Consider the following 55397-nt stretch of genomic DNA (forward strand, 5'->3'; position numbering starts at 1 on the left):
CTGGCCGCCCGGCTGGCCGCCCGGCTCGGCGAGGCCCCGCTCACCCTGGTGCTGCTGGTCGGCCTGTGGGCCGTCGGCGCCGCCACCGGCAGCCTCACCCGCGGGCCGTCCGACGCCCTGCTGGACCAGATAGGCATCGGTCGGCCGACCCTGCACGCCGGTCGCTGGTGGACGCCGTTCACCTCGCTGTTCTGGTGCTCCGGCATCGGCGCCTACGTCTTCACCAGCCTGCTGCTGCTCCTGGTCGGCCCGGCCGCCGAGCGCCGGCTCGGCCCGCTGCGCACCTTCGGGGTGCTGGTCGCCGGACAGCTGGCCGGCACCCTGGCCGGGACCGCCCTGGTCGCGGTCGGCGCGAAGCTCGGCGAGCAGTGGACCCTCTCCGTCGTCGACCAGACCGCCGTCGGCCCCGGCGTCGGCCTGTTCGCCCTGGCCGGCGTGCTCGGCTACCGGCTCACCGTGCTCTGGCGCCGCCGGCTGCACCTGCTCGTGGTGCTGGTGCCGCTGGTGATGGCGCTGTACGTGGGCCATCTGCAGAGCGTCCAGCGGTGCGCCGGAGCCCTGATCGGCCTGGCCGCCGGCTCGCTGCTCTCCCGCCGCCTCCTGCACCTGCGCTCGCACCGCTCCTCGCACACCGAGACCCGGGTGCTGGTCGCGCTCTGCCTGGTCGCCGCCGCGCTCGGTCCGATGATCGCCTCGCTGTACGACAACGCGGCCGGCCCGTTCAACACCTTCTCGGAGATCTACCTCTCGCACCGGCTCAGCCCGGACGAGGTCGCCGACTTCTGCGCGGTCTCGGCCCACGACTGCGCCCGCGCGCACGCCGTCCAGCGGATCTTCGACACCCCGGCCCGGCTGATGGCCACGCTCTTCCCGGCGCTGCTGCTGGTGCTGGCCGAGGGCCTGCGCCGCGGTCTGCGGTTCGCCTGGCGGATCACCATCGCCACCGAGCTGCTCTGGACCGCGATGCTGATCGTGCTGTTCGTGGAGACCAGTGCCGGTTCGAGCGACGTCGTCCAGTACTTCGTCGAGGCGCTGCTGCTGCCGATGGTCACCGTCGGCCTGCTGCTGGCCACCCGCAAGCGCTTCTCGCTGCGGCTGCCGCGCGCGGTGCTCGTCCGGCTGTTCGCGGTGGTCGGCGGGGCGCTGGCCGCCGCCTCCGTCGCCTACACCGGGCTGGGCGTCCTGGCCGCCCGGCAGTTCGAGCCGGGCGCGACCTTCCGCGGGATGGTCGCCGGCCTGCCGGCGCAGTTCCTGCCGCCCGCCTACAACGACCTGCTGCCCGACTACCCGATCGCGGTCGGGCCGTTCGCCCGCGCGCTGGAGACGTACTGCGGGCTCGCCTTCTGGGCGGTCGCGCTGGTCGCGCTGCTGCTGACCTTCCGCAGGCCGGTGGTGCACGTCGACGCCGAGGACGCCGCGCGGGCCAGGACGCTGCTGATGGAGCACGGCGGCGGCACGCTGTCCTTCCTCACCACCTGGGACGGCAACCACTACTGGTTCGACGAGGACGGCCGGGCCGCCGTCGCCTACCGGGTGCTGAACACCGTGGCGCTGACCACCGGCGACCCGTTCGGCGATCCGCAGGCGCGGGACCGCGCGGTGGCCGGCTTCGCCCGGTTCTGCGACGCCCGGGGCTGGACGCCGTGCTTCTACAGCGTCACCCCGCAGACCCGGGCCGCCGCCGGACAGCTCGGCTGGCGCTCGCTCCAGGTCGCCGAGGACACCGTGGTCGCGCTGCCCGACCTCGCCTTCACCGGCCGCAAGTGGCAGGACATCAGGACCGCGCTCAACAAGGCCGGCAAGCAGGGCATCACCGCCGAGTGGTGGTCCTACCACGAGGCGCCGCTCGCGCTGAAGGAGCAGATCCGCGCCATCTCCGAGGAGTGGGTCTCCGAGAAGGGGCTGCCCGAGATGGGCTTCACCCTCGGCGGCCTGGAGGAGCTGGACGACCCGGCGGTGCGGCTGCTGATCGCCGTCGACGAGGACCGCAGCGTGCACGGGCTGACCAGTTGGATGCCGGTCTACGAGAACGGCGAGACGGTCGGCTGGACGCTGGACTTCATGCGGCGGCGCTCGGACGGCTTCCGCGGCGTCACCGAGTTCCTGATCGCCTCCGCCGCGCTCGGCTTCAAGCAGGAGGGGGCGCGCTTCCTCTCGCTCTCCGGCGCGCCGCTGGCCCGCTCGGAGAAGGAGCCGCCCACCGGGCTGCAGAAGACCCTGGACTGGCTGGGCCGGGTGCTGGAGCCGGTGTACGGCTTCCGCTCCCTGCTCGCCTTCAAGGCGAAGTTCCAGCCGGAGTACCGGCCGATGTACATGGCGTACCCGGACCCGGCGGCGCTGCCCAGCATCACCCGGGCGATCGGCAAGGCGTACCTGCCGCACCTCACGCCGGCGCAGGGCGTGCGGCTGATGCGCAAGCTGTCGTCCTAGGTCCTGTCCGGGGCCGGCCGTCTGGGCCCAGGTCCCGGACGGCCCCCGGCGTGCGCCCCGCCCGGCCGCTCAGCCGAGCAGCTCGGCGAGGGCGCGGTCGGCGTCCAGGTACAGGTGCTCCTCGCCCTCGGGCACGAGCAGGTGGCTGCGCCACAGGAAGCGCCGCAGGTCGGCGGTGTCGAACTGGACGAGCGCGGTGCCCTCGGGCGCGCGGAGCTCGACCGTGGTGCGCCGGCCCGGCGCGGGCCGGACGTGCACGTCGCCGACGCCGGCGGGCAGCTCCAGGCCGGCCGCGAGCAGTCGGCGGGCGAAGACCCAGACGATGTCGCCGGCCTCCGCCTCCGCCTCGGCTCCGTCCTCGGCCCCGTGCTCGGCCTCGTCCAGCGAGAACTCGGCGGGGAAGGCCATCCGGACCGCGAGCGGGTCGTCCGTCAGGTAGGTCAGGGTGACCCGCAGCCGGGCGGAGCGGTGCGCGGACAGGAGCAGGCGGGCCTGGACGGTCTCTTCGGCGGTGGCGTGCACGGCGCTTTCCCTTCTCTGGTGAGGCCGGGGACGGCGGTGGGGGATGGGGCGGCCTCACCTCGAAGAGAGGCGGTAGAGGGGGTTCCGGTTACTCGGGTTCGATGAGATTTGCCTGTGATCCGCCTCACATCGATTTCCGGCCGCACCCGCCGCGGACAGGGCGGACACCGGCTCCGCCCGGCCTCGCCGTGGCCGCCCGTACGGCGCCGGGCCCGGTACGCTGGGCGGGTTGCCCGAACACCGTCCGACCGTGTGGCGAGGCCGCAAAACCGCCTCTGACCTGCGATGATCCCCCTCGGAGACCGTGAGTACCGCCGCCGCCTCGATGCCGCTCTTCTCCGACGCGGACCAGCCGCACGCGCCCGTCCGGGCCGGCGGCCATCCCGCGTCGACCCCCTCGCACCACCTGTCCCCGGCCTTCCCCGGCCGTGCCCCCTGGGGCACCGCGGGCAAGCTCCGTGCCTGGCAGCAGGGGGCGCTGGACAAGTACATCGAGAACCAGCCGCGCGACTTCCTCGCCGTCGCGACCCCGGGCGCCGGTAAGACCACCTTCGCGCTGACCCTGGCCTCGTACCTGCTCCACAACCACCTGGTGCAGCAGGTCACGGTGGTCGCGCCGACCGAGCACCTGAAGAAGCAGTGGGCCGAGGCCGCCGCCCGGATAGGCATCAAGCTGGACCCGGCGTACTCCTCCGGGCCGCTCTCCCGGGAGTACCACGGCATCGTGGTCACCTACGCGGGCGTCGGCGTGAACCCGATGCTGCACCGCAACCGCACCGAGGCCCGCAAGACGCTGGTCATCATGGACGAGATCCACCACGCCGGTGACTCGAAGTCCTGGGGCGAGGCCTGCTTCGAGGCCTTCGAGCCGGCCGCCCGGCGGCTGGCGCTGACCGGTACGCCGTTCCGCTCGGACACCAACCCGATCCCGTTCGTCCAGTACGAGGCGGGCGGCGACGGCATCCGCAAGTCGGTCGCCGACTACACCTACGGCTACGGGCACGCGCTCGCCGACCACGTCGTCCGTCCGGTGATCTTTCTGTCGTACAGCGGCAACATGCGCTGGCGCACCAAGTCCGGCGACGAGCTGGAGGCCCGGCTCGGCGAGCCGATGACCAAGGACCTCATCGCCCAGGCCTGGCGGACGGCGCTCTCCCCGCAGGGCGAGTGGATCCCCTCCGTGCTGCAGGCCGCCGACCGCCGGCTCACCGAGGTCCGCAAGGCGATCCCGGACGCCGGCGGCCTGGTGATCGCCACCGACCAGAACGTGGCCCGCGCCTACGCCAAGATGCTGCGCGAGATCAGCGGCGAGAAGGTCACCCTGGTGCTCTCCGACGAGTCGGAGGCCTCCCAGCGGATCTCCGACTACGCGGCCGGCACCTCGCGCTGGATGGTCGCGGTCCGCATGGTGTCCGAGGGTGTCGACGTGCCCCGGCTGTGCGTCGGCGTGTACGCCACCTCGATCTCCACCCCGCTGTTCTTCGCCCAGGCGGTCGGGCGCTTCGTGCGGGCCCGCAAGCGCGGCGAGACCGCCTCCGTCTTCCTGCCGACCATCCCGATGCTGCTGGGCTTCGCCAACGAGATGGAGCTCCAGCGCGACCACGTGCTGGACCGGCCCAAGAAGGAGGGCGAGGGCCTCTTCGACGAGGAGGACCGGCTGCTCGCCGAGGCCGAGCGGGCCAACGACGGCCCGGACGGCGCGGGCGGCGAGGAGTTCTCCTACGAGGCGCTGGGCTCCGAGGCGGTCTTCGACCGGGTGCTGTACAACGCCATGGAGTTCGGCATGCAGGCGCACCCGGGCAGCGAGGAGGAGGAGGAGTACCTCGGCATCCCGGGCCTGCTGGAGCCGGACCAGGTGCAGATGCTGCTGCAGAAGCGTCAGCACCGGCAGATCCAGCGGAGCAAGGGCAAGCCGGCCGAGGAGGCCGACCTGCTGGAGCTGCCGGCCGAGCAGCGGCCGGTCGTGACGCACCAGGAGTTGCGTGAGCTGCGCAAGGAGTTGAACGCGCTGGTGGCCGCCTGGCACCACCGCACCAGCCAGCCGCACGGGACGATCCACAACGAGCTGCGCCGGCAGTGCGGCGGTCCGCTGACCGCGCAGGCGACGGCCAATCAGCTGAAGGCGCGCATCGTCCGGATCCGGGAGTGGGCGAAGTAACGATCCGGCGCAGCCGTGCGAACGGCGGCCCAGGAGCATCGCCGCCCTTTTTTGGCCCCTCGCCGTCCCCGCCGCCCCCGCCGCCACGGTGGGGGCGGCGTCGTTCCTGGGTGGTCCGCCGGCCTCCGGGTGTCCGAACTTCGGACTGTGCTCGAACCTACGCCCGGTCCGGGCGGGGGGAATCGCCCTGTTTGCCCGATTCTGTCCGGCCCGGCGAAATTGATCTTGACCGAATTTTGGACAAACACTTCCGCCGCCGCATTTCCTTCACTACCTTTCCCACACGCTCTCCCACCGGGCAACCCCCGCAGGACGAGCGCCGCAGGGCCCCAGGACGTCAAGGACGACACTCCGCGGCCCGAGCGCGGCCACCCCCCTGCGCGCGACAACCGAGTCCCGGACCGGCCTGCCGATCCGCGACTGCCGCGGAAAGGAATTGCGCGTCGTGACTGCAGAGACCTCCCAGACCCTGGACCGCGGTGTCCGGGTCCTCAAACTGCTCGCCGACTCCGAGCGCGGGCTCACCGTGACCGAGCTGGCGGCCCGCCTCGCCGTCAACCGGACGGTCGTCTACCGGCTGCTGGCCACCCTGGAACAGCACGGGCTGGTCCGCCGGGACATCGGCGGCCGGGCCCGGGTCGGCCTGGGCGTGCTCCGGCTCGCCCACCGGGTCCACCCGCTGCTGCGCGAGGCGGCGCTGCCCGCGCTGCGCAGCCTGGCCGAGGACCTCGGGGCCACCGCCCACCTCACCCTGGTGGACGGCAGCGAGGCGCTCGCGGTGGCCGTCGTCGAACCCAGCTGGACCGACTTCCACGTCGCCTACCGGACCGGGCTGCGCCACCCGCTCGCGGAGAGCGCGGCCGGCCGGGCGATCCTGGAGGCCAGGGCCTTCCCCAGCCAGCGCCGGCCGGAGCAGGGCTTCGTGATCACCCGGGCGGAGGAGCAGTCCGGGGCGTCCGGCGCGGCCGCGGCGCTGCTCGGGCTCAGCGGCATCGAGGGCAGCGTCGGCGTGGTGATGCTGAACGGCCTCGTCCCGGAGCGGGTCGGGCCGCGGGTGGTGGAGGCGGCCACCGAGGTCGCCGACGCGTTGCGCTGACCGCCCCGGGCCGGCGGTTGGGCCGGCGGGCGGGCCGTTCGGGTGCTCGTGTGCGTACCCGCCGGACGGTCCCGGTGTGTTTGGATGCCTCTGTGTCCGACACCAAGCTGCCCAAGGCCCTGACCTCCCCCCGGACCCGCGCCCTCGCGCTCTGCGGCACGGTGGTCGCCGCGCTGTTCGGGGTGGCCGCCTTCGTCCCGCTGCCCTACACGCTGACCTTCCCCGGCGTGACCGCGGACACCCTCGGCAGCTACGAGGGCCGCCCGGTGCTCACCGTCACCGGCGCACCGGTCCGCGGCACCCAGGGGCAGCTGCGGATGGTGACCATCTCGGCGACCAACCCGGGGGAGCGGACCACCCTGTGGCGCTCGCTCCAGGCCTGGTTCGACGAGGACGAGGCGGTCCGGCCCAGCGAGACCGTCTACTCGCAGGAGGACCCGGCCAAGGCCAACGAGGTCACCGCCCAGCAGATGGCGGAGTCCCAGGACGCCGCCACCACGGCCGCGCTCAACTACCTCCAGCTGTCGCCCGCCCAGGTGAAGGTCAAGGTCGACCTCGGCGACATCGGCGGCCCGAGCGCCGGCCAGATGCTCGCGCTCGGCATCGTCGACAAGCTCCGCGGGGACGGCAAGGGCGGCGACCTCACCGGAGGGCTGACCGTGGCCGGCACCGGGACCATCGACGACCAGGGCGTGATCGGCCCGGTCGGCGGCGTGCCGCTCAAGACGCAGGCGGCGGCCCGGGACGGCGCGACCGTCTTCCTGCTGCCCAAGGACGAGTGCGCGGACGCCAAGGTCAACACCCCGGCCGGGCTGCGGCTGGTGCCGGTCGGCACGCTCGCGGAGTCGGTCTCCGCGCTGGAGACACTGCACGCCGGCGGGGTCGTCCCCGGCTGCTGAGCCGGGGCGCGGTAGCGCTCGCTACTCGGCGGCGGCCTGGTCGACCAGTGGCAGGATCCGGTACGGCACCGGGTTCTCCAGGGCGATCGCCGTCGAGGACCGGACGATCCCGTCGAAGCCCACCACCCGGTCGATCACCCGCTGCAGATCGGCGTTGGAGCGGGCCACGATCCGCACCATCATGTCGCCGTGCCCGGTGATGGTGTGCAGTTCCAGCACCTCAGGCACCGCCGCCAGGTGCGCGCGGACGTCCGTGCCCTGGCCCTGGGAGATCTCCAGCGTCGCGAAGGCCGTCACCGGGTAGCCGAGCGCCGCCGGGTCCACCTCCGGCCCGAAGCCGCCGATCACGCCCCGCGCCTGGAGCCGGTCCAGCCGGGCCTGGACCGTGCCGCGGGCCACCTGGAGGCGGCGCGAGCACTCCAGGACGCCGATCCGCGGCTCCTCGGCGAGCAGCCGGATCAGCCGGCCGTCCAGGGCGTCGATCGCGTCGTTGGCGCTCCCCGCGGCGACCCCGGACGCCGCCCCGGGCGTCGTGTCGGGTACGCCGGAATGGCCTTGTCCGGTGGGCGAGTTGGACGATCCGGGGGCGCCCGGGGAGCTGGCGGCGTGGGCGGGGGGCATCACGGGGCTCCGTCCTCCGATGGGCATTGTGTACAGCGGTGCGGCCGATTCTCCCGCCCCGGAGCACAGCTTGACCAGGAGGAAACGGAACAGTTGCGCGGAGGTCGGCTCGGCGCCACCCTCCAGCCACAACCCCGTGCACCGTCCCCACGCCGGCGCGCGAGCACCACCGTGGTCCCGTACCCCCACCGGGAGGGCTGACATGACCGACACCGCCGCCGAACCCGCACTGCTCACCGCTACCCTCGCCACCGCCGCCCCGGGCGCCGCCGGGCCGGAGGAGCCGGGGCTCCTGCCGATGGGCCGCGCCGACGCCGTGGTCTTCGCGGTCGGTGACGCCGAGCGGGCGGCCCACCGGTACGCGGTCGCGCTCGGCCTGCGCTGCACCGCGTACGCCGGGCCCGAGACCGGCGAGCCGGAGATCGTCTCCTATGTCCTCCAGGGACCAGGCACCCGGTTCGTGCTGACCTCGCTCGTCCAGGTGATCGGCCCGCGCGGCCGGGAGCTGGCGGGCCACCTGGCCCGGCACGGCGACGGCGTGATCGACCTCGCGGTCGCGGTGCCGGACGTCTGTTACGCGTACGACTACGCCGTCGACCGGGGCGCGGCCTCGCTCGCCGAGCCCTACGAGGTGCGGGACGCGTACGGCACGGTGGTGCTCGCCGCGATCGGGGTGCCCGGCGGGACCAGGCACACCCTGGTCGACCGCTCCCGGTACCGGGGGCCCTACCTGCCGGGGTACGTGCCCTTCGAACGGTGGTGACGCCGGTCAGCGGGTGACGGTGTCGACCACCGGCGGGTGCCCGTTCCAGTAGACGAACACCGAGTTGGCCTGGTTGTCCCTGGTGAAGTCCACCCGGATCCACTGCGGGCCGTCCCAGACCTGCATCTGCCAGCCCGAATCGGGGGCGGCCGTGACCAGCGAGGCACGGTCGGGCCCGAGGTCCAGGGCGACCTTGCCGCCCGGGACGAGGTAGCTGCGCACCGAGGAGGTCGTGCTCGCGGCCGGCGCCGGGCGGTGCGGGGCGGGGCCGGCGGCCGTCGGTGCCGCGGGTGCCGCGCTGGCGGGGGAGGGGGAGGTGGAGCGGGGCGGAGTCGCCGACGGCGGGGCGGTGGACGGCGGCGCGGTCGGCTCCGGCGGGCCGGCCGACCGCGGCGGTGCCGCCGAGGGCGTCGGCGCGGGTCTCGCGCCGTCGGCCGACGCCGGCGAGGGCAGCGGCAGCGCGGTGGGCCGTTCGAACGCGGCGCCGGTCAGCGCCGTGTGCACGCCGAACCAGGACAGCGCCACCGCCGCCCCGGTGGCCGCCGCCCAGGCGCCGAGCTGTACCAGTCCGTTCCGCATCGTGCGGACATCCTGCCGCATCACCGGCCCCGGCGGGATCCACCCGGTGGTACAGACCATTCGAGGCCCGATGGCGTACCGTGCAGCCCCATGGCAACAGTGCTCGTGGTCGAGGACGACCCCTTCGTGCGATCCGCCCTCATCCGCCACCTGTCCGACACCGGCCACGCCGTCCGCAGCGTGGGCACGGCACTCGAGGCGCTGCGCGAGGTCGCCCAGGTCGGCTGCGACCTGGTGATCCTCGACCTCGGCCTGCCGGATCTGGACGGCAGCGAGGCGCTCAAGATGATCCGCGGCCTGACCGACGTCCCGGTCATCATCTCCACCGCCCGGGACGACGAGGCCGAGATCGTCCGGCTGCTCAACGACGGCGCCGACGACTACCTGGTGAAACCTTTCTCCGGGGAGCATCTCAGCGCCCGGATGGCCGCCGTGCTGCGCCGCCTCGGCGGCGGGTCGGCCCCGGTCAGCCAGGTGCTCCGGGTCGGCGGGCTGGCGATCGACCTCCAGCGCCGGGAGGCCTCGCTGGACGGCAGGGCGCTGGACCTGACCCGCCGTGAGTTCGACCTGCTGGCCTTCCTCGCCGCCCGGCCGGGCGTGGTGGTGCCGCGCAAGGAGATCCTGGCCGAGGTGTGGCGGCAGACCTACGGCGGCGACCAGACCATCGACGTGCACCTGTCCTGGCTGCGCCGCAAGCTCGGCGAGACCGCGTCCAGCCCGCGCTACCTGCACACCGTGCGCGGGGTCGGGGTCCGGCTGGAGGCGCCCGGGCACCCCGCCGGGCCCGGGCCCGCCCCCGTGGAACGCCGGACATGAGGCGGTTGCGGCACTCGCTGCGCTGGGCCCTGATCAAGGCCGCCGTGGCCGGTACCACGATGGTCGCGCTGGCCTTCCTCATCCCGCTCGGCCTGATGGTCCAGCAGACCGCCCGGGACCGGGCCTTCACGGCCGCCGAACGGCAGGCCGCGGCGCTCGGCCCGGCGCTGGCGATCACCACCGACCAGGACGCCATCGCCCGGGCGGTGGCCTCGACGGACGCGGGTGCGCAGGGGCGGATGGCGGTGCACCTGCCGCCGGCCGAGGCCGCCGGCGCCGCGGGCGGGATGGCCGCAGCGACGGCGGCGACGGCGGCGACGGTGGGCGCGCCCGGTCCGGCCGCCGGGGCGACCATCGGCGAAGTCCGGGCGCTGGACGCCGACGTGGCCAGCGCCGGCGGACAGGGGCGCTCGTTCACCGTCCAGGTCCCGGGCGGCTACGCGCTGCTCCAGCCGGTCGCGGTGGACACCGTCCGGACCGCCGTGGTCGAGGTGTTCGTGGCCGACGGCGACCTCACCCGGGGCGTCGCCACCGCCTGGCAGGTGCTCTCCGGGGTCGCGCTCGGCCTGGTCGCCGTCTCGGTGCTGGTCGCGGACCGGATGGGCGCCCGGATCGTCGGCTCGGCCCGCCGGCTCGCCGCCGCCGCCCGCGCGCTCGGCGCCGGCGACCTCGCCGTCCGGGTGCCGGTGGACGGCAGGCGGGCCGCCGACAGCCCCGAGGAGCTGCGCGAGGCCGCCCACGCCTTCAACGCCATGGCCGACCGGGTCGTCCACCTGCTCGCCGCCGAGCGCGAGCTGGCCGCCGACCTGTCGCACCGGCTGCGCACCCCGCTGACCGTGCTGCGGCTCAACGCCGCCTCGCTGGGCGAGGGCGACGCGGCCGACGCCACCCGGCACGCGGTCGCGCAACTGGAGCGCGAGGTCGACCAGATCATCCGCTCGGCCCGCCGGGCACCGGAGGACGCACCCGCCGTCACGGTCGGCTGCGACGCGGCCGAGGTGATCCGGGAGCGGGTCGGCTTCTGGTCGGCGCTCGCCGAGGACGAGGGCCGCCGCTGGCAATTGGCCGGCGCCGACCGCGAGACGCCCGTCCCGGTCCAGCGCGGGGACCTGGCCGCCGCCGTGGACGCGCTGCTCGGCAACGTCTTCCGGCACACGGTGGTCGGCACCGCCTTCTCGGTGGACGTCCTGGCCACCGGGAGTTCGGTGATCGTGCTGGTCGGCGACGCCGGTCCGGGCTTCACCGACCCGGAGGCCGCCCTGAAGCGGGGCGAGGGCCACGGCGGTGAGGGCTCCACCGGCCTCGGGCTGGACATCGTCCGCAAGCTCGCCGAGGCCACCGGCGGCGATCTCGCGCTCGGCCGGTCGGCGGTGCTGGGCGGCGCGGAGACCCGGCTGCGGCTGCGGGCCCGGCCGGACGGCACCACCCCGACCCGGGTCGGCCGACGCCGCGGCCGGGGTTCGCTGTTCGCGCGCTGAACGGGCTTCCTTCGGCACTCTCGTCACTATCCGTGACGACCGGATTCCGGCCCGGCCGGCCGCCATCGGGTATCGTCGCTGGTTGGCCGAACGGCGGACGGAGCGAAGAGTGACAGCGGTGCAAGACGAGCGCGGCACGGTGGAGACGCCACCGGACGAAGCGCCCGCCCCCCTGTCGGACCGACTGCGCACCGCCCTCGGCGCGCCCGTCCGCGCCCTGCGCGAGGCCCCGCGCCGCCCGCTGCTGGCCGTCTCCGCGCTAGCGGTGTTCTCCCTGCTCGCGTACGCGGTCGTCCGCCACTTCGCGCACACCTCGATGGTGGACATGGTCGTCTACCGGGCCGAGGGCGCCGCCGTCGCCAAGGGCGAGGACCTCTACGCGCTGCGCGTCACCCAGTGGAACCTGCCCGCCACCTACCCGCCGTTCGCCGCGATGCTGTTCGTGCCGACGACCTGGTTCCCGGTGCCCTTCCTGCGGGTCGCGGTCACGCTCTGCAACCTCGGGCTGCTCGCGCTCTTCACCCATCTGTCGTTCAAGCTGGTCGGCTGGCCGCGCCGCGATCTGCGCGCGATCGGCGTGATCCTGGTCACCGGCACCGGCGTCTGGCTGGAACCCGTCTACACCACGCTCCGCTACGGCCAGATCAACCTGGCCCTGGCCTGCCTCATCCTCTGGGACCTCACCCGGCCCGACGGGCGGCGCGGCAAGGGCATCGCGATCGGCATCGCCGCCGGCATCAAGCTCACCCCCGGCCTGTTCGCGGTCTACCTGCTGATCACCGGCCGGGTCCGGGCCGCGTTCGTGGCTGGCGCGACCTTCCTCGGCACCTTCCTGCTCGGCGCGCTCGTCCTGCCCGACGCCACCTGGGGCTTCTGGACCAAGTACCTCTACGACTCCTCGCGGGTCGGCAAGACCGAGATCGTCGACAACCAGGCGCTCAGCGGCGCCGTCGCCCGGCTGCTGCACACCTCCGAACCGGGCGCCGTCGGCACCCTGGCCGCCGCCGTCGTCGCGGTGGCCGGCCTCGGCGTCGCGGCCTGGGCCGCCCGCAGCTCGCGCTGGCTGGCGCGGTCCGAGGCGTGGGGCGTCTGCTGCGCCGCCGTCACCGCCGTCCTGATCTCGCCGATCAGCTGGACCCACCACTGGGTCTGGTGCGTGCCCGTGCTCGTGCTGCTCGCCTGTGAGGCGGCGATCGAACGGGCCCGCCCGGCCGGCGTCCGGAAGGTCCGCTGGCGGGCCGCCTTCGGGGCCACGCTGGTCGCCTTCGTGTCCTTCGCGATGTGGCTCGCCAAGCCGCAGGGCGCGCTGGTGCTGGAGCTGTCGCCGCTCCGCCAGATCCCGACCTCGGTCTATCCGCTCGTCGGGATCTGCTTCCTGCTCGCCGTCGCGCTACGCGTACGGGCCCGGCGCCTGTCCGCCGGTGCGCCGCCGGCCGCGCTGCCCGGCCAGCGCGAGGGCGGCTCGCCGGAGTCCGCGCGCGAGCGTCAGCAGGCCCCCGCGGCCCGCTGACTCGGCCCGGTCACCGGGAGCGGGCGGCCTGCCGGGGCGCGTCGACCGGCGCTGCCCCGGGTCGGGGACGCGCCGCCTCACGCGAGCAGCTCGGCCAGCGAACCGTCCATGTCCAGTGCGGCCATCTCGCTGCCCGGCGGCACCAGCCGGTGCGCCCGCTCCAGCCAGGCGGCCACCGCCGGCAGCGGCGCCTCCAGCAGCGCGTCCCCGGCCGGCGAGCTCAGCGCCAGGCAGAGCACGCTGCGCCGCCCCGAGCGGGTCGGCCAGATCCGCACATCGCCCTGGCCGCAGGGCCGGAAGGTGCCCTCCACCAGGAGCTCGCGGGCGAACACCCAGGTGACCGGCGAGCCGGTGTCCAGGTGGAAGGTCATGTGTACGGCGTACGGGTCGTGGCTGCCGTAGGACAGCCGGGCCGGGACGGGGACGCTGTGCTCGGGGGAGAGCACCAGGTTGAGCTCCAGCTCGTGCTCGACCACGCTCGTCGGGCGCTCCATGATCGGGTTCCTCTCTGCCTGCGGTTCGTGCCCGGTGTCGGGCCCTGTCACCTGGGAGAGCGCGGCCCGGGAGCGCTCTTACACGGGTTTCCGGGATTTCTTGGGTCCGGGATTCCCCGGCGCGGATCCGTCGACGGGGGTACACGGAGTGGTGAATGTGGAACACGGGCGCGTGGTCGGGCATGTGCGCCGTCTTCCTTACCGTGGGCGGCCCGGGGCTGTCCGGTGAATGCTCAACTTCGCCCGCCGCCCCCCGCCGAGGTACTACCCTTTGTGACTGCCCGGCGACTGTCCGCCTCCTCGGCGGCAGACCCTCGCGCGCGCCGACGGCGGAGCCACCCGGGTCGCCCGTGCCACCGTCGCGCACACCCCCTCGCCGGGCGAGCCGCATCGGCCCTGCCAGGAAAGAGACCCCCATGACGGACCGGCCCCACGCCGGCGGCAGCACGGAGACGGCCGCCGGCCCCGCGCCGGGCTACTACCCCGACCCGTCCATCCCCGGTTTCGTGCGCTACTGGGGCGGCTCGGCCTGGGTGCCCGGCACCAGCCGGCCCGCCCCGGCCGAGGGCGAGGTGCTGGAGCCGCCCCGGTACGCGACCCGCCGGCCCGGGGTGGCGGGCGGCGGGGTGGGGGCGCGGTACGTGCCGCCGCCGGTGGTCGCCGAACCGGCGGTCGTCGAGCCGGTGGTGGAACCGGTGGCGCGGTCGGCGGTGCACTCGGCGTCCGGCGGGGACACCGGGCCGGTGTACCTGGACCAGACGGCCGGCGGGGCGTCGTTCACCTTCGCGGTGCCGGAGAACGGGCCGGTGTTCCACCGGGCCGGGGGGCCGTCGGGGGACGGGTCCGGTGCTGCTCCTGGTCCTGGTCCTGGTCCTGGCCCTGGTCCGGAGTTGGACCCCGGTGTCGAGTCGGATCCCGGTCCGGAGGCGTTGGCCGGCTGGCAGGTGGACCCCCGGGCGCAGCGGGGTCTGATGGAGACCGGGAGCGCGCCGCGGTGGGTGTCCTGGGGCGTGCTGCCCGGGGCGGAGGAGCCGGCCGCTGAGCCGGTTGCTGAGCCGGTTGCCGAAGCGCCCGCCGAAGCGCCCGCCCCGGAGGAGGCGCCCGAGCCCGCGCCCGCACCCGTACCGCCGTCGCCGAGCACCCCCGAGGCGGCCGAGCCGCGTTCCGTCCCGGCGCCGAGGACCCCGGCCCGGGTGGCGTCCGTCGAGGCAGAGGCCCCGGCCCCCACGCTGACGTCCGTACCGGTTGCCGAACCCGCCTCGGCTTCGGAGGTGGAGTTGGAGCCGACGGAGGGCGACGAACCGTCCCCGGCCGCGCCCGCCGCCGCCCGCCCTTCCACCGCCGGCCGCCCGTCCACCACCCCGCGCCGCCGCACCGGCGCGAGGCCGGTGGTGCGGCCCGCCGGGCTCGGCCGACGGTTCGCCGCCCGGCTGGTGGACACCGCCGTCCTGGCCGTCGTCGCCGTCGCCGCCGGGCTCCCGCTCGGCCGCTCGGTCGAGGCCCACCTCCAGGACAAGCTCGACCAGGCCCGGATGGCCAGCCGGCTCACCCGCCGTCAGGTGGACGTCTGGCTGGTGGACGGCACGGTGGTCGGCAAGGTCGCCGTTCTGCTCGGCATCCTGCTCTTCGTCGGCCTGCTCTACGAGGTCCTGCCGACCGCCCGCACCGGCCAGACCTTCGGCAAGCGGCTCGCCCGGATCCGGGTGGTCGCCACGGCGCGGGCAGGCTCGGCGGGCGCCCCGGACCGCCCCGGGCTCGGCCGTTCGCTGGTCCGATGGCTGGTCAGGCAGGTCTCGACGCTGCTGGTGGTCGGCCTGCTCTGGCCGCTGTTCGACCGCCCGGCCCGGCGCGGCTGGCACGACCGGGCGGCCCGCACCAAGGTCGTCCGGCTCTGAGTCCCCGCTGCTCCTGGGCGGCCCGCCGTCGTTCCGGACGCTCCGATGGCCTCGGCGGACAAAACGGACGGAATATCCCAAGTTCGTAGAATGTGCGATGTTCTACTCGGGGCATGAGTACCCACGACCCCTCAGGCCCCGAGTCGGAGGGGGGCGACAAGCCCTCCTTCGACAAGCAGCAGCCCCCGCAGCAGGGCGGCGGCACGCCGGAAGGTACGCCGTCGGACCCGTACGGCACCCCGCCGCCGACCGGTGGCCCCGGAGTCGACGGCCCCGGCGCGTACGGCGGCACCTACGGCGGAGCCCCCGGCGGCTCGCCCTTCGGCCAGGGCCCCCAGGGCCGGTCGCCCTACGACCAGCCCCCGCCCGGCTACGGCCCCACCGGCTACGGCGCGCCCGGCGGCGGCCCCGTCCCCGGGATGCCCCCGCTCGGCAGCTGGCCCAACCGGATCCTCGCCCGGCTGATCGACTACCTGCTGGTCCAGGTCGTCGCCGTCCTCCTGGTGCTGCCCTTCGCCAGCCTCGCCGACCGCTCCGGTTCGGCCAGCGCGTTCTGGCTCGCCTGCGCGCTCTACCTCGTCTACGAGGGGGTGATGCTCGGCCGGGACGGACAGACCCTCGGCAAGAAGGCCATGAAGGTCCGGGTCGCCATGCTGATCGACGGCAGCATCCCGACCCAGTCGGCCGCGTGGACCAGGGCGGCGGTCTTCATCCTGCCCGCCGTGCTCTGCTGCGCCGCGCTCTGGTGGCTGATCGACGGCCTGTTCGGCGTGTTCGACAAGCCGTACCGGCAGTGCATCCACGACAAGTCGGCCCGGACCGTGGTGGTCTCCACCGTCTGAACCGGAGCCGGCCTCCGGGGCCTCCCGGCCGGCGTCCTGCTCGTGCCCCGCTCGTGCCCCGCTCGTGCCCTACTCGTGCCCTACTCGTGCCCTACTCGTGCCCGCCGACCGGCGCGCGGTGCTCCGCGCCCCGGTCGGCCGCGTGCGGGGCGAGTACCGAGAGCACGGTCACCAGGGTGCCCAGGGCGAGCGCGAACAGCACCACCACGGCGACCTCCAGGACGCCCGAGGCACCGGTGGCGGCCAGCAGGGCGACCGTGGCGGCGACCACGGTGAAGACACCGAGCGCGAACTGCGCGGCGGTCGGGCGGTGCGGCATGGCGGAGTCCTTCGCACGTCGGGGGAAACGGGCGGGCCGCTGCCGGAGGCGGCGCCGGCCCGGCGACGCCCGGGAACCGTGCGGGGAACGGGCGTTGGGCGCGATCCGGCGGTCGTCCGCGGCATCCCGTCCAGGCTAACCCGGCGCGCCCGGGGCATGGGGGGCGCACGGGCTCACGGAGCCGCCCCCGGCCTCGTCCGCCCCGCTCGGTACGGTGGGCCCGACCGCAGCACCGCTCCGCGCACCCAGGGGGAACCGCCGTGCCCATCCCCGCCGACTGGCCCACCACCGAGGCCGAGGCGCTCGCCGAACAGGAACGCCTGCGCCCGCTCGTCCGACCGACCAGCGCTCCTGACGACGGACCTGGCGGTGCCCCCGACGACCGGCTGATCGCCGGCGTCGACGTCGCCTACGACGACGAACGGGACCTCGTCGTCGCGGCCGCCGTGGTGCTCGACCGCGTCACCCTCGCCGTCGTCGAGGAGGCCACCGCCACCGGCCGCATCGCCTTCCCCTACATCCCCGGCCTGCTCGCCTTCCGCGAACTCCCCGCCGTCCTCGACGCCCTCGCCGCCCTCACCCACCGCCCCGGCACCGTCGTCTGCGACGGCTACGGCCTCGCCCACCCCCGCCGCCTCGGCCTCGCCAGCCACCTCGGCGTGCTCACCGGCCTGCGCACCCTCGGCGTCGCCAAGACCCCGTTCACCTTCGACCACCGGGAACCCGGCCCCGAGCGCGGCGACTGGACCCCGCTCACCGACCCGGCCACCGGCGAGGAGGTCGGCCGCGCCGTCCGCACCCGGCAGGGCGTCAAACCCGTCTTCGTCTCCGTCGGCCACCGCATCGGCCTCACCGAAGCCGTCGAAGCCACCCTCGCCCTCACCCCCCGCTACCGGCTCCCCGAAACCACCCGCCACGCCGACTCGCTCTGCCGCCGCGCCCTCACCGCCCTCGCCGCGACTGGCGCTCCAACGGACGTGAACTGACGGCACGCCACGGGCACGGGTCGTGTGTTAGACATGACTCGCTCAACCAGAACGGCTCAACCAGAACCGCTCAACCAGACCGTGAACGACATACCGGCCGGACGCACGGGGGAGGCGCCGCACGTGGCAACGGGGAACGGAACGGGATCGACCGGCGGGTCCGGTCGCGGCTACCGCGTCGAAGTCGAGCAACTGCGCGCGTTCGCCGCCCAGGTGCGGCTGCTCCTCGCCGAGTTCCAGCACCACGCGGACGGCACCGCGACCCACGGCCGCAGCGGCATCGGCACCAACGCCCTCGGCACCTTCGCCGAGGCCACCGACCTGCACGGCCGCTACCAGACCATGCGCGACGGCCTGCGCGACGTCCTCAACCAGCTCCAGGAAGCGGTCGACGAGGCCCAGAAGAAGGCCGAACTCACCGCCACCAACTACGAGGAGCAGGAGCAGCGCACCAAGACCAAGCTGAAGCTCGGCGACGACGGCTGGTCCGTCGCCAACCCCTCCGCCGCCAGTGCCGCCGCCTACGCCCGGACCACCGCCCCGGCCCGGCACGACGACGGAAAGGGCGTCCGATGAAGTACACCGACTTCCGGCAGTACAGCCACGCCGAGCTCCGCACCATGGTCCAGGCCCTCAACCCCGGCGAGGTGATGGCCGCCGCCGACCCCTGGCGCCGCGCCGCCGACACCCTCAAGGCCATCCGCACGACCCTCACCCGCGCCAGCACCGAGGCCGCCACCAGCTGGGAAGGCAGCACCAGCGACGCCTTCCACACCCGCATGCTCCACCTCGCCACCACCATCAACACCGCCGCCTCCTACGCCAACGACGCGGCCATCACCCTCAAGGCGGTCTCCGAGGCCATCGCCAAGGCCAAACGCGACATGCCCGAGGAACCCAGCGGCTGGGCCCAGTTCAAGGACGGCGTCGGCGACACCTTCTCCTCCCTCTTCGGCGCCGACGACGAGGACGCCCGCACCGACCTCGCCAACCAGAAGAAGGCCGAAGCCGCCACCGTCCTCCAAACCCTCGCCATGCACTACCGCACCGCCGCCCCCATGCTGAAACCCCCACCACCCCCGGGCCAGCCCCCGAAGCCGGGGTCCGGGAAGACGATCGACGACTTCACGGAGACCTCGCCGGGTGACTCGGGCGCGAGCGGCTATGCAGCCGTGGGGGGCCTGCTCGGAGGTGTCGGCGTCGGCAACACCGGTACGGGGACCGGTTCGGTGGCCCGTACGCGAGGTGCGACGCCCTCGGACCCGCGATCGATCGGCACGACCCGCTCGACCCCGGGCGAGAGCAGCCCCTCGCTCTCGAAGTCGCCGTCCGCCCCTACGGACCCCGGTGTCAAGGGCGGGGTCGCGACGCCCCCGGCCAAGGCCGCACCGGCGCGGTTCGGCGCCGGTACCGTCGTGGACGGTACGGCGCCCGTTCCCGCACCCGCACCCGCACCCGCACCCGCTCCGGCGCCCGGTGGGCAGCCGTCGCCGGGATCGGGCGGTACGTCGATCCTCGGCACTCCGGGGAGCGGGGGCAGCCAACCGCTGCCCAACAGCCCTGCCACGCAGTCCATCCCGGTGTCTCAGGGAGGTGGCGGCGGTACTTCCCATCCCGTCGGCATGCCGCAGCCTTTCACCCCGACCGGCAAACAGGGACCTGGAGGCGGTACCGGGTCGGAGAAGCAGGGCGGACCCGAGGCGTCACGCCCGAGTCGGGAGGCTGCGCAGGGGCGGACCGCGTTCGGCCGCAGCGGTGCCCTCTTCGGCGCCGAGGGCATGCCGGCGGTGAGCGGCGGCGGGCCCGGCGGCGTCGGTGGCTCCACCAGAGGGCGGGGCGCCGCCGAAGGCGGTGCCGGTCGTGGGGGAGGCACGGTGGTCGGCGTCGGTGACCGGTCGGGTCGGAGCGTCGGCGGCAAGCAGGCTTTCACCGAGGGCGGCTCGGGGGTGGGTGCGCGCGGGCGGATCCGGCCCGAGACCGGAGTGGGCGGCCCGATGGCGCAGTCACCCCTGGTCCCGCTGGGCGCCTCCGGGCGGCGGAAGCAGGACGACGAGGAAGGGCGGAAGCGTCCCGAGTACCTGGTCGAGGACGAGGAGACCTGGGTGTCGGACGAACCCGTCAATCCGAACGTGGTGGAATGACGGCCGACTTTCGGGTTCGGGTGAATCGATCGGTTGCCCCGCGGCTGCTCGGGCCGCGGGGCAACCTCTGCGCTGAGTGGGGTGGCAGGGCTTGAGGGGCTGGCGTCTGAGTCGCGGGGCGGCCGTGTTGCTGGCGGGTGGCGTGCTGGCGGCCACCGGTGCGCCGGTGGCCAGTGCAGACGGCGTGCGCGACGCACAGTGGCCGTTGGCCACCTACCGGGCCGAGTCCGCGATCTGGCCCGCCTCCCAGGGGGACGGTGTCACGGTGGCCGTCATCGACACCGGCGTATTGAAGGATCATCAGGATCTGACCGGGCAGGTGCTGGCCGGGACGGACTTCACCGGGCAGAACACCGACGGTTCGGTGGACGCCGACGGCCACGGCACCGGCATGGCGAGCCTCATCGCCGGCCACGGTCACGGTGCAGGGGCGGGCATCATGGGCCTGGCGCCGAAGGCCAAGATCCTTCCTGTCCGGATCTCCCTGGGTGACGATCCGCCATCGTCGCGTTCGGAGATCGCCAGGGCCATCCGCTATGCCGTCGATCACGGCGCGAAGGTCGTCAACATGTCCATCGGCGGACTCTCCGGGTCCGATCCCGAGGAACGCGCAGCGGTCAAGTACGCGGTGGACAAGGACGTCGTCCTGGTCGCGGGCACGGGCAACGAGACGACCTCCGTGGAGTACCCGGCCGCCTTCCCCGGAGTGGTGGCGGTCGGGGCGGTGGACCGGAACGGGGTGCTCTGGAGCAAGTCGAACGTCGGACCCGAGACCACCTTGGTGGCGCCCGGAGCGGACATCCCCAGGGCGAGTGCCAAGTCGACGAGTGGGCAGGGCATCGCCAACGGGACTTCCGACGCCACCGCCTACGTCTCCGCCGCCGCGGCGTTGATCCGGGCGAAGTATCCGGATCTCTCCGCCGGGCAGGTGATCAACCGGATGATCAAGAGTGCCGCCGCGCCCGGGGACGGGTCGGCGGTGCCGAGTAATCGGTACGGGTACGGGGTGTTGGCGCCGGGGAAGGCGTTGGAGGTGAATCCGGCGGTGGACGGGGGGCCGCGGGAGAATCCGTTGGTGGGGCGGGTGGAGTCGCAGGGCGGGGTGTCGACGGGGGCGGGGAGTGTGCCGCCGTCGGAGGAGGTGTGGGAGTCGCCGCCGGCGGCGCCGCCGGTGGCGGCTGCGGGGAACCGCGGGGTGCGGTGGGTGTTGGTGGCGGCGGTGGGGGTCGCGGGTGTGATGCTGGTGGGGGGTGTGGCGGTGGCGCTGGTGGTACGGGGGAGGCGTCGCCGCGAGCGGGCCGCGGCGGCTGCCGCGGCGACGTACCAGGGGTATCCGCCGCAGCAGCAGTGGCCGCCGTACCAGCGGTGAAGGACTGACGGCCTACGCCGTGACCGCGATCTGCTCGCGGTGGCGGGCGGCCGGACCGGCGAGCTGGCCGCCGGCGCCGAAGACGATGACGTCGGTCGTGGAGGGGGTGCCGCTGGTGGGGATCACGGCGAAGGTGTTGACGGAGTCGCTGCGGTCGATGGAGCAGGACGGCGTGGTGGAGCGGACGGAGTTCGCGGAGAACCCGCCGCGGGTCGAGTACGCGTTGACGCCGCTGGGCCGGACGCTGCTGGGGCCGATGGACGCGCTGTGCGACTGGAGCCGGGCCAACCTGGCGGAACTGCTCGCCGCGCGCGAGGCCTTCGGGCAGGTGGAGCGGTAGACCGCCGTGCCGGCGGTCGGGCGGCGGGCTGGCAGGATTTCGGCGACCGCTGGCGCTGACGCCGCTGGTGGGAGCGGTCCGGCGGCGGCCATCCTGGGCGCATGACCACTACCGAGTACACCTCCCCCGAGTCCGGAGCCACCGCCACCGGCGACGCGATCGTCCCCGACACCAAGGACTGGACCTGGGTGCTGGAGCGCCCCTGCGCCGACTGCGGGCTGGACGCCGGCGTGGTGGCCCGGGAGGACGTGGCCGGGATGATCCGGGCCAACGCGCAGGGCTGGGCGGGGGTGCTGGCCGGTGACCCGGAGGCGCTGCGCCGCCGACCGCGTCCGGAGATCTGGTCGGACCTCGAGTACGCGTGCCATGTCCGGGACGTCTTCCGGCTGTTCGGCGTCCGGCTGAACCTGATGCTGGCCCAGGAGGACCCGCTGTTCCCGAACTGGGACCAGGACGAGACCGCGGTCGCCGAGCGCTACGGCGAGCAGCTGCCGTCCGTGGTGGCGGTGGAACTGGCGGAGGCCGCGGAGGTCCTGGCGGCGTCGTTCGAGGGGGTGGCGGGCGAGCGGTGGGCGCGGACCGGCAACCGCACCGACGGGGCGCGTTTCACGGTGGAGTCGTTCGCCCGCTACCTGATCCACGATACGGTCCACCACCTGTACGACGTGACGGGCGAGCGGGTCTGAACGAGCCGCCGCGAGCCGCCTGCGAGGCGCCGTAAGCCGCTGTGAGCCGCCACGCGGCGGCGCGGGCCCGGGCGGCGGCGGCCCGGGCTCACCAGCCGGAGGCCTCGTGCAGCATCGTGCGGCGCAGCCGGCCGGCCACGCTGGCGGTGTCGGTGCCGATGACGTCGGCGATCTCGGGCGCGGCGAGACCGACGACGTAGTGCAGGATGGCGAGGTCGTCGTCGGCGGCGTGGCCGGGGCGGTCCTGGGCGCCGGAGCGGCCGGTGGGCAGGCCGGTCTGCCGGGTGTGTTCGCCGACGGTGCCGCGCAGGATCTGCCAGGCGTGTGCGGTGGGGTTGGAGCTCCCCAGCAACGCGCGCCAGTGGACGGCGATTTCGGCGAAGGCCTGCTGGACGACGAGGGCCGCCCGGTCCGGGTCGGGCAGCCAGACCCGGGCATAGCTGAGGTACCGGGGCCGGTGCAGCTCGCAGAACGCCGCGAACTCCAGCGGTACGGCGGGTGGGTCGTCGGGCCCCGGGGGTGGCTCGGCGGTGCTGTCGTGGCGTTGGGTCATCTCGGCTTCTCGGCAAGTGAGATGGGCATCTGACGGTCGATCATCTGTGCTCACTCTACGGTAGGCGCTCGGTGCGCTGGGTTACCAATCGGATGGAATGCCCGGAAGGCGTCGCCGCGCGGCCGGTTCCGGCGGTGGCCGGTCGGGGGGCCGGTCGGAGGGCCGGCGTGCGGTGCGGCGGTGGCGGAGGGGCGAGGAGTGCTGCGCAGTGGTGTCAGAGGCGGGGTGCGGGGCTTCGTGGCCGGTCAGCGGGGTGGTGCGGGCCGGGTGGCGGACCGGTCGGCGCGCCACCGCGGGGGGTGTGATGTGCCACCGTAAGCGGTTCGGCGGTTCCCGTCCACGCCTCCGGCGTGAAGCCGCGTCCGCACCACCGGGCGCACCACCGCTCGCGCGCTGGGCGGGCCGGGCCGGGCTGCGGCGATGTCGCGGGCCGGGGCCTGGCGGTGGTGTTCGGAGTGGGGTGGGGCGGTGGGCCGGCCCCGTCGCACGCGTCCCGCGTGCCCGGCCCTTCGTCGGCGTGGCGCCGTGTACGAGCAGAGAGTTGACGAACTGTCAGGTTGTGTTGCGGGTCTTCGCCGGGACGGCCCGGCCGTCCGGCGCGGTGCTCCGGGCGAGCTGGGCGGGGAAGGCCTCGGCGGCTCGGCGGCGGGCCGTGCGGGCGACCGTCGCGGTCGGGGCCCCCGCGGTGTCGGCCACCTCGGCCGCCTCGACGACCGCGGCCGGCCGCTCCCGTTCGTGCTCGTGCTCCCGGTGCCGAGTGTCCCCGGCGCCGGTGTCGGCGTCGGCCGTCCCGTGGTCCACGGTCTCCGCCGCCCCCCGTCCAGGGTCCTCCCGCGCCTCGCGCGCCGCCTCCCGGGCGGCCTCGTGCGCGGCGTCGTGGGCGGCCTTGGCGGCCGCTCGCAGGCGGGCCGCCCCGGTGCCCCGTCGGGCCCGCTCGTGGGCGGTGCGCGCCGCTTGTTCCTCGGCCACCTGTCTAGCCGCCAGATAGGCCTGGACGGCCGCCATCCCGTAGACGGGCTGGATCAACTGATGGCCTTTGAAGAAGGGCCTGGCGGGCGCGAATCCGGCGGCGACCACCAGGTCGCGGATCTCGGCTATCTCCGCTTCGCTGCGCGCGGTGAAGCGGACCTCCCAGCCCTTCTTGTACGTATGGCCCTCTGCGCCGCTGCGGCGGGCCGGATCCGGCTGGCGGACGTATCCGGGCAGGCGTCCGAGGCGGAGCTGGGCCGCGCGGAGGCCGGCGGTCTCGTCACGTGACATGTACTAAGGGTAGGCAATCCGGCGGGCTGGAGTGACGTTCGGAGGTGACTTCGCCGTATGTGCTTGGTCACGCACCGTCAGGCATCCTGGTGATTGATCGAGGATGATCGAATATGACAAGACGATGATCACCCATTCCTCCGAATGAGTGAGGGTATGAGGACTTTAGTGCGGGCTGGTCCCGGTTTCGCGACGGTTGGGTAACAGTGCGTCAGGCGCCCGGGATGTGCTCCGGAGCGTTGGGGATGGTGTCGGCATGAACTACCGGATTCCCACGCCGCCGCCGTCCCTGGAGGAACTGGCGCGCCGTCAGCAGAACGTCGTCACCGCCGGCCAGCTGCGCGCCCGCGGCGTGCCGGCCCGGGTCGTCAGCGGGTACTGCCGCCGCGGCGGGCCCTGGCAGCGGTTGCTGCCCCGGGTCTACCTGCTGCAGTGCGGCGAGCCCTCGCCGGAGCAGCGGATGTGGGCGGCGCTGCTGTACGCGGCGCAGAACGGCCGGGAGGAGGGTCGGCGCGAGGGGGCGGTGATCACCGGCCCGGCCGCGCTCGCGCTGTACGGCTTCGCCGCGGTGCCCCGGCTGCCGGCGGTCACCGGGGTGGACGTGCTGGTGCCGCGCCAGCGCCGGCTGAAGGACGCCGGCGAGGTCCGGATCCGGCGCACCGAGCGGGAGTTGGTGGCGCGCTCGGTGCACGGGCTGGCCTGCGCGCCGGTCGCCCGGGCGGTGGCCGACGCGCTGCGAGAGTGGACGGCCGACGGGGCGGCCGGCGGGGCGGTCGGCGGGTCGGTCGGTGGGGCGGCCGCTCCGGCGCCGGTCCGGGAGGTGCTCTGCGAGGCCGTCCGCCGGCCCGAGCTCCGCTGCCCGGTGGGGGAGTTGGCCGCCGAGCTGGCCGAGTCCGGGCTGATCGCCGACCCCGGGGTGCGGGCCGTGCTGGACGATCTGCTGGCCGCCGAGCGGGACCGGGTGCTGGACCGGGTCGGCGAGCTGGTGGACGAGTGGCTGCTGCCCGTCCCGCTGACCTCCCCGGAGCTGCGGATGCGCGGCGGCACCTACGTCGCCGTCCCGGACCTCTACTGGCCGAAGGAGGGCGTCGCGGTCGAGGTCGACTCGGAGCTGCGCTGCGTCAGCGAGGGCGAGGCGGCCTGGGTGCGCGGGGGCCAGCACCGCATGGAGTACCTCGGGGTCCGGGTGGTGTACGTCTCCGGCGCGCGGCTGGCCGGGGACGCGGACGCGGTCGGCGCCGAACTGCGCGAGGCGTTCCGGCTGGGCGGTACCGACGTGGTGGAGCTGCTGGTCACCGAGCGCTGAGCACCCCGGACCCCGGAGCAGCGGCGTCGCACAGGCGGAAGCCGCCACGGTCGCGGACCGGCCCGCTCAGCCGCCGACGGCCGGCGTGCCGACCAGCTCCACCCCGGCCGCCCGCAGCTCGTCGAGCGCGGCGGCGGTGGTGGCCGCGGCCACCCCCGCGGTCAGGTCCAGCAGCACCCGGGTGGTGAACCCGGCCCGTGCCGCGTCCAGCGCGGTGGCCTTGACGCAGTGGTCGGTGGCGATGCCGACCACGTCCACCTCGGTGACCTGCCGCTCGCGCAGCCACTCGGCCGGCCCGCGGTTGTTCTCGTCCACGCCCTCGAAGCCGCTGTAGGCCGCCGCGTAGGCGCCCTTGTCGAAGACGGCCTCGATCGCGCCGGAGGTGACGGACGGCGCGAAGTTCGGGTGGAAGCCGACCCCTTCGGTGCCCGCGACACAGTGCACCGGCCAGCTGTGCACGTAGTCGGGGTCCTCGGAGAAGTGGTCGCCCGGGTCGATGTGGTTGTCGCGGGTGGCGAGGATGTGCCGGTAGCCGGGGGCGGACTCGCCGATGAGGTCGGTGATCGCGGCGGCCACCTCCGCCCCGCCGGCGACGGCCAGGCTGCCGCCCTCGCAGAAGTCGTTCTGCACGTCGACGACGATCAGTGCCCGGTGCATGGCTGGCATTCCTCGGTCTGGTGGGGTCCTGCGGAGGACGTGGAGTGGGGACGTGAGGGGAACTCTACGGTCGACTGTAGGCAGTGGCACCCGGGGGCGGAAGGCCCGGGGCGCGCCCGGACCTTCCCCCGTCCACGAACGGCCCGCCCGCCCGTTGCCCGTTCCGGCGCCCGTGCCGGCATCAACTCCGGCGCCCGGATCGGCGCCCGGTCCGGGCGCGCCCGGACCGCCGTCACACCTGCAGTTCGGTCGCCAGCACCGGGTCGCCCTTGGAGAGCTGGGTGGCCGACAGCGGCAGCGCGGCCCGGGCCCGGGCGTGCCGCTCGCGCGCCGTCTCCAGCGGCTCCCGGCCGACCACCTCGCCGGCCTTGACCAGCGGCACCTGCACCAGGTGCGGCGCCAGGTCGGCCGGGACCTGCCCGGTGCCGACCACCTCGGCGTCGGCGACGCCGTCCGCGTCCGGGCGGCGGGCCGCCCACTTGCGCCCGCCGATGCTGGTCTTGCCGCCGGCCGCGCGCTTGGCGACCGGGACCAGCGGGCCGTCCGGGCCGGCGGCCCGGGCGACCAGCTTGTAGACCATCGCGCAGGTCGGCTGCCCGCTGCCGGTGACCAGGCTGGTGCCGACGCCGTAGCCGTCCACCGGGGCGGCGGCGAGCGCGGCGATCGCGTACTCGTCGAGGTCGGAGGTGACGATGATCCGGGTGTCGGTGGCGCCGAGCTCGTCGAGCTGGCGGCGGACCCGGTGGGCGAGCAGGGTGAGGTCGCCGGAGTCGATCCGGACGGCGCCCAGCTCGGCGCCGGCCACCTCGACGGCGGTGCGCACGGCCTCGCGCAGGTCGAAGGTGTCGACCAGCAGCGTGGTGCCGCGGCCCATCGAGTCGATCTGGGCCCGGAAGGCGTCCCGCTCGCTGTCGTGGACGAGGGTGAAGGCGTGCGCGGCGGTCCCGGTGGTCGGGATGCCGTAGGTGAAGCCGGCCTCCAGGTCGGAGGTGGCGGCGAAGCCGGCCACGTAGGCGGCGCGGGCGGCGGCGACGGCGGCCCGCTCGTGCGCGCGCCGGGCGCCCATCTCGATCACCGGGCGGTCGCCGGCCGCGGCGGTCATCCGGGAGGCGGCCGCTGCGATCGCCGAGTCGTAGTTGAGGATCGAGAGGATCACCGTCTCCAGGATCACCGCCTCGGCGAAGCTGCCCTCGACGGTGAGCAGCGGGGAGCCGGGGAAGTAGACCTCGCCCTCGGGGTAGCCGTGGATGTCGCCGGTGAACCGGTAGTCGGCGAGGAAGCGCAGGGTCTCCTCGTCGACGACCTGCCCGGCGGCGAGCCAGTCGAGCTGGGCGGAGGTGAAGCGGAAGTTCTCCACGGCGTCCAGGACCCGCCCGGTGCCGGCGAGCACGCCGTAGCGCCGGCCGGCGGGCAGCCGGCGGGTGAACACCTCGAAGACGGAGCGGCGGTGCGCCGCCCCGCTGCGCAGGGCGGCCTGCAGCATGGTGAGCTCGTAGCGGTCGGTGAGCAGCGCGGTCGAGCCGGCCGCGGGCACGGAAGTGGCGTCCATGAAGATGATGCTACTACCCCTTAGCGTCAAAGTGACGATTTCTCGGGGCGGATCGTCGCCGAGCGCGTCGCGAGCGTAGGGTCCGTCTTTGAGGACGGACCCGAGGACGGACCCTCAGGGCGGAATCGCCCCGAGGTCCCTCGGATGGCAGCATGGGGCTGAAGGGGCACGCGCGGTCCGCGTGCCCGCCAGGTGGGAACCGCCTGGGGAGTCGAGCGACAGGAGGGACCCGGCGGTGAGTGTCGCGCCCGTGGAGATCGAGCGCCCGGAGGTCGAGGGCGTGCCGGTGGCGGAGCCGGACACCCCCTGGGTCACCATCGTGCACAACGACCCGGTCAACCTGATGAGCTACGTCCAGTACGTCTTCCAGGCCTACTTCGGCTACCCGAAGGACAAGGCCAGGAAGCTCATGATGGAGGTGCACACCAAGGGCCGGTCCGTGGTCTCCAGCGGCTCGCGCGAGGAGATGGAGCGCGACGTGCAGGCGATGCACGGCTACGGGCTCTGGGCCACCCTGCAGCACGACTGAGGCCCGCGGCGCCACCGCGGCGGGCCAGGGCGACAAACGACGAAGACGAAGACGGGCTGACCGATACCGATGGCTGGGTTGTTCGAGAGTGCCGGTGGCGGGGGCGCGGTGCTCGCGCTGGACGAGCTGGAGGCCTCCATCCTGCGCTCGCTGGAAGTGCAGATGCTGGAGCTGATCGGGCCCGGCCCGGCCGGGGACGGCGGCGACCCGCTGGCGGCGCTGTTCGCCGAGGGGCCGACCGAGGCGCCGGCGGACCCGGCGCTGGCCCGGCTCTTCCCGGACGCGTACGGCGATCCCGCGGAGCCGGCCGACGCGCGGTCCCGGGAGGCCGCCGGCGAGTTCCGCCGCTACACCGAGCCGGACCTGCGGACCCGCAAGCGGGAGGACGCGCTGCAGGTCGTCCGCACTCTGGACGGGCTGGGCGGCGAGGGCGGGACGGTCAAGCTGGACACCGCCGGGTGCCTGCACTGGCTGGGCGCGCTCAACGACCTTCGGCTGACCCTGGGTGTGCGCCTGGAGGTCACCGAGGAGGACGAGCAGGGCCTGTACGACCTGCCGGACGCCGACGACCGCAAGCCGCTGGTGATGGCCTACCTGTGGCTCGGCGCGCTCCAGGAGTCGCTGCTGGAGGCGATGGCCGACTGACGCCCCGGAGCCGCTCTGCGGACCGAGTCCCCCCGTACAAGAAAGGCCCCGGCCGCCCGTCCGCATACTGGACAAGCGGCCGGGGCCTTTCCGGTCAAAACGGGCGAAACCCTATCGGGGCATGCTCAAATATCGCTCAGATGGACACCGCTATCCGGATCGTGCGTGGTACGACTGCTCCCCATCCCCCACGAGTCCCCCCACGAGTCCCCCACGAGTCCGACCACGAGACCGATCCAGGACGGTGCAGCATGGCCGAACAGCTCTACGACGAGGTCGTCGACGCGAAACCGGACGAGGAGGGCTACGAGCGGGGGCTCGGCAGCCGCCAGATCCAGATGATCGCGATCGGGGGCGCGATCGGCACCGGACTCTTCCTCGGTGCCGGCACGGCGATCTCGAAGTCCGGCCCCAGCCTGATCCTGTCCTACGCGGTCGCCGGCGTGGTGATCTTCGCGATCATGCGGGCGCTCGGCGAACTGCTCACCTACCGCCCGGTGTCCGGCAGCTTCGCCGAGTACGCGCGGGAGTTCCTCGGCCCCTTCGCCGGCTATGTGACGGGCTGGACGTACTGGCTGTTCTGGGTGGTCACCGGCATGGCGGAGACCACCGCCGCGGCCGTCTACGTGCGGTTCTGGGCGCCCGACATCCCGCAGTGGCTCAGCGCGCTGGTCTTCCTGGTGATCCTCTACGCGGCCAACCTCATCTCGGTGAAGCTCTTCGGCGAGATCGAGTTCTGGTTCTCCATGGTCAAGGTCACCGCCATCATCGGCATGATCCTGATCGGCGTCGGCGTGCTCACCCTCGGGTTCAGCGACGCCGGGGACACCGCCTCGATCACCCACCTCTGGGAGAACGGCGGCTTCTTCCCCAAGGGCATCGGCGCCACCGTGATGACCCTTCAGATCGTCATGTTCGCCTACCTCGGCGTCGAACTCGTCGGCGTCACCGCGGGCGAGAGCGAGAACCCGCAGAAGACCCTCCCGCGCGCCATCAACACCCTGCCGTGGCGCATCGCGCTGTTCTACATCGGCGCCCTGGTGGTCATCCTGTCGCTCGTGCCGTGGACCGAATTCCAGCCCGGCGTCAGCCCGTTCGTCGCCGCCTTCGGCAAGATCGGCATCCCCGCCGCGGCCGGCATCATCAACTTCGTGGTGCTCACCGCCGCGCTCTCCTCCTGCAACTCCGGCATGTACTCCACCGGCCGGATGCTCCGCGACCTCGCCCTGCGCGGCCAGGCGCCCAAGGGGCTGACCCGGCTCAACTCCCGCCGCACGCCGTCCGTCGCGATCACCCTGTCCTGCCTGCTGATGGGCGCCGGCGTGGTGCTCAACGCCCTCGTCCCGGCCCGGGCGTTCGAGTACATCACCTCGGTCGCCACCGTCTGCGGCCTGTGGACCTGGGCGATGATCCTCATCTGCCAGATCCGCTACCGGAAGGCCTGGAAGGGCGGCCACCTGCCGCCGCCCGGCTTCAAGGCGCCCGGCGGCGTCTGGACCAGCTGGGCCTCGCTCGCCTTCCTGGTGCTCGTGGTCGTGCTGATCGGCCTGGACGAGGACAACCGGATCTCGCTCTACGTCTTCCCGGCCTGGGCTGTGCTGCTGGTCGTCGGCTACCAGGTGCTCAAGCGCCGGAGCCCCGCGGCGGTGCACGCCGTCGCCCACGACCACCTGCACGCGGGCGGCGGGGGCACCGGCACCCGCTGACCGGGCCCGGCCCGTCGTGGACGCGGTCGTGGACGCGGTCGTGGACACCCCGGCGGGCCGCCGCCGGGGCGTGGCTATCCTGACGCCATGCTGACCATCACCCGAGAACTGCGGGACGCGATCGTCGCCCACGCCCGCGCCGACCACCCGGACGAGGCCTGCGGCGTGGTCGCCGGTCCGGAGGGCAGCGGCCGCCCCGAGCGGTTCATCCCGATGCTCAACGCGGCCCGGTCGCCCACCTTCTACGAGTTCGACTCGGGCGACCTGCTCAAGCTCTACCGCGAGATGGACGACCGGGACGAGGAACCCGTGATCGTCTACCACTCGCACACCGCCACCGAGGCGTACCCCTCGCGCACCGACGTGAGCTACGCCTCCGAGCCGAACGCCCACTACGTCCTGGTCTCCACCGCCGACGGCAACGGTGCCGACGACCCGTACGAGTTCCGCTCGTTCCGCATCGTGGACGGTGTGATCACGGAGGAAGACGTCCAGGTCGTCGAGGCCCACCCGGCCTGACCCGCACCCACCTGGGCGAGGCCCGCCGACCCTCCGCGAGCGGTCGGCGGGCCGTTGCCGTCCCCGGGGCCGTCTCGGCATGGGGAACGGAACCATCCGGATCACGAGACGGGCATGGAGGAGCGGGCCCGGGAATCTATACGATGAGCCCATGCGTTCCGTCGATGTGAGCACCCAGGCCCCGGGCACCCGCCTCGTGGCGCGCCTGCACATCGACCTGTGCCGGCTCGCCAGCGCGATCTGTCCCGGCACGCCGGCGCGCTCGCGCTGAGCCGCCCGTCCCGGCCCGCCGCGGATCCCACCGCCCCGGGCCGTCACGCCCTGCCGCGCCCCCTGCGGCCCACCCACCTCACGACTCGCACAGGAGCGCAGCCATGGCCATCGAGGTCCGCATCCCGACCATCCTCCGCACCTACACCGACGGCGCCAAGGCCGTCGAGGGCACCGGCAGCAACCTCGGGGAACTCTTCCACGACCTCGACGCCCGCCACCCGGGCATCGCCGCCCGCCTGCTGGACGGCGGCGAGCTGCGCCGCTTCGTCAACGTCTACCTGAACGACGAGGACGTGCGCTTCCTGGAGGGCATCACCACCTCCCTCGCCGACGGCGACAGCGTCACCATCCTGCCCGCCGTGGCCGGCGGCGCCCGCTGACACCCGCTCGCCCCGACCCGCGCACCGCCCGGGTCGGGGCCAGGGCGTCGATTTCGCCGTAGCCGCCCGTCCCGACCCCACCGCCGCTGCCGGAGGACCCCTTGCGTTACGACAGCCCGCTCGAAGCCGTCGGCAACACCCCGCTGGTCCGCCTGCCCCGGCTGTCCGCCGCGGTGCCGGGCAACACCGAGGGCCTGGTCACCCTCTGGGCGAAGCTGGAGGACCGCAACCCCACCGGCTCCATCAAGGACCGCCCGGCGCTGCACATGATCGAGCGCGCCGAGGCCGACGGCCGGCTCACCCCCGGCTGCACGATCCTCGAACCCACCAGCGGCAACACCGGCATCTCGCTGGCCATGGCGGCCAAGCTCAAGGGCTACCGGATGGTCTGCGTGATGCCCGAGAACACCAGCGAGGAGCGGCGCGAACTGCTCCGGATGTGGGGCGCCGAGATCATCCCCTCGCCCGCCGCCGGCGGCTCCAACACCGCCGTCCGGATCGCCAAGGAGATCGCCGCCGAGCACCCCGACTGGGTCATGCTCTACCAGTACGGCAACCCCGACAACGCCGGCGCCCACTACGCCACCACCGGCCCCGAGATCCTCGCCGACCTGCCCACCGTCACCCACTTCGTGGCCGGCCTCGGCACCACCGGCACCCTGATGGGCGTCGGCCGCTACCTGCGCGAGAAGGTCCCCGGCGTACGGATCGTCGCCGCCGAACCGCGCTACGACGACCTCGTCTACGGCCTGCGCAACCTCGACGAGGGCTTCGTCCCCGAGCTGTACGACGCCGAGGTGCTCACCACCCGCTTCTCGGTCGGCTCCGCCGACGCCGTCCGGCGCACCCGCGAACTCCTCCAGCAGGAGGGCATCTTCGCCGGCGTCTCCACCGGCGCGATCCTGCACGCGGCGATCGGCGTCGGACGGAAGGCCGCCCAGGCCGGCGAACGCGCCGACATCGTCTTCGTGGTCGCGGACGGTGGCTGGAAGTACCTCTCCACCGGCATCTACACCGCCGAGTCCACCGAGGCCGCCGTCGAGGCGCTGCAGGGCCAGCTCTGGGCCTGAAACGGGGCCTGAAACTCCCCGGCCCCGGTCGTGCGACGACCGGGGATTTGTCCCCACCGTGCTCCGGGTCGGTCACGGTACGACCACGGTGCCCGTCCCGCGGGCGAGCCGCCGCCCGGCCCGGAGATGCTGCTCACGAACGTCCTCCCACGCACCAGCGGAGGTGACCCGTGCACCGCAGCACCGACCTGTGGTCGTACGCCGAGATCGCCCGGCACATCAACGTCCAACCGGAGACCGTCCGCAACTACCGGCGGCACGGACTGCTCCCCGAACCCGACGTGATCGACGACGGCGGCCATCCGCGCTGGTACCCGGACACCGTCCGCGCCTGGGCCCGCCGGCGCCCCGGCCACCGCTGACCTGCCGCCCCGGTACCGCCCGCCCCCGCCTCCCCGGCGTTCTGGTGATTCCAGCCACAGCACGGCACGGAGACGGGGGCAAAGTGCCGCTCCGCCCTTACCCTCGACAACACGCGCAGGGCAGCGCCTCCGGCCGGTATTCCCGGCCCGCTGTCATGACCAGCGGCAGCCAGGACGTGTCGGGGCGGAGGGGCTCGGATGAAACTGACCGTGGTGGGGTGCTCGGGGAGCTTCCCGTCGGCCGACTCGCCGTGCTCCAGCTACCTGGTGGAGGCCGACGGCTACCGCGTCGTGCTCGACCTCGGCAACGGCGCGCTCGGCGCCCTCCAGAAGTACGTCTCGATCTACGAGGTCGACGCCGTCCTGCTCAGCCACCTGCACGCCGACCACTGCGTCGACCTGTGCGCCTACTGGGTCGCCCGCAACTACCGGGCCGAGGGCTGCCCCGCGCCGATGCCCGTCTACGGCCCGGCCGGCACCCCCGAACGCATGGCCCGCGCCTACGACATGCCGGAGAACCCGGGCATGAAGGAGGTGTTCGAGTTCCGCACCCTCACCCCGGGCCGCTTCGACCTCGGCCCCTTCCGGATCGAGGTCGCCCAGGTCAACCACCCCGTCGACGCCTTCGCCTTCCGGCTCGAACACGACGGCCGCAGCCTGGTCTACTCGGGCGACACCGGCGAGAGCGCCGAACTCGTCGAACTCGCCCGGGACGCCGACCTCTTCCTCTGCGAGGCCGCCTACCTCGACGGCCGCGACACCTACCGCGCCGTCCACCTCAACGGCCGCGAGGCCGGCGAGCACGCCACCGCCGCCGGCGCCCACCGGCTCGTCCTCACCCACATCCCGCCGTGGACGGACGCCGAACTCAACCGGCGGGACGCCGCCGCCGCCTTCGCCGGCCCGGTCCACATCGCCCGGGCCGGCGCGGTCTACGAGATCTGAGCGACCACCGGGGGTTCAGCGGCGGCCGGGGACCGGCAGGCCGAGGTGGTCGCGCAGCGTCGTCCCGGTGTAGTCGGTGCGGAACACCCCGCGCTCCTGGAGCAGCGGCACCACCGTGTCCACGAACTCGTCCAGCCCGCCCGGGGTGAGGTGCGGGACGAGGATGAAGCCGTCCGCGGCGTCGCTCTGCACATGCCGGTCGAGCTGCTCGGCGACGCTGCGCGGGGTGCCGACGAAGGACTGCCGGCCGGTCACCTCGATCACCAACTCGCGGCTGCTGAGCCCCTTCTCGGCCGCCACCGCCCGCCACTTGGCGGCGATCTCCAGGGGGTCGCCGAGCGAGGTGCGGCCCTGGACGAGGCCGGAGTCGCGGACCGGGTCGACGCCCGGCAGCGGGCCGTCCACGTCGTGGTCGGAGAGGTCGATGCCCCAGACCTGTTCCAGCTGGGCGATCGCGGTGGCCGGGCTCACCTGGGCGCGGCGGATCTCGGCGGCCCGTTCGACGGCCTCCTCCTCGGTGTCGCCCAGTACGTAGGTCACCCCGGGCATGATCTTCAGCTCGTCCGGCTTGCGCCCGTACGCGGCCAGCCGCCGTTTGACGTCGGCGTGGAAGGCCTGCCCGGCGGCCAGGGTGGAGTGCCGGCTGAAGACCACGTCGGCGGTGGCGGCGGCGAACTCGCGGCCCTCGTCGGAGTCGCCGGCCTGGATCACCACCGGGTGGCCCTGCGGCGGCCGGGGCACCGAGAGGGTGCCCTCGACGTCGAACTGCGGACCCCGGTGGCGGACCGTGCCGGTGCCCGCCGCGTCCCAGAACTCCCGGGCGAGCTGCACGAATTCGGCGGCCCGGGTGTAGCGGTCGGCGCGGTCGAGGTAGCCGCCGCGGCGGAAGTTCTCCCCGGTGAAGGCGTCCGAGGAGGTGACCACGTTCCAGGCCGCGCGGCCGTCCGAGAGGTGGTCCAAGGAGGCGAAGCGGCGGGCCAGTTCGTACGGCTCGTTGAAGGTGGTGTTGACGGTCGCGGCCAGCCCGAGGCGGGTGGTGACGGCGGCGAGCGCGCCCAGCACGGTGATCGACTCGGGGCGGCCGACCACGTCCAGGTCGTGGACCCGGCCCTTGACCTCGCGCAGCCGCAGGCCCTCGGCGAGGAAGAGGAAGTCGAACCGCCCGCGCTCGGCCGTCTCGGCGAGATGGCGGAAGGAGTCGAAGGCGATCTGGCTGCCGGCGGCCGGATCGGTCCACACGGTGGTGTTGTTGACGCCGGGGAAGTGCGCGGCGAGGTGGATCTGCTTGAGCGGACGGTCCGTCATCGGGTCACCTCGGCGGTCGCGGCGGGGGAGGAGGACACGGGGGATACCAGCGGTGCGGCGGCGGCCCCGGCGAGCGCGTAACGGCTCGTGGGCCGGGCCAGGCCGAGCCGGTCGCGCAGGGTGCGGCCGGTGTAGCCGGTGCGGAACAGTCCGCGCTCGCGCAGCGCCGGCACCACGTGGTCGGCGAGCGCGGCGAGGTCGCGGGCCGGGTCGGCGGGCACCAGGTGGAAGCCGTCGACCCCGCCGCCGCCCTCGGTCACCTCGGTGAGCAGGGCGGACACCGCGGCGGCGGTGTCGAGCGCGGCCGGGACCCGGGCCAGGATCCGCAGCGCCTCGCCGCCGCGCAGCCGCAGCTCGGTGGCGGCGGTGAGCCGGGTGGCCCGGTCGGGGGCGTCGAGCAGGACGACGTCCGCGTAGCGGGCGGCGGTGGCGACCCGGGCACGGCCGCCGGGGCCGGCGTCCGGCGCGAGGTCGGTGGCGGCGACGGTGACCGCGACCACGGGGCGGCCCTGCGGCGGGCGCGGGGTGATGGAGGGGCCGCGGACCGAGAAGTACGGGCCCTCGAAGTCGATGTGGTGCAGCTTGGCGCGGTCGACGAACCGGCCGGTGGCGGCGTCGCGGATCTCCGCGTCGTCCTCCCAGCTGTCCCAGAGCCGGCTGGCGACCTCGGCGGCGTCGGCGGCCTCGGCCCAGAGCGCGTCGGCCGGGGCGGTGTCCTTGCGGCCGAAGGCCCTGGCCTCGGCCTCGGTGTCGGAGACGCCGACCAGCCAGCCGGCCCGGCCCTCGCTGACCCAGTCCAGGGTGGTGACCGCGACGGAGGTGTGGAAGGGCTCGGTGTGGGTGGTGGTGACGGTCGGGACCAGGCCGAGGCCGCGGGTGACCGGGGCGATCCGGGCGAAGGTGGCGAGCGCGTCGAGCCGGCGGGGTTCGGGGGCGTAGGAGTCGTCGAGGGTGACGAAGTCGAGGGTGGCCCGCTCGGCGAGCCGGGCGAGGGCGATGAGATGGGCGGCGTCGACGTGGCCGGGGCTGTCGAGGCCGGGGCTGTCGAGGCCGGGGCCGTCGAGGGCGGGGCTGTCGAGGGCGGCGGAAAGGTGCAGCTGTCGGGGCATGTGTGGCCTTGACTTTCCTCGTACGGAAGCGGTGCGTGCGGCGGTCCGCACCCCGCCCGTCACACGAGTACGGGGGTGGGCGCGGTGCGGGCGGGCACGGAGCGGCGCGCCCGGGTCACGGGCGGGCGCGGGAGGCGGGAGGAACGGCCGGGGCGCGGCGGGAGGTCAGCCGGGCGGCGGCGGGGGGAACGCTCTGGTCAGCCGCGACACGCCGCGGACCACACGCGACCGAAGTCGATGTGGCTGCGGGTCACCAGCAGGCGGGGGGCGTTCACCGCTTCAGTTGACCAGCGCCCTCGCCGGTTCGTCAACCGCCGTCTCACCGGGCGGCCACCGCGGTGGACACGCGAACGGCCCCGCCCCGCCACCCGGGGGAGGGGTGGCGGGGAGGGGCCGTGAGCGGCGTACGGGGCCGGGCGTCAGGCCTTGGTGACGTCCTCGATCTCGTCCTCGTCCTCGCGGCCGGGGGTCTTGAGGTCGAACTTCACGATCGCGAAGCGGAAGAGGAAGTAGTACAGCGCGGCGAACGCCAGGCCGATCGGGATGATCATCCACGGGTCGGTGGCCTTGCTCCAGGCGAGCAGGTAGTCGATCAGGCCGCCGGAGAAGGTGAAGCCGTCGTGCACACCGAGCGCCCAGGTCACGGCCATCGAGACGGCGGTGAGCAGCGCGTGGATGACGTACAGCACCGGGGCGATGAAGACGAAGGAGAACTCGATCGGCTCGGTGACACCGGTCACGAAGGAGGTCAGCGCCAGCGACAGCATCATGCCGGTGACGGCCTTGCGGCGGTGCGGCTTGGCGGTGTGGGCGATCGCGAAGGCGGCGGCCGGCAGGGCGAACATCATGATCGGGAAGAAGCCCGACATGAACTGTCCGGCGGTCGGGTCGCCGGCGAAGAAGCGGGTCAGGTCGCCGTGCACGACGGTGCCGTCGGCCTTGGTGAAGTCACCGGTCTGGAACCAGGCGTAGGAGTTCACGAACTGGTGCATGCCGACCGGCAGCAGACCGCGGTTGACCAGGCCGAACGCCCCGGCGCCGAACGCGCCGGCCCCGATCAGGGTGTCGTTCAGGCTCTTGATGGCGTCGCCGATCGGGCCCCAGGTCAGGGCGAAGAACACACCGACGGCGGTGCCGACGAAGGCCATCAGGATCGGGACGAGGCGGCGGCCGTTGAAGAAGCCGAGCCAGTCGACCAGCCTGGTGCGGTGGTACTTCTGCCACAGCACGGCGGAGAGCAGGCCGATCACGATGCCGCCGAGCACCCCGGGGTTCTGGTACGTCGCGGGGACCCACTTGCCGTCGGCGATGTGGCCCTCGGCGATCGGGAACGCGGTCAGCACGTTCTTGTAGACCAGGAAGCCGACCAGGGCGGCGAGCGCGGTCGAGCCGTCGGCCTTCTTGGCGAAGCCGATGGCGATGCCGACCGCGAAGAGCAGCGGCAGGTTGTCGAAGACGCCGTTGCCGGCGGCGGCGAAGACCGAGGCGACCTTGTTCCAGCCGAGGCCGTCCTTGCCGAACACGTCGTCCTGACCCAGTCGCATCAGCAGACCGGCGGCGGGGAGAACGGCGATGGGCAGTTGGAGGCTGCGGCCGATCTTCTGCAGGCCCTGGAGCAGGTTCTGGCCGAACTTCTTGGCGGGGCTGGGTGTGGCCGGAGCCGTGGCGGGCGCCGGTGCCTGCGCAGACTGACTCATGGGGGTGGCTTCCTAACGGCAAGGGCGGGTCGGTCGGGGGTAGGTGCACAGGGGGGCCGAACCGCGAACTGGTCTACACCACGCGTGGTGTAGACCAGTTTTGTAGCACGGGTGGAGGGGGCGCGGAACCCTGGAAAGCGGTGCCGATGGGAAGCGCTATGAAATCGAAACCTGCCTGTGGATCAACGATCTTGATTACCCGACGGGATTGGGATTTTGGCTAATTGCGCAACAAAAGGCGGGAGCCCTCGGTGGCTCCTCGGTCGCTCCTCGGTCGCTCCCCGGCAGGTCACCGGCGGGCCGCCGGTGGGCCGCCGCCGGCTCGTCGCGAGGGCGGCCCGGCGTTCCGCACCGGGACCATCGACCCGGGCCGGATATGCCGAAGGCCCCCGGACCGTGGGTCCGGAGGCCTTTTCCGATTCGCGGCGGTGACGCTCGGGTTATGCCTTGGTTACGTCCTCGACCTCGCTCTCGTCCTCGCGTCCGGGCGTTTTCAGGTCGAATTTCACGATGATGAAGCGGAAGAGCGCGTAGTACACGGCGGCGAAGCAGAGGCCGATGACGATGATCAGCCACGGCTTGGTGGCCAGGCTCCAGTTGATCACGTAGTCGATCAGGCCGGCCGAGAAGCTGAAGCCGTCGTGCACCCCGAGCCCCCAGGTGACCGCCATCGAGGCACCGGTCAGCAGGGCGTGCACGCCGTACAGCGCCGGGGCGATGTAGGCGAAGGAGTACTCGATCGGTTCGGTGACGCCGGTGACGAAGGAGGTCAGGCCCACCGACAGCATCAGCCCGTAGATCTCCTTGCGCCGGTGCGGCTTCGCCGCGTGCGCGATGGCCAGCGCGGCGGCCGGCAGCGCGAACATCATGATCGGGAAGAAGCCGGACTGGAACTGGCCGGCCGTCGGGTCCCCGGCCAGGAAGCGCGGGATGTCGCCGTGCACGATGGTGCCGTCCGACTTGGTGAACTCGCCGAACTGGAACCAGACGAAGGTGTTCAGCAGTTGGTGCATGCCGATCAGCAGCAGCGCCCGGTTGGCCACGCCGAAGATGCCGGCGCCGCCCGCGCCCAGGTCGGCGAGGTTCTGGCTGAAGTCGTTCAGGCCCCGGCCGATCGGCGGCCAGACCCACAGGGCCACGCAGGCCGTGAGCATGCCGACCAGGGCGGTGATCATCGGCACCAGGCGGCGGCCGTTGAAGAACCCCAGCCAGTCGACCAGCTTGGTGCGGTGGAACCGCACCCAGAGCCAGGCCGACATCAGACCGAGCAGGATGCCGCCCAGCACCCCGGGGTTCTGGAACGTCGCGGCCGCCGCCTTCGCCGAGGTGTAGTCCACGCACTGGTCGCTGACCAGCACCGTCGGTGGCTTGCAGTGCTCGGGGAAGGCCTGCAGCACCCGGTAGTAGACGAGGAAGCCGACCACCGCGGCCAGCGCGGTCGAGCCGTCGGCCTTCTTCGCCATGCCGATCGCGACACCGACGCAGAACAGCATGGGCAGGCCGAGCGAGGAGTCCAGCAGGGCGCCGCCGGCCGCGGCGAAGACCTTGGCGACGTTGTCCCAGCCGAGGCCGTCCTTGCCGAAGACGTCGTCCTGCCCGAGCCGGTTGAGGATGCCGGCGGCCGGCAGCACGGCCACCGGCAGCTGGAGCGAGCGGCCCATCTTCTGGAGCCCGCCGTAGAAGGTGTGCCACCACGTCGTCCGCGGGGCCGCCGTGGCGCCTGCCGAACTCATCCTTCGCCTCCGAGTGCCGTTGCCGTCCGGGAGTGCAGTGGCCGTCCGGTGGCCCCGGCGGGACCCTCGGGCGGGGACCGGGAACACCCGGGGCCCTTCCTGCGTTCATCGGAGTACACGTATATTGGTGTAGACCACTTGTGGACGCAGGTCGCGTGGACGCAGGCCGCGCGCCGGGAGGCGAGCCCCACTGCTCGTCATCCTCGGGGGGCGATCCGGGGCATGCGCGTCGAGATGGGCCGAAAGTGGACTAACGTGACATATCGGTCCGGATCGCGTCATGCTGGTCGCGCTGCTCCGACAGCACGCCACGGCACGACCGACCACTGACCCCGCGTCACCAGGGACCGAGGTCACCGCGCAGGACGGCACCCGGCAGAGCAGCCGACGGGCCGAGACAGAGGGAGAAAGCAATGGCCAGCAAGGCTGAGAAGATCGTCGCCGGTCTGGGCGGCATCGACAACATCGAAGAGGTCGAGGGCTGCATCACCCGCCTGCGCACCGAGGTCAAGGACGCCTCCCTCGTCGACGAGGCCGCGCTGAAGGCCGCCGGCGCCCACGGCGTCGTCAAGATGGGCACCGCGATCCAGGTCGTCATCGGCACCGACGCCGACCCGATCGCCGCCGACATCGAGGACATGATGTGAGCTGAGCCCCGCCAGGCTCGCTCCACCCGGCCCGCCGACCCCTCCGGTCGGCGGGCCGCGGCACGTCCGGGCACTGCCGGCCCCCGTCCCCCGCCCGTCCCCCGCCCGTCCCCCGCCCGTCCCCCGCCCGCGACCGGCCGGGACGCCCCGGGACGTACCGGAAGCACCCGCCACAACCGACTACGCTCGGTGCCTATGTCACGCATCGACGGCCGCACCCCCGACCAGCTCCGCCCCGTCACCATCGAACGGGGCTGGAGCAAGCACGCCGAAGGCTCCGTCCTCATCTCCTACGGCGACACCAAGGTGCTGTGCACCGCCAGCGTCACCGAGGGCGTCCCGCGCTGGCGCAAGGGCAGCGGCGAGGGCTGGGTCACCGCCGAGTACTCCATGCTCCCGCGCGCCACCAACACCCGCGGCGACCGCGAATCCGTCAAGGGCCGCCTCGGCGGACGCACCCACGAGATCAGCCGGCTCATCGGCCGCTCGCTGCGCGCCGTCGTCGACCACCGCGCCCTCGCCGAGAACACCATCGTCCTCGACTGCGACGTCCTCCAGGCCGACGGCGGCACCCGCACCGCCGCCATCACCGGCGCCTACGTCGCCCTCGTCGACGCCATCGGCTGGGCCCGCGACCGCAAGCTGCTGCGCGCCAAGGGCAAGCCGATCACCGGCGGGGTCAGCGCCGTCAGCGTCGGCATCATCGACGGCGTCCCGATGCTCGACCTCCGGTACGAGGAGGACGTCCGCGCCGAGACCGACATGAACATCGTCTGCACCTCCGACGGCCGCTTCGTCGAGGTCCAGGGCACCGCCGAAGGCGCCCCCTTCGACCGCGCCCTGCTCGACCAGCTGCTGGACCTCGGCACCCTCGGCTGCGCCGAGCTCGACGAGGTCCAGCGCAAGGTCCTCGGCGAGCTGGAGGGCTGACGCCCATACCCCCGAGATACCGGTTCCGTTTCGGTTTCCGGAAAACCCCCGGGCTCCGGACCAGGCCGCTGTACACGCCGGGTCCGGAGCCCGTACGGTTCCCGCAGCACCCCGTTCCGGGAACCGCGCACCGCCCAGCGCGCGTCCTTCCCACCCGGAGACCCGCGCACCCAGGAGGACCGGATGGCCCAGAGCATCGCCCGACCCGCCATGCTCGCCGTGGCCGGCCTGATCGCCATCCTCCCGCTCAGCGCGGTCAGTTGCTCCGCCGCCCAGAAGGCGCTCGACTGCGGCAACACCGCCGTCAAGATCACCGGGGACATCAACGAGGTCAGCAACGCCTACAGCAACGCGAACAACGACGCGGCCGCCGCCGGGCAGTCGCTGCAGAAGCTCAAGAACGACCTCGACCAGCTGGGCAAGAACTCCAAGGACACCGACGTCGCCCAGGCCATCACCGACCTCAGCACCCAGGTCGACAAGGTCCAGCAGGCCGTCAACAACAAGCAGGTGCCGGACTTCAAGCCGCTCGGCGACGCCGCCTCCAACCTCACCAAGGTCTGCACCGGCTGACGCGGGGTCACCCGGGTTCACACGGGAGCCTGTGGCCTGTCCGTTTAGGGTGGGTCCATGACCACTCGACTCATCCTCGCCACCCGAAACCAGCACAAGGTCGCCGAACTGCGCGACATCCTCGGCGACGCCGGCCTGGACGTCGAACTGGTCGGCGCCGACGCTTACCCGGAGATCCCCGACGTCCCGGAGACCGGCGTCACCTTCGCCGAGAACGCCCTGCTCAAGGCCCACGCCCTGGCCCGCGCCACCGGCCTGCCGGCCGTCGCCGACGACTCCGGCCTCTGCGTCGACGTCCTGGGCGGCGCCCCCGGCATCCTCTCCGCCCGCTGGTCCGGCAAGCACGGCGACGACCGCGCCAACCTCGACCTGCTGCTCGCCCAGCTCTCCGACATCGCCCCCGAACACCGCGGCGCCCACTTCTTCTGCGCCGCCGCCCTCGCCCTGCCGGACGGCACCGAACGCGTCGTCGAGGGCCGCCTCCTCGGCACCCTGCGCACCGCCCCGGCCGGCGACGGCGGCTTCGGCTACGACCCGATCCTCCAGCCCCTCGGCCAGACCCGCACCTGCGCCGAACTCACCCCCGCCGAGAAGAACGCCATCAGCCACCGCGGCCAGGCCTTCCGCGCCCTCGCCCCGGTACTCCGCGAGCTCATCGGCTGACGCCCGACCCCGCGACCCCGCGAACGCCGAAGGCCCGCCCGGAGTGATCTCCGGGCGGGCCTTCGATTCGAAGCCCAATGCGGCCTGAGGGACTCGAACCCTCACGGGATTTCTCCCACGGGCACCTAAAACCCGCGCGGCTGCCGATTACGCCAAGGCCGCAAGGCCTTCAGTCTAGGGGCTCGCGAGGTGCGGGAACACCGCCATTTCGGCTTGTGGCGTCGCCCTGGCGAACGCGGTCGGGGGACTCCGTGCGGCGGTTCCTGTTCCGCCTGCAGTAGGTGTCCGTGACGGCGTGGCAGTTCGGGCAGAGCAGTCGCAGGTTGTCCGGCCGGTTGTCGGACCAGTCCCCGTTGATGTGGTCCACCTCCAAGGTCAGCGGTCGCCCCTGCCACTCGGGCCCGGTGCCGCAGCCCTCGCAGAGCTCCGGCCGGCCGAGTTCGGCCAGCGCGACGCGGATGCGGGAGCCGGGCAGCCGCTTCGCCTCGGGTGGCCGCTGGACCAGGACCTCCGCGGGGGAGAGCCGCCGGGTCGAGTGCTTGCCGCGATTGTGGGCCTGCCCGGTGAAGTGCGAGATGTCTATGCCGAGGGCCTTGATCCGGCGCCCGATGTGGGCCTGGGTGCCGCCGGCCTGGCGGAGCTGAAGGTGACGCACCGTCCCGGCGATGCTGTGCGAGGCGTCGACGGCCTCCTGGAGGAGCTCGCGGGTGTAGACGCTTCCTCCGGGGCGGAAGTGCGAGGTGTCGATGGCGTACTCGGTCAGCTTGCGGCGCAGGTACTTGCGCCGGTCCTTGTTCGGCTTCTTGCCGAGTGCGACGAGCATCTCGTCGAGCGAGGCGGCGGTCGCGGCGGTCTGCGCGAGCAGTGCACGGGTGTATTCGACGGCCATGGTTCTCCCCTTCGGGCTGGTGTGTGCCCGTCCCCCGTGTGTGCGAACGATCGTGGGGGCGTTCGGTTACGGCCTTGCCGGACGTGGGTCGGGGCGGGTGTGGAGGCGGGGGTGTCGGTGATCGGCTGTTCGATGGGTGGGGTTGGGGAATTGATTGCCAATTGGTACAGACCTATTGACCTATGTGGTTCAGACCACATAGCTTCGGCGCCAATCTGCTTTCCCCCACGTGCGTGCTCCCCCAGGCACGCGCCGGCACTCTGCCCGGAGGACCGAGTGTTGATCCGATCCATGGCGGAGCGGCGTCCCACCGCTGCCCGTCGGTCCACGAGCCCGCCGGCCCGCGCCGGCCTGGCCTCGCTGGCGGCCGCCGGTCTGGCCGGCCTGCTGGTGGCCACGCTGGGCGCGGCGCCCTCCCAGGCGTCCGCCGCCGTCGACAACGCCGCCTGTCGGCCGGACGGCCTCTATGCCACGCCCGGTGTCGACGTCCCGTACTGCAGCGTCTACGACACCAACGGCCGCGAGAAGATGGGCGCGGACCACCAGCGCCGCATCATCGGCTACTTCACCGGCTGGCGCACCGGCAAGGACGGCACCCCGCCGTACCTGGTCAGCGACGTCCCGTGGGACAAGGTCACCCACCTCAACTACGCCTTCGGCCACGTCGGTTCGGACAACAAGCTGTCCGTCGGCACCGACAACGACAAGAACGAGGCCACCGGCATCTCGTTCCCCGGCGTGCCCGGTGCGGAGCTCGACCCGTCGCTGCCCTACAAGGGCCACTTCAACCTGCTGACGAAGTTCAAGAAGCAGTACCCGAACGTCAAGACCCTCATCTCGGTGGGCGGTTGGACGGAGACCGGCGGGTACTTCGGCGACGACGGCAAGCGCGTCAACTCCGGCGGCTTCTACTCGATGACCGTCAATCCGGACGGCAGCGTCAACCAGGCGGGCATCGACACCTTCGCCACCTCGGCCGTCGACTTCGTCAAGAAGTACGGCTTCAACGGCGTCGACGTCGACTACGAGTACCCGACCTCGATGAAGGACGCGGGCAACCCGCTGGACTGGCAACTCGCCAACAGCAAGCGCGGCTCGCTGGCCAAGGGCTACGCCGCGCTGATGAAGACCCTGCGCGAGAAGCTGGACCGGGCCGGCGCCGCCGACGGCCGGCACTACCTGCTCTCGGTCGCGGCCCCGTCCTCGGGCTACCTGCTGCGCGGCATGGAGACCTTCCAGGTGGCGCAGTACCTGGACTACGTCAACATCATGTCGTACGACCTGCACGGCGCCTGGAACAAGTACGTCGGCCCGAACGCCTCGCTGTACGACGACGGCAAGGACGGCGAGCTGGCGGCGGCCAACGTCTACGGCACCGCCCAGTACGGCGGCATCGGCTACCTCAACGCCGACTGGTCGTACCACTACTTCCGCGGCGCGATGCCCGGCGGCCGGGTCAACGTCGGCCTGCCGTACTACACCCGCGGCTTCAAGAACGTCCAGGGCGGCACCAACGGCCTCTGGGGCACCGCCCCGGCGACCACCTGCCCGGTCGGCGCAGGACTGACCTCCTGCGGTGACGGCGCGGTCGGCATCGACAACATCTGGAACGACAAGGACGACGCGGGCAAGGAGTCCCCGGCCGGGTCGAACCCGATGTGGCACGCGAAGAACCTGGAGAAGGGCGTCCTGCCCGACTACCTGGCCAAGTACGGCGTGACGGACACCGCCCTGCGGGGCAGTTACGTCCGCAACTACAGCTCCTCGCTGGTCGCGCCGTGGCTGTGGAACGACACCAAGAAGGTCTTCCTGTCCACCGAGGACGAGCAGTCGGTGGGCGCCAAGGCCGACTACATCGTCAACCAGGGCGCCGGCGGCGCGATGATCTGGGAGCTCGCGGGCGACTACCGGTGGGACGCCGCCGCCAACGGCGGCAAGGGCCAGTACGTGCCCGGCAACACGCTGACCTCGCTGATGTACGACAAGTTCAAGGCGGCCTCGCCGTACGGCGCGATCCGTTCGACCACGGCGCTGCCGCAGCAGACCCTGCCGGTCGACGTGTCGTTCACCAACTTCGCGCTGGGCGACTCGAACTACCCGATCAACCCGAAGATCCACATCGTCAACAACTCGGCGCTGACCCTGCCGGGCGGCACGGAGTTCCAGTTCGACTACGGCAACTCGGCCCCGGGCAACGCCAAGGACCAGTCCGGCTTCGGCCTGACGGTGATCAAGCAGGACCACACCGGTCCGAACACGGGCGGCCTCAAGGGCACCTACAACCGGGTCTCGGTCAAGCTGCCCGGCTGGCAGTCGCTCGCCCCGGGCGCCTCGGTCGACCTGGACTTCGTCTACTACCTGCCGGTGTCCACCCCGTCCAACTGGACGGTCAACGTGGGCGGCACGCTGTACGGCCTCAAGGGCGACCTGACCCGCGGTGCGGTGGACGGCGGTACGACGCCTCCGACGACGCCTCCCACGACGCCGCCGACCACTCCGCCCACGACGCCGCCCACGACGCCCCCGACGACGCCGGCCGGTTGCGCGGGTGCGCCGGGCTGGGACGCGGGCACCACCTACGCCACCCCGACCAAGGTCTCCTGGAAGGGCCACTACTACCAGAACAAGTGGTGGACCAAGGGCGAGGACCCGAGCGCGAGCGGCGCCTGGGGCGTCTGGAGCGACCTCGGCGCCTGCTGACCTGACGGCAGCGGTCGCCCGAGGTGAGAGACGGCGGTGGCGGTGCACCCGGTCGGGGGGTGCGCCGCCACCGCTGCGCCGTGCGGGCGGCCCCGCGTCGGGGTCGCCCCGCGTCGGGGTCAGGCCGCGTCGGGGTCAGGCCGCCTCGACCTTGAGGTCGCGCAGCAGCTTGGCCACGTGGCCGGTCGCCTTCACGTTGTACAGCGCGTGCTCGACCTTGCCCTGCTCGTCCACGATCACGGTGGAGCGGATCACGCCGGTGACGGTCTTGCCGTACAGCTTCTTCTCGCCGAACGCGCCGTAGGCCTCCAGCACCTTCTTCTCCGGGTCGGAGAGCAGGGTGACCTTGAGGTCCTCGGCCTCGCGGAACTTGCCGAGCTTCTCCGGCTTGTCCGGCGAGATGCCGATGACGTCGTAGCCGGCGCCGGCGAAGACCTCCAGGTTGTCGGTGAAGTCGCAGGCCTGCTTGGTGCAGCCGGGGGTGAGCGCGGCCGGGTAGAAGTAGACGATCACCTTGCGGCCGAGGTGGCCGGCGAGGGACACCTCGTTGCCGTCGGCGTCGGGCAGGGTGAAGGCGGGCGCGGTGTCACCGGGCTGGAGACGCTCACTCACGGGGGTTTCTCCTGGTGCTGGGCGGGCAGTCGTACCACGGCCAACTTACCCCCGATGGTGGGTAGGGCCGCGCGGCCCCGCGTGCCAGCTGACACACTGGGTCAGTCGCACAGGACAACATCAGTGAATGGGGTGGCCCGAGTGGGCGAGGCGAGCACTACGGACAAGTCGGCGCGGACGACCGCCCAGATCGAGGCGGACATCACCCGCACCCGCACCCAGCTGGCGGCGACCCTGGACGAGCTCGCCATGCGGGTGCACCCGACCACCATCTCCGCCCAGGTCAAGGCGAAGACCGTGGCCGCGGTCGAGGAGAAGGCCGGCCGGGCGTACGTGGCGGCCAGCGGGCTGGTCGAGCAGGCCCGCGCGCAGTTCGTGGACGAGAAGGGGCAGCCGCGCAAGGAGCGGATCGTCCCGGCCGCCCTGGTCGGCGTCGGCCTGGTGCTGCTGGTCGCCTCGGCGCGCAAGCGCCGCAAGGGCTGACCCGCGGCAGCACGCCTGCGGGAGTACTACGCCTGCGGGGGCACCGCGCCTGCGGGCCGGGCACCGCGTGCCCGGCCCGCCGTCCCGTGCCCCGGGACCGGGCTGGCGTCACGCAGCGCGCCCGGGAGCGGTACCGTCGGGATCGTGAGCACCAACGACGAACCCACCCAGCACTCCCTCCTCGTCGAGAGCGACCTGCCGCGTCACGACCGGTTGGGCGAGAAGCTGCCGATCAAGATGCTGCACGACCGCGTGCTGGTGAAGACCGAGGCCGGCGAGGGCGAGCGCCGCTCCACCGGCGGCATCCTCATCCCGGCGACCGCCGAGATCTCCAAGCGCTGCGCCTGGGCCGAGGCGGTCGCGGTCGGCCAGAGCGTGCGCTCCGTGGAGCCCGGCGACCGGGTACTGTACGACCCCGAGGACAAGCTGGAGGTCGAGGTCCGCGGCGCGACCTACGTCCTGCTGCGCGAGCGCGACCTCCACGCGGTGGCCGCGATGCGCTTCGGCGACACCGAGGGCTCGACGGGGCTCTACCTGTGAGCTACCGAGCGGCTTCGGAGAAAGGGGACGGCATGGCTGGGCGCTCTTCGGTCGACTTCGGCGGGACGGCTCCGCGGGTGCGGGGGCTGGACGGCGTGCGGTGGATCCACGGCTCCGAGTCGGCGAAGCACAACACGGACCCGGACATCCAGGTCCACGCGTACGACGAGCACACCGTGATCCTGCGGCAGAACAAGGCGGTCAACTACGAGGCGCCGTTCCTGTTCCTGCTGTTCGGCAACGAGCGGGCGGTGCTGATCGACACCGGGGCCACCGCGTCGGCGGAGTTCTTCCCGCTGCGGGAGACGGTCGACGGGCTGGTCGCGGCCTGGCTGGAGCGCAACCCGCGGGACGGGTACGAGCTGTTGGTGCTGCACACCCACGCGCACGGCGACCATGTCGCGGGGGACGGGCAGTTCGCGGACCGTCCGGACACCGTGCTGGTGGGGGCGGACCGGGCGACGGCCTGGGCGTGGTTCGGGTTCGACGAGGACGCGGAGGCGGTGGCCCGGGTCGACCTCGGGGGCCGGGTGCTGGAGTGCCTGGCGACGCCGGGGCACCACGAGGCGGCGGTGACGTTCTTCGACCCGTGGACCGGCTTCCTGCTGACCGGCGACACGGTCTATCCCGGGCGGCTCTACATCCAGGACTGGGCGGCCTTCGGGCGCTCGATCGGGCGGCTGGTGGAGTTCTGCGAGGGCCGGGCGGTCACCCATGTGCTCGGCTGCCACATCGAGATGAGCGTGAAGCCGGGGGTGGACTACCCGATCCGGTACACCTACCAGCCGTACGAGGCCCCGCTGGAGCTGACCGTCGATCATCTGCGGGAGATCCGGGCGGCCCTGGCGGAGATCGGCGACGTGCCGCAGCGCCGGGTGTTCCCGCTGTTCATCCTGTCGCCCAACACCTGAGCCCGGTCGGGGCCGCGGCCCGACGCCCGGCGGCTGTCGGTGACGGATCGTAGGATCCGCTCATGGTGAGCAGCGGGGCGGTGGCGATCGACGACGGGCAGCGGCGGGCGCGGCTCGGGCGGCGGCAACTGCTGGCGCCGGCCGGGCGGGTGGCGCGGGTGGAGGAGGTGGCCGACGCGGTCGTCGGGCTGCACGCCACCGACGCGGCGACGGTGTACCTGTCGGCGTGCGCGCGGTTGCGGGAGCCCTCGGCGGCGGAGGTGGAGCGGGCGCTGTACGAGGACGTCTCGCTGGTGAAGCTGCTGTCGATGCGGCGGACGCTCTTCGCGGTGACGGAGGAGTTCGCGCCGTACGTGAGCGCGGCGGCGGCGCGGCCGATCGCGCTGAAGGAGCGGGCGACGCTGCTGAAGCACCTCGGGGAGTTCGCCGAGGGGTGGAGCGCGGCGCGGCTGGCGGAGACCGAGCGGGCGGTGCTGGCGGCGCTCGCGGTGCGCGGTGAGGCGACGACGGCGGAGCTGGGCGCGGACGTGCCGGCGATGCGCGAGACGATGGTGATGTCGGCGGGCAAGCCGTACGAGGCGAAGCAGAGTGTGGGGAGCCGGCTGCTGCGGATGTTGGCCTCGGACGGGCATGTGCGGCGTTCCCGGCCGCGGGGGTCGTGGCTGAGCAGCAGCTATCCGTGGGCGCCGGTGGAGCAGTGGCCGGAGCTGCCGGAGCGGGAGGCGAAGGCGGAGGTGGTGCGGCGCTGGCTGGCGGCGTACGGGCCGGGGTCGGTCGAGGACGTGAAGTGGTGGACGGGCTGGACGCTCGGGGCCGTCCGCGGGGCGCTGGCCGAGGTGGGCGCGGTGGAGGTGGCCCTGGCCGGCGGGGTGGTGGGTCTGGTGCTGCCGGGGGACGAGGGGCCGGTGGCGGAGCCGGAGCCGTGGGCGGCGCTGCTGCCGGGGCTGGATCCGGCGGTGATGGGGTGGCGCGGGCGGGACTGGTACCTGCGGCCGGGGGATGTGCCGGCGCTGTTCGACCGGGCGGGGAACGCGGGGCCGACGGTGTGGTGGTGCGGCCGGGTGGTGGGCGGCTGGGCGCAGCGGGCGGACGGTGAGGTGGTGTGGCGGCTGTTCGAGGACGTGGGGGCGGAGGCGGTGGCGGCGATCGTGGGGGAGGCGGAGCGGTTGCGGGGCTGGTTGGGGGAGGTCCGGGTGACGCCGCGGTTCCGGACGCCGTTGGAGCGCGAGCTGGTGGCCTGAGTGGCCTGAGTGACCAGCGACTCCGGGGCGGGTGGGTCAGGACGGGGGCGGGGTGGCCGCTTCGGCGGTGGCCGGGGGCTTGGCGGCGGTGGTGGCGGCGGCCCGGGGGTGCGGGTCGGTTCCGGGGCCTTGCTGGGCGCGGTGGTGGCCGGTTCGGCGGTGGGCCGCGCGGTGCTGGGCCGCGGGCTGGGGGAGGTCTGCGACTGCGCGGGTTCGGGCCGGGTGGTCGCCGCGGGGGCGGTCGGCTCGGGGGTGATGATCGTGATCTCCGGTGCCGGCTCGGGGCTGTCGGGGCCGGTGGTCGCGGTGGGCCGGCGGGGGCCGGACGGGGCCGGGGCGGTGGGGACCGTCGCTCCGCCGGTGGTGCCCGCCGGCGGCGACGGGGCGGGGGCGGTGGTGGCGGACGGGGAGGCGGAGGCCGGGGTGGTGGTGGTCGGGGTGCCGCTGGCGCCGCCGGTGCCGGGCTGGCTGTTGCCCTCGGTGGGCTGGAGGTCGAAGGACTGGACGACGGTGCCGTCCAGGACGTCGTCCATGTAGGTGGTCCAGATCCGGGTGGGGAAGGCGCCGCCGTTGATCCGGGCGTAGCCGGCGGTGCCGGCCAGCGGCTCCTTGGCGTGGGTCTTCGGGTTCTCCCGGAAGAGGCCGACGGTGGTGGCGAGTTCGGGGGTGTAGCCGGCGAACCAGGCGGAGAGGTTGGCGTCGGTGGTGCCGGTCTTGCCGGCGGCGGGGCGGCCGAGTCCGAGGGCGGCGGCGCCGGTGCCGCGCGGGCCGACGACCTCGCGCAGGACGTCGGTGACGGCGTCGGCGGTGCCCCGGTCGAGGGCGGGGGAGCCGGGGTGGTCGGGCAGGGCCGGTACGTCGACCGGGCCGGTGCCGGGGTTGACCCGGGCGAGCTCGGTCACCGACCAGGGCCGGTGGGCCTCGCCGTGGTTGGCGAGGGCGGCGTAGACGCCGGCCAGGTCGAGGGCGCTGGGGGTGGCGGTGCCGAGGGTCATCGAGGTGTTGGCCGGGTCCATGCCGGGCACGTCGGCCGGGATGCCGAGCCGGATGGCGGTCTCCCGGACGTGGTCGAGTCCGGCGTCCACGCCCTCCTGGGCGTAGACCGAGTTGACGGATCTGACCATGGCCTGGCGCAGGGTGATGGGCCCGTAGTCGATGTCGTCCTCGTTGGGCGGCGCGTAGGGGGTGGGGCCGTCGGTGACGGGGCGTTCGCTGGTGCCGTCGTAGCGGGTCTCGGTGGTGATCGGCAGGCCGTCGGCGCTGGTGCGCTGGGAGGTGAGGCCGGCGGCGAGGTCGATCGGTTTGAAGGTGGAGCCGATCTGGTTGTCCTGGCGCAGCGCGTCGTTGTAGGGCTGTCTGGCGTAGTCGGGTCCGCCGTAGACGGCGACGACGCGGCCGGTGTCGGGTTCGACGGAGGCGCCGGCCACCCGGACGTCGGTGTCGGTGGCGGGGCGGGCGACGGGGTCGAGTTCGGCGGTGAGTTCGTCGTGGACGGCGCGGGCGAGGGCGTCCTGCTTGTCCTGGTCGAAGGTGGTGGTGATGCGCCAGCCGCCGGCCTTGAGGGTGGCGGAGTCGAGGACGCGGTTGGTGACCAGGTAGTCGTCGGCGACGCCGACCAGGTAGCCGGCCTGGCCGGACAGGCCGGTGGCGGGCTGCGGGTCGATCGGGTCGGGGAAGGTGATCGCGGCGCGGTCGGTGGCGCTGAGGAAGCCGAGCTGGACCATGCCGTCGAGGGTGTAGTGCCAGCGGGCGAGAGCCCGGTCGCGGTTGGCGGGGGTGGCGGTCTTGACGTCGTACGCGCTGGGCGCCTGGAGCAGGGCGGCGAGGTAGGCGCTCTGAGGGAGGGTGAGTTCGGAGACGTCGACGCCGTAGTAGGCGCGGGCGGCGCTCTGGATGCCGTAGGCGCCGCGGCCGAAGTAGCTGGTGTTGAGGTAGCCGGCGAGGATCTCGTCCTTGCCGCGCTGCTGGTCGACCTTGAGGGCGATGAGGAGTTCGCGGCCCTTGCGTTCGATGGTTTGGCTCTGGGTGAGGTAGTAGTTCTTGACGTACTGCTGGGTGATGGTGGAGCCGCCCTGCGTGCCCTTGCCGGTGAGGGTGTTCCAGCCGGCCCGGACCATGCCCGCCAGGTCGATGCCGCGGTTCTGGTAGAAGGTGCGGTCCTCGGCGGCGACGACGGCCTGCCGGGTGTTGACGGGGATCCGCTCGATGGCGACGTCGGTGCGGTTGACGGTGCCGGTGCGGGCGATCTCGGTGACGCCGTCGGCGTAGAGGTAGACGTTGCTCTGGGCGACGGCCTGGGCGTTGGGGTCGGGCAGCGGGACGATGACGTAGAGCACCGCGAAGGCGCCGATGGCGAGCAGCAGGACGGCGAGCACGGCGCCGAGGCAGAGCCGCCAGGTGGGCAGCAGCCGCCGCCAGAGCGGCAGGGCGCGGCGCGCCTCGCGGCGGGCGGCCCGCCTGGCCCGGCGGCGGGTGCTCATGGTCATGCCGCGATTATGTGCTATTTGACCGTGGATCAGACGGTGGGACGGCTCCGGGCCGTGGGGAAATAACCGGGTGCGCACCGGATGCCGCGGCGGTACGGTGAAAGGTGCAAACGACATAGCGCGGCCACTTCGGGCTCCGGCCCGGTGAAGCCCCGCCCGCCAGGCCCGGTACCCCCGGGGGACGGCGGTCGGAGCCGGTCCGGCATGCGCTGACGCGGGCAGGGGCCTCCCTGTGCCGCCATTTGTCGATAAGGAGACAATATGCAGAAGGCTGAGCTCCATCCCCCCGATCCCGCCGGCGACGCACCCGGCGCCCCGTACCCGGGCGCCGCGCCGTGGCCGGGCGCCGCCGCGCTGCGCCTCTACGCGGCCGTCGTCCGCGGCGCGTTCCGGCGCTTCTCGACCTACCGGGCCGCCAGCCTGGCCGGCGCCTTCACCAACACCGTCTTCGGCTTCATCCTCGCCTCCACCTTCCTCGCCCTCTGGCAGGCCCGGCCCGGCCTCGGCGGCTACGACGAGGTCACCGCCGTCACCTACATCTGGGTCAGCCAGGGGCTGCTGGTCACCGTCGCCGTCATGGGCGGCGGCTTCCAGGACGACGTCCAGGAGCGGTTCCGCAGCGGCGACATCGCCATCGACCTCTACCGCCCGGTGGACTTCCAGGGCTGGTGGCTGGCGACCGACCTCGGCCGGGCCGGCTTCCACCTGCTCGCCCGGGGCGTGCCGCCGGTGCTGGTCGGCGCCCTGGTCTTCCGCACCCGGCTGCCCGAACACCCGCTGACCTGGGTGCTGTTCCTGCTCGCCACCCTGCTGGCGGTGGTGGTCAGCTTCGGGCTGCGCTTCCTCGTCTCGCTCACCGGCTTCTGGCTGCACGACTCGGAGGGCGTGCGCTCGGTGGCGCTGGTGGTGTCGATGTTCTTCTCCGGCATGCTGCTGCCGCTCGCGCTCTTCCCCGGACTGCTCGGCGAGCTCGCCCCGCTGCTGCCCTGGGCGGCCCTGGTCAAGGTGCCCACCGACGTGTTCCTGGAGCGCGTCACCGGCACCGGACTGCTCCGCGCGTTCGGCTTCCAGCTCGCCTGGGCCGCGGCCCTGCTCGCGGCCGGCCGCCTGCTCCAGCTGCTGGCGACCCGCAAGGTGGTGGTCCAGGGTGGCTGACCGGACCGTCGTGACCCGGGTACCCCGCACCGCCGTCACCCGTGAGTCGCCCGTCACCCGTGAGTCGCCCGCCGCCCGGACGGCGTGGGCGGTGCGCTCCTGGTGGCTCGCCGCCGCCATGTGGACCAGGGCGATCATGTCCTACCGGGCGTCGTTCGTGATGATGCTCGGCGCCAACCTCGTGGTCACCTTCCTCGACTTCGCGGTGCTCGTCCTGATGTTCCAGCACACCGACACGCTCGGCGGCTGGACCCTGCCCGAACTCGGCTTCCTCTACGGCACCTCGGCGCTGTCCCTCGGCCTGGCGAACCTCTTCGTCGGCTCGATCGACGCCCTCGGCGAGCGGATCCGCACCGGCACGCTCGACATCATGCTGGTCCGGCCCGCCCCGGCGCTCGCCCAGCTGTGCGCCGAGCGGTTCTCGCTGCGCCGGCTCGGCCGGCCCGCCCAGGCGCTGGCCGTGCTGATCTGGTCGCTGGCGGTGCTGGACGTCCACTGGACCTGGGACCGGGTGCTGCTGATGCCCGTCCTGGTGGTCTGCGGCACCCTCATCTTCTCCGCGGTCTTCATCGGCTTCGCCAGCCTCCAGTTCTGGTGGGGCGAGGCCAAGGAGCTGCAGAACTCCTTCACCTACGGCGGCGCCACCGTGCTGCAGTACCCGCCGACCGTGTTCGCCAAGGAGCTCGTCGCCGGCACCGTCTTCGGCGTGCCGCTGGCCTTCGTCAACTGGCTGCCCGCGCTGCGGATCCTCGACCAGCCCGACCCGCTGGGCCTGCCCGCCGCCTTCCAGTACGCCTCGCCGCTCGCCGCCGTCCTCTCCCTGGCCGCGGCCGGCCTGGCCTGGCGCGCCGGACTGCGCGCCTACCGCGGCGCCGGCGGCTGACCCCTCCCCCCCCGACTCTGAGGAGCACCATGGCACTGATCGAACTCGACGACGTCCGCCGTACCTTCACCGTCCGCGCCAGGACCGGCCGGCTGCGACGGGAGAAGCGTGAGGTGCGCGCCGTCGACGGGCTGACCTTCACCGTCGAGGCCGGCGAGTGCGTCGGCTACATCGGCCCCAACGGCGCCGGCAAGTCCACCACCGTCAAGATGCTCACCGGCATCCTCGTCCCCACCGCCGGGCGGCTGCGCGTCGCCGGCGTCGACCCGGCCCGCGAACGGGTCGCCCTGGCCCGGCGGATCGGCGTCGTCTTCGGGCAGCGCACCACCCTCTGGTGGGACCTCCCGCTGCGCGACTCCTACGAACTGGCCCGCCGGCTCTACCGGATCCCCGACCACCGGTACCGCGCCAACCTGGAGCGCTGCGTCGAACTGCTCGACCTGGGCGCGCTGCTCGACACGCCCGTCCGCCAGCTCTCGCTCGGCCAGCGGATGCGCGGCGACCTCGCCGCGGCCCTGCTGCACGACCCGCGGGTGCTCTACCTCGACGAGCCGACCATCGGCCTGGACGTGGTCAGCAAGGGCAAGGTGCGGGAGTTCCTGCGCGAGGTCAACCGCGAGCGCGGCACCACCGTGCTGCTCACCACCCACGACCTCACCGACATCGAGCAGCTCTGCGACCGGGTCATGGTGATCGACCACGGCCGGGTGGTGTACGACGGCGGTCTTGACGGCCTGCACGCGGTCGGCGACAGCGAGCGGACCCTGGTCGTCGACCTGGCCGGGACCCACCCGCCGATCGAGGTGCCGGGCGCCCGGGTGGTCCGGGTGGAGGGCCCGCGCCAGTGGCTGGCCTTCCCCGCGCAGCAGAGCGCGGCTCCGGTGGTGGCCGCCGTCGCCGCCCGCTACCCGCTGGTCGACCTGTCGGTGCGGGAGCCGGCGATCGAGGACGTGATCGCCCGGATGTACGCCGAGGTCGCCATCGGCTGAGCCGCTGTCGTGGTCGCCGTCGCGGTCGGCCGAGCGTTCGCCGAGGTCGTCGTCGGCCGACCGTTCGCCGGTCGGTCCGGCGTTCGATCCCGCCTCGCTCGTGCGGGTGGTGCACGTGACCCCGTGGCGCGCCGCCGAGTTGACGTTTCATCG

Annotated in this window: 52 protein-coding genes, 1 tRNA gene and 2 pseudogenes; 38 read left to right on the top strand and 17 right to left on the bottom strand. The window is 73.3% G+C overall.

All coding sequences use genetic code 11. The annotated features are described in order from the left end of the window. On the top strand, positions 1-2430 hold a 2430-nt coding region (locus tag ACFP3U_RS17060; protein WP_380226390.1), incomplete at its 5' end, for a rhomboid family intramembrane serine protease. Positions 2431-2499: 69 nt separating this feature from the next. Here ACFP3U_RS17060 and ACFP3U_RS17065 read toward each other — a convergent pair. Next, positions 2500-2952, bottom strand: coding sequence for an SsgA family sporulation/cell division regulator (locus ACFP3U_RS17065; RefSeq protein WP_380226391.1), 453 nt, complete (start codon positions 2950-2952; stop codon positions 2500-2502). Positions 2953-3277: 325 nt separating this feature from the next. On the opposite strand from ACFP3U_RS17065, the gene ACFP3U_RS17070 reads away from it, so the two are divergent. The 3 genes from ACFP3U_RS17070 to ACFP3U_RS17080 all read left to right on the top strand — a co-directional run bounded on the left by ACFP3U_RS17070 (position 3278) and on the right by ACFP3U_RS17080 (position 7105). Continuing rightward, the gene (locus ACFP3U_RS17070) at positions 3278-5110 is read left to right on the top strand and encodes a DEAD/DEAH box helicase (protein ID WP_380226484.1); all 1833 of its coding nucleotides are present in this window, start codon (positions 3278-3280) and stop codon (positions 5108-5110) included. Positions 5111-5555: 445 nt separating this feature from the next. Next, positions 5556-6206 carry an IclR family transcriptional regulator gene (locus ACFP3U_RS17075; RefSeq protein ID WP_380226392.1) on the top strand — a complete coding sequence of 217 codons (651 nt, stop codon included), beginning with the start codon at positions 5556-5558 and terminating at the stop codon, positions 6204-6206. A gap of 92 nt (positions 6207-6298) precedes the next feature. Next, positions 6299-7105, top strand: a complete 807-nt coding sequence (locus ACFP3U_RS17080; protein ID WP_380226393.1) for a S16 family serine protease — start codon at positions 6299-6301, stop codon at positions 7103-7105. A 21-nt stretch (positions 7106-7126) separates the two neighbouring features. Here the strand turns inward: ACFP3U_RS17080 and ACFP3U_RS17085 are convergent, their stop codons facing one another. Further along, a complete protein-coding gene (locus tag ACFP3U_RS17085; RefSeq protein WP_380226485.1) occupies positions 7127-7588 on the bottom strand; it encodes an Lrp/AsnC family transcriptional regulator in 462 nt (153 codons plus the stop codon). Positions 7589-8024: 436 nt separating this feature from the next. On the opposite strand from ACFP3U_RS17085, the pseudogene ACFP3U_RS17090 reads away from it, so the two are divergent. Next, positions 8025-8471 (top strand): annotated as a pseudogene (locus ACFP3U_RS17090) (VOC family protein); the annotation flags it as partial. Positions 8472-8495: 24 nt separating this feature from the next. Here ACFP3U_RS17090 and ACFP3U_RS17095 read toward each other — a convergent pair. Next, the gene (locus tag ACFP3U_RS17095; protein WP_380226394.1) at positions 8496-9068 is read right to left on the bottom strand and encodes a hypothetical protein; all 573 of its coding nucleotides are present in this window, start codon (positions 9066-9068) and stop codon (positions 8496-8498) included. A 90-nt stretch (positions 9069-9158) separates the two neighbouring features. On the opposite strand from ACFP3U_RS17095, the gene ACFP3U_RS17100 reads away from it, so the two are divergent. The 3 genes from ACFP3U_RS17100 (at position 9159) to ACFP3U_RS17110 (ending at position 12872) form a co-directional block, all read left to right on the top strand. Then, on the top strand, positions 9159-9884 hold the full coding sequence (locus ACFP3U_RS17100) for a response regulator transcription factor (protein WP_380226395.1): 726 nt from the start codon (positions 9159-9161) through the stop codon (positions 9882-9884). Beyond that, a complete protein-coding gene (locus tag ACFP3U_RS17105; protein WP_380226396.1) occupies positions 9881-11362 on the top strand; it encodes a sensor histidine kinase in 1482 nt (493 codons plus the stop codon). Before ACFP3U_RS17100 ends, ACFP3U_RS17105 begins: the two co-directional genes overlap by 4 nt. 109 nt (positions 11363-11471) lie before the next feature. Beyond that, the gene (locus ACFP3U_RS17110; RefSeq protein ID WP_380226397.1) at positions 11472-12872 is read left to right on the top strand and encodes a glycosyltransferase 87 family protein; all 1401 of its coding nucleotides are present in this window, start codon (positions 11472-11474) and stop codon (positions 12870-12872) included. 77 nt (positions 12873-12949) lie between these two features. Here the strand turns inward: ACFP3U_RS17110 and ACFP3U_RS17115 are convergent, their stop codons facing one another. Next, a complete protein-coding gene (locus tag ACFP3U_RS17115; protein WP_078881470.1) occupies positions 12950-13366 on the bottom strand; it encodes an SsgA family sporulation/cell division regulator in 417 nt (138 codons plus the stop codon). Between the two features lie 416 nt (positions 13367-13782). Here ACFP3U_RS17115 and ACFP3U_RS17120 point away from each other — a divergent pair, with 416 nt between their 5' ends. Continuing rightward, a complete protein-coding gene (locus ACFP3U_RS17120; protein ID WP_380226398.1) occupies positions 13783-15261 on the top strand; it encodes an RDD family protein in 1479 nt (492 codons plus the stop codon). 113 nt (positions 15262-15374) lie between these two features. Continuing rightward, positions 15375-16103 (top strand): RDD family protein, encoded by a 729-nt coding sequence (locus tag ACFP3U_RS17125; RefSeq protein WP_380226399.1) that lies wholly within the window; start codon positions 15375-15377, stop codon positions 16101-16103. Positions 16104-16194: 91 nt separating this feature from the next. Here the strand turns inward: ACFP3U_RS17125 and ACFP3U_RS17130 are convergent, their stop codons facing one another. Continuing rightward, the gene (locus ACFP3U_RS17130) at positions 16195-16422 is read right to left on the bottom strand and encodes a hypothetical protein (protein ID WP_380226400.1); all 228 of its coding nucleotides are present in this window, start codon (positions 16420-16422) and stop codon (positions 16195-16197) included. Positions 16423-16682: 260 nt separating this feature from the next. Here ACFP3U_RS17130 and ACFP3U_RS17135 point away from each other — a divergent pair, with 260 nt between their 5' ends. From ACFP3U_RS17135 to ACFP3U_RS17160, 6 genes are all read left to right on the top strand, one after another. Further along, positions 16683-17408, top strand: a complete 726-nt coding sequence (locus ACFP3U_RS17135; protein WP_380226401.1) for an endonuclease V — start codon at positions 16683-16685, stop codon at positions 17406-17408. 123 nt (positions 17409-17531) lie between these two features. Continuing rightward, complete coding sequence (locus ACFP3U_RS17140; protein ID WP_380226402.1) at positions 17532-17984, top strand: hypothetical protein; 453 nt, start codon at positions 17532-17534, stop codon at positions 17982-17984. Further along, a complete protein-coding gene (locus ACFP3U_RS17145) occupies positions 17981-19549 on the top strand; it encodes a WXG100 family type VII secretion target (protein WP_380226403.1) in 1569 nt (522 codons plus the stop codon). The genes ACFP3U_RS17140 and ACFP3U_RS17145 overlap by 4 nt, the downstream gene beginning before the upstream one ends. A 142-nt stretch (positions 19550-19691) precedes the next feature. Further along, positions 19692-20918, top strand: a complete 1227-nt coding sequence (locus ACFP3U_RS17150; protein WP_380226404.1) for a S8 family serine peptidase — start codon at positions 19692-19694, stop codon at positions 20916-20918. Positions 20919-21033: 115 nt separating this feature from the next. Next, a complete protein-coding gene (locus ACFP3U_RS17155; protein WP_380226405.1) occupies positions 21034-21258 on the top strand; it encodes a winged helix-turn-helix transcriptional regulator in 225 nt (74 codons plus the stop codon). Between the two features lie 101 nt (positions 21259-21359). After that, a complete protein-coding gene (locus ACFP3U_RS17160) occupies positions 21360-21944 on the top strand; it encodes a DinB family protein (protein ID WP_380226406.1) in 585 nt (194 codons plus the stop codon). Positions 21945-22032: 88 nt separating this feature from the next. Here the strand turns inward: ACFP3U_RS17160 and ACFP3U_RS17165 are convergent, their stop codons facing one another. After that, positions 22033-22497 carry an RNA polymerase sigma factor gene (locus tag ACFP3U_RS17165; RefSeq protein ID WP_380226407.1) on the bottom strand — a complete coding sequence of 155 codons (465 nt, stop codon included), beginning with the start codon at positions 22495-22497 and terminating at the stop codon, positions 22033-22035. Between the two features lie 552 nt (positions 22498-23049). Then, positions 23050-23757, bottom strand: coding sequence for a hypothetical protein (locus tag ACFP3U_RS17170; RefSeq protein ID WP_380226408.1), 708 nt, complete (start codon positions 23755-23757; stop codon positions 23050-23052). A 256-nt stretch (positions 23758-24013) separates the two neighbouring features. Here ACFP3U_RS17170 and ACFP3U_RS17175 point away from each other — a divergent pair, with 256 nt between their 5' ends. Then, positions 24014-25063, top strand: a complete 1050-nt coding sequence (locus ACFP3U_RS17175) for a hypothetical protein (RefSeq protein ID WP_380226409.1) — start codon at positions 24014-24016, stop codon at positions 25061-25063. A gap of 66 nt (positions 25064-25129) precedes the next feature. Here ACFP3U_RS17175 and ACFP3U_RS17180 read toward each other — a convergent pair whose 3' ends face one another. Together ACFP3U_RS17180 and ACFP3U_RS17185 are read right to left on the bottom strand one after the other, a co-directional pair. Next, complete coding sequence (locus ACFP3U_RS17180) at positions 25130-25720, bottom strand: isochorismatase family protein (protein WP_380226410.1); 591 nt, start codon at positions 25718-25720, stop codon at positions 25130-25132. Between the two features lie 232 nt (positions 25721-25952). Next, positions 25953-27269, bottom strand: coding sequence for a nicotinate phosphoribosyltransferase (locus ACFP3U_RS17185; RefSeq protein ID WP_380226411.1), 1317 nt, complete (start codon positions 27267-27269; stop codon positions 25953-25955). 235 nt (positions 27270-27504) lie between these two features. Between ACFP3U_RS17185 and clpS the strand changes: the two genes are divergently transcribed. From clpS to ACFP3U_RS17230, 9 genes are all read left to right on the top strand, one after another. After that, entirely contained in the window at positions 27505-27798 is a 294-nt protein-coding gene (gene clpS / locus ACFP3U_RS17190) for an ATP-dependent Clp protease adapter ClpS (protein WP_030394235.1), read from the top strand. Between the two features lie 69 nt (positions 27799-27867). Beyond that, positions 27868-28443, top strand: coding sequence for a DUF2017 domain-containing protein (locus ACFP3U_RS17195; RefSeq protein WP_380226412.1), 576 nt, complete (start codon positions 27868-27870; stop codon positions 28441-28443). A gap of 251 nt (positions 28444-28694) precedes the next feature. Continuing rightward, positions 28695-30149: an amino acid permease gene (locus ACFP3U_RS17200; RefSeq protein ID WP_380226413.1), complete on the top strand. Its 1455-nt coding sequence runs from the start codon at positions 28695-28697 to the stop codon at positions 30147-30149. Between the two features lie 87 nt (positions 30150-30236). Continuing rightward, positions 30237-30668 (top strand): M67 family metallopeptidase, encoded by a 432-nt coding sequence (locus tag ACFP3U_RS17205; RefSeq protein WP_380226414.1) that lies wholly within the window; start codon positions 30237-30239, stop codon positions 30666-30668. 151 nt (positions 30669-30819) lie between these two features. Further along, the gene (locus ACFP3U_RS17210; protein WP_326846449.1) at positions 30820-30939 is read left to right on the top strand and encodes a putative leader peptide; all 120 of its coding nucleotides are present in this window, start codon (positions 30820-30822) and stop codon (positions 30937-30939) included. Between the two features lie 103 nt (positions 30940-31042). Continuing rightward, positions 31043-31321 (top strand): MoaD/ThiS family protein, encoded by a 279-nt coding sequence (locus ACFP3U_RS17215; protein WP_380226415.1) that lies wholly within the window; start codon positions 31043-31045, stop codon positions 31319-31321. 101 nt (positions 31322-31422) lie between these two features. Beyond that, positions 31423-32391, top strand: coding sequence for a PLP-dependent cysteine synthase family protein (locus tag ACFP3U_RS17220; RefSeq protein ID WP_380226416.1), 969 nt, complete (start codon positions 31423-31425; stop codon positions 32389-32391). A gap of 170 nt (positions 32392-32561) precedes the next feature. Next, positions 32562-32753: a MerR family transcriptional regulator gene (locus tag ACFP3U_RS17225; RefSeq protein ID WP_380226417.1), complete on the top strand. Its 192-nt coding sequence runs from the start codon at positions 32562-32564 to the stop codon at positions 32751-32753. Between the two features lie 198 nt (positions 32754-32951). Further along, entirely contained in the window at positions 32952-33698 is a 747-nt protein-coding gene (locus ACFP3U_RS17230; protein WP_380226418.1) for an MBL fold metallo-hydrolase, read from the top strand. 15 nt (positions 33699-33713) lie between these two features. On the opposite strand, the gene ACFP3U_RS17235 is transcribed toward ACFP3U_RS17230, so the two are convergent. From ACFP3U_RS17235 to ACFP3U_RS17250, 4 genes are all read right to left on the bottom strand, one after another. After that, positions 33714-35003, bottom strand: a complete 1290-nt coding sequence (locus ACFP3U_RS17235) for an LLM class flavin-dependent oxidoreductase (protein WP_380226419.1) — start codon at positions 35001-35003, stop codon at positions 33714-33716. After that, positions 35000-36112 (bottom strand): LLM class flavin-dependent oxidoreductase, encoded by a 1113-nt coding sequence (locus ACFP3U_RS17240; RefSeq protein WP_380226420.1) that lies wholly within the window; start codon positions 36110-36112, stop codon positions 35000-35002. Before ACFP3U_RS17240 ends, ACFP3U_RS17235 begins: the two co-directional genes overlap by 4 nt. A 419-nt stretch (positions 36113-36531) precedes the next feature. Continuing rightward, positions 36532-37809: a PTS transporter subunit EIIC gene (locus ACFP3U_RS17245; protein WP_380226421.1), complete on the bottom strand. Its 1278-nt coding sequence runs from the start codon at positions 37807-37809 to the stop codon at positions 36532-36534. Between the two features lie 440 nt (positions 37810-38249). Beyond that, complete coding sequence (locus tag ACFP3U_RS17250) at positions 38250-39542, bottom strand: PTS transporter subunit EIIC (RefSeq protein ID WP_380226422.1); 1293 nt, start codon at positions 39540-39542, stop codon at positions 38250-38252. 413 nt (positions 39543-39955) lie between these two features. Between ACFP3U_RS17250 and ACFP3U_RS17255 the strand changes: the two genes are divergently transcribed. The 4 genes from ACFP3U_RS17255 (at position 39956) to rdgB (ending at position 42355) form a co-directional block, all read left to right on the top strand. Then, a complete protein-coding gene (locus tag ACFP3U_RS17255; RefSeq protein WP_030060521.1) occupies positions 39956-40189 on the top strand; it encodes a PTS sugar transporter subunit IIB in 234 nt (77 codons plus the stop codon). Between the two features lie 195 nt (positions 40190-40384). Continuing rightward, complete coding sequence (gene rph, locus ACFP3U_RS17260; RefSeq protein WP_380226423.1) at positions 40385-41119, top strand: ribonuclease PH; 735 nt, start codon at positions 40385-40387, stop codon at positions 41117-41119. A 183-nt stretch (positions 41120-41302) separates the two neighbouring features. Next, positions 41303-41692 carry a hypothetical protein gene (locus tag ACFP3U_RS17265; protein WP_380226424.1) on the top strand — a complete coding sequence of 130 codons (390 nt, stop codon included), beginning with the start codon at positions 41303-41305 and terminating at the stop codon, positions 41690-41692. A 57-nt stretch (positions 41693-41749) separates the two neighbouring features. Next, positions 41750-42355 (top strand): RdgB/HAM1 family non-canonical purine NTP pyrophosphatase, encoded by a 606-nt coding sequence (gene rdgB, locus ACFP3U_RS17270; protein ID WP_380226425.1) that lies wholly within the window; start codon positions 41750-41752, stop codon positions 42353-42355. Positions 42356-42433: 78 nt separating this feature from the next. On the opposite strand, the gene ACFP3U_RS17275 is transcribed toward rdgB, so the two are convergent. Both ACFP3U_RS17275 and ACFP3U_RS17280 read right to left on the bottom strand, forming a co-directional pair. After that, positions 42434-42517 (bottom strand) — tRNA-Leu (locus ACFP3U_RS17275). A gap of 7 nt (positions 42518-42524) precedes the next feature. Continuing rightward, entirely contained in the window at positions 42525-43244 is a 720-nt protein-coding gene (locus tag ACFP3U_RS17280; protein ID WP_380226426.1) for an HNH endonuclease signature motif containing protein, read from the bottom strand. A 291-nt stretch (positions 43245-43535) separates the two neighbouring features. Here ACFP3U_RS17280 and ACFP3U_RS17285 point away from each other — a divergent pair, with 291 nt between their 5' ends. Next, positions 43536-45944 (top strand): chitinase C-terminal domain-containing protein, encoded by a 2409-nt coding sequence (locus tag ACFP3U_RS17285; RefSeq protein ID WP_380226427.1) that lies wholly within the window; start codon positions 43536-43538, stop codon positions 45942-45944. 135 nt (positions 45945-46079) lie between these two features. Here the strand turns inward: ACFP3U_RS17285 and bcp are convergent, their stop codons facing one another. Beyond that, on the bottom strand, positions 46080-46556 hold the full coding sequence (gene bcp, locus ACFP3U_RS17290; protein WP_350544809.1) for a thioredoxin-dependent thiol peroxidase: 477 nt from the start codon (positions 46554-46556) through the stop codon (positions 46080-46082). Between the two features lie 141 nt (positions 46557-46697). Between bcp and ACFP3U_RS17295 the strand changes: the two genes are divergently transcribed. The 4 genes from ACFP3U_RS17295 (at position 46698) to ACFP3U_RS17310 (ending at position 49731) form a co-directional block, all read left to right on the top strand. Then, complete coding sequence (locus ACFP3U_RS17295) at positions 46698-47039, top strand: DUF3618 domain-containing protein (protein WP_380226428.1); 342 nt, start codon at positions 46698-46700, stop codon at positions 47037-47039. A gap of 237 nt (positions 47040-47276) precedes the next feature. After that, positions 47277-47579 (top strand): co-chaperone GroES, encoded by a 303-nt coding sequence (locus ACFP3U_RS17300; RefSeq protein WP_078881937.1) that lies wholly within the window; start codon positions 47277-47279, stop codon positions 47577-47579. Between the two features lie 32 nt (positions 47580-47611). Beyond that, positions 47612-48490 carry an MBL fold metallo-hydrolase gene (locus tag ACFP3U_RS17305; protein WP_380226429.1) on the top strand — a complete coding sequence of 293 codons (879 nt, stop codon included), beginning with the start codon at positions 47612-47614 and terminating at the stop codon, positions 48488-48490. A 62-nt stretch (positions 48491-48552) separates the two neighbouring features. Continuing rightward, positions 48553-49731, top strand: coding sequence for a winged helix DNA-binding domain-containing protein (locus tag ACFP3U_RS17310; protein WP_380226430.1), 1179 nt, complete (start codon positions 48553-48555; stop codon positions 49729-49731). A gap of 719 nt (positions 49732-50450) precedes the next feature. Here the strand turns inward: ACFP3U_RS17310 and ACFP3U_RS17315 are convergent. Continuing rightward, positions 50451-52499: pseudogene (locus ACFP3U_RS17315) on the bottom strand (transglycosylase domain-containing protein); the annotation flags it as partial. Between the two features lie 72 nt (positions 52500-52571). On the opposite strand from ACFP3U_RS17315, the gene ACFP3U_RS17320 reads away from it, so the two are divergent. From ACFP3U_RS17320 to ACFP3U_RS17330, 3 genes are read left to right on the top strand one after another with little or no spacing between them, the layout of a single operon-like run. Then, entirely contained in the window at positions 52572-53372 is an 801-nt protein-coding gene (locus ACFP3U_RS17320) for an ABC transporter permease (RefSeq protein WP_380226486.1), read from the top strand. Further along, positions 53365-54255: an ABC transporter permease gene (locus ACFP3U_RS17325; protein WP_380226431.1), complete on the top strand. Its 891-nt coding sequence runs from the start codon at positions 53365-53367 to the stop codon at positions 54253-54255. The genes ACFP3U_RS17320 and ACFP3U_RS17325 overlap by 8 nt, the downstream gene beginning before the upstream one ends. A 29-nt stretch (positions 54256-54284) precedes the next feature. Then, complete coding sequence (locus ACFP3U_RS17330) at positions 54285-55244, top strand: ABC transporter ATP-binding protein (protein ID WP_380226432.1); 960 nt, start codon at positions 54285-54287, stop codon at positions 55242-55244. Positions 55245-55397: the final 153 nt, after the last annotated feature.

The organism is Kitasatospora misakiensis (genome assembly GCF_042656005.1).
GTDB classification, from domain to species: domain Bacteria; phylum Actinomycetota; class Actinomycetes; order Streptomycetales; family Streptomycetaceae; genus Kitasatospora; species Kitasatospora misakiensis.

Coding starts and splice junctions, on each gene's coding strand:
- ACFP3U_RS17070 (WP_380226484.1), top strand. CDS start 3,278: ATGCCGCTCTTCTCCGACGCGGACCAGCCGCACGCGCCCGTCCGGGCC.
- ACFP3U_RS17095 (WP_380226394.1), bottom strand. CDS start 9,068: ATGCGGAACGGACTGGTACAGCTCGGCGCCTGGGCGGCGGCCACCGGG.
- ACFP3U_RS17100 (WP_380226395.1), top strand. CDS start 9,159: ATGGCAACAGTGCTCGTGGTCGAGGACGACCCCTTCGTGCGATCCGCC.
- ACFP3U_RS17105 (WP_380226396.1), top strand. CDS start 9,881: ATGAGGCGGTTGCGGCACTCGCTGCGCTGGGCCCTGATCAAGGCCGCC.
- ACFP3U_RS17115 (WP_078881470.1), bottom strand. CDS start 13,366: ATGGAGCGCCCGACGAGCGTGGTCGAGCACGAGCTGGAGCTCAACCTG.
- ACFP3U_RS17120 (WP_380226398.1), top strand. CDS start 13,783: ATGACGGACCGGCCCCACGCCGGCGGCAGCACGGAGACGGCCGCCGGC.
- ACFP3U_RS17125 (WP_380226399.1), top strand. CDS start 15,375: ATGAGTACCCACGACCCCTCAGGCCCCGAGTCGGAGGGGGGCGACAAG.
- ACFP3U_RS17130 (WP_380226400.1), bottom strand. CDS start 16,422: ATGCCGCACCGCCCGACCGCCGCGCAGTTCGCGCTCGGTGTCTTCACC.
- ACFP3U_RS17145 (WP_380226403.1), top strand. CDS start 17,981: ATGAAGTACACCGACTTCCGGCAGTACAGCCACGCCGAGCTCCGCACC.
- ACFP3U_RS17160 (WP_380226406.1), top strand. CDS start 21,360: ATGACCACTACCGAGTACACCTCCCCCGAGTCCGGAGCCACCGCCACC.
- ACFP3U_RS17165 (WP_380226407.1), bottom strand. CDS start 22,497: ATGACCCAACGCCACGACAGCACCGCCGAGCCACCCCCGGGGCCCGAC.
- ACFP3U_RS17170 (WP_380226408.1), bottom strand. CDS start 23,757: ATGTCACGTGACGAGACCGCCGGCCTCCGCGCGGCCCAGCTCCGCCTC.
- ACFP3U_RS17175 (WP_380226409.1), top strand. CDS start 24,014: ATGAACTACCGGATTCCCACGCCGCCGCCGTCCCTGGAGGAACTGGCG.
- ACFP3U_RS17180 (WP_380226410.1), bottom strand. CDS start 25,720: ATGCACCGGGCACTGATCGTCGTCGACGTGCAGAACGACTTCTGCGAG.
- ACFP3U_RS17185 (WP_380226411.1), bottom strand. CDS start 27,269: ATGGACGCCACTTCCGTGCCCGCGGCCGGCTCGACCGCGCTGCTCACC.
- ACFP3U_RS17195 (WP_380226412.1), top strand. CDS start 27,868: ATGGCTGGGTTGTTCGAGAGTGCCGGTGGCGGGGGCGCGGTGCTCGCG.
- ACFP3U_RS17200 (WP_380226413.1), top strand. CDS start 28,695: ATGGCCGAACAGCTCTACGACGAGGTCGTCGACGCGAAACCGGACGAG.
- ACFP3U_RS17205 (WP_380226414.1), top strand. CDS start 30,237: ATGCTGACCATCACCCGAGAACTGCGGGACGCGATCGTCGCCCACGCC.
- ACFP3U_RS17210 (WP_326846449.1), top strand. CDS start 30,820: ATGCGTTCCGTCGATGTGAGCACCCAGGCCCCGGGCACCCGCCTCGTG.
- ACFP3U_RS17215 (WP_380226415.1), top strand. CDS start 31,043: ATGGCCATCGAGGTCCGCATCCCGACCATCCTCCGCACCTACACCGAC.
- ACFP3U_RS17230 (WP_380226418.1), top strand. CDS start 32,952: ATGAAACTGACCGTGGTGGGGTGCTCGGGGAGCTTCCCGTCGGCCGAC.
- ACFP3U_RS17235 (WP_380226419.1), bottom strand. CDS start 35,003: ATGACGGACCGTCCGCTCAAGCAGATCCACCTCGCCGCGCACTTCCCC.
- ACFP3U_RS17240 (WP_380226420.1), bottom strand. CDS start 36,112: ATGCCCCGACAGCTGCACCTTTCCGCCGCCCTCGACAGCCCCGCCCTC.
- ACFP3U_RS17245 (WP_380226421.1), bottom strand. CDS start 37,809: ATGAGTCAGTCTGCGCAGGCACCGGCGCCCGCCACGGCTCCGGCCACA.
- ACFP3U_RS17250 (WP_380226422.1), bottom strand. CDS start 39,542: ATGAGTTCGGCAGGCGCCACGGCGGCCCCGCGGACGACGTGGTGGCAC.
- ACFP3U_RS17255 (WP_030060521.1), top strand. CDS start 39,956: ATGGCCAGCAAGGCTGAGAAGATCGTCGCCGGTCTGGGCGGCATCGAC.
- rph (WP_380226423.1), top strand. CDS start 40,385: ATGTCACGCATCGACGGCCGCACCCCCGACCAGCTCCGCCCCGTCACC.
- ACFP3U_RS17265 (WP_380226424.1), top strand. CDS start 41,303: ATGGCCCAGAGCATCGCCCGACCCGCCATGCTCGCCGTGGCCGGCCTG.
- rdgB (WP_380226425.1), top strand. CDS start 41,750: ATGACCACTCGACTCATCCTCGCCACCCGAAACCAGCACAAGGTCGCC.
- ACFP3U_RS17280 (WP_380226426.1), bottom strand. CDS start 43,244: ATGGCCGTCGAATACACCCGTGCACTGCTCGCGCAGACCGCCGCGACC.
- ACFP3U_RS17285 (WP_380226427.1), top strand. CDS start 43,536: ATGGCGGAGCGGCGTCCCACCGCTGCCCGTCGGTCCACGAGCCCGCCG.
- ACFP3U_RS17300 (WP_078881937.1), top strand. CDS start 47,277: ATGCTGCACGACCGCGTGCTGGTGAAGACCGAGGCCGGCGAGGGCGAG.
- ACFP3U_RS17305 (WP_380226429.1), top strand. CDS start 47,612: ATGGCTGGGCGCTCTTCGGTCGACTTCGGCGGGACGGCTCCGCGGGTG.
- ACFP3U_RS17310 (WP_380226430.1), top strand. CDS start 48,553: ATGGTGAGCAGCGGGGCGGTGGCGATCGACGACGGGCAGCGGCGGGCG.
- ACFP3U_RS17330 (WP_380226432.1), top strand. CDS start 54,285: ATGGCACTGATCGAACTCGACGACGTCCGCCGTACCTTCACCGTCCGC.